The organism is Streptomyces aidingensis, assembly GCF_900112355.1.
Lineage (GTDB): Bacteria > Actinomycetota > Actinomycetes > Streptomycetales > Streptomycetaceae > Streptomyces > Streptomyces aidingensis.
On the sequence record NZ_FOLM01000005.1, the window covers coordinates 229,023 to 285,699 of the forward strand.

The following is a 56,677-nucleotide window of genomic DNA, read 5'->3' on the forward strand; positions in this document are numbered from 1 at the left end:
GTCCACCAGCGATTCCAGGGCCCAGACCAGATGAGGCAGGTCGATCCGGTTCATGGTGGAGCAGAAGCACACCGTGCGGTCCAGGAAGACGATCTCCTTGCCTTCCGCGGCGAACCGGCCGGCCAGCCGCTTGACCAGGTTCAGCTCGGTGCCGACGGCCCACCGGGAGCCGGCCGGGGCGTCCTGGAGGGTCTTGATGATGTACTCGGTGGAGCCCACCCGGTCGGCCGCGGCCACCACCTCGTGCCGGCACTCCGGGTGCACCAGCACATTGACCCCGGGGATGCGCTCGCGCACCTCGCGCACCGATTCCAGGGTGAAGCGGCCGTGCACCGAGCAGTGCCCGCGCCACAGGATCATCCGGGCGTCGCGGAGCTGCCGGACGGTGAGTCCGCCGTTCGGCTTGTGCGGATTCCACACCACGCAGTCGTCCAGGGACAGGCCCAGGTCCCGCACGGCGGTGTTGCGGCCGAGGTGCTGGTCGGGCAGGAAGAGCACCTTGGCCGGGGCGGACCCGTCGCCCTGGGCGAAGGCCCAGGTCAGCGCCTTCTGGGCATTGGAGGAGGTGCAGATGGTGCCGCCGTGCCGGCCGGTGAACGCCTTGATGTCGGCGGAGGAGTTCATGTACGACACGGGCACGGTGGCATCGGCCACCCCCGCCTCGGTGAGGGCGTCCCAGCACTCCTCGACCTGCTCGGCGGTGGCCATGTCGGCCATGGAGCAGCCGGCCGCCAGATCCGGCAGCACCACCTGCTGGGCGTCCGAGGTGAGGATGTCGGCGGACTCGGCCATGAAGTGCACGCCGCAGAAGACGATGTACTCGGCCTCCGGCCGGGCGGCGGCGTCCCGTGCCAGCTTGAAGGAGTCGCCGGTGACATCGGCGAACTGGATGACCTCGTCCCGCTGGTAGTGGTGGCCGAGCACGAAGACCTTGTCGCCCAGGGCCGCCTTGGCGGCGCGGGCGCGTTCCACCAGACCGGGGTCGGAGGGGGCGGGCAGGTCGCCGGGGCAGTCCACGCCGCGTTCGCTCGCCGGGTCGGAGCCGCGGCCGAGCAGCAGCAGGGCGAGCGGGGTCGGCTGGACGTCCAGGGGTTGGGCGGTGGTCACGGCACGCACCCTTTCTCTTCGCTTCTCCGTGGCGAGGTCTGGCGCGGAGTTCCGGCGCGGGGTCCGGCGACAGCCCTTTATCGTCTAATTGACGTTATTAATCATAACTCCTTCTCGTCGGTTTGACGATGTGATTCATGTCAGTGTGACGCATACCGCTGCGCGGGCACGCGAGGAGGAATGTCCGTAACGTCGGCGGTGTCCGCACCGCACCGCACCGTCCCGCACCGTGCCGAGGTGTGCGAGCATGGGAATCCGGCGGGCGCCGGAATGATTGCGGCGGGCCCGCTGTTGCAGCAGGCGGCCAAGCAGTCCGTTCAACCCGGGAGTGAAGCAGATGTCCGTTGAGGACAAGACCGCTGTCGACGGTGTCGTTCTGTCCGACGCCGCCGCGGCCAAGGTGAAGAGCCTCCTTGAGCAGGAGGGCCGGGACGATCTCGCGCTCCGGGTGGCGGTGCAGCCCGGCGGCTGTTCCGGCCTGCGCTACCAGCTCTTCTTCGACGAGCGCCGGCTCGACGGCGATGTCGTCAAGGACTACGACGGCGTCCAGGTCGTCACCGACCGGATGAGCGCCCCGTATCTGCACGGAGCCCACATCGACTTCGTCGACACCATCGAGAAGCAGGGCTTCACCATCGACAACCCCAACGCCAGCGGCTCCTGCGCCTGCGGCGACTCCTTCAGCTGACCCGGGCGGAGCGGCAGCAACGGCAGAGGCGGTGATCCTCCCCCGTGGAGGACCACCGCCTCTGCCGCCTCCCGGCCGGCCCGGCCTCAGCGGACGGGCACCGGATCCCCGTGCCCGTCCAGAATCGTGCGGTCACCGACCGGCTCCTCCAGGGTGACCTGCGAGACCGCCTCCTCGGCGATCAGGATGCAGGCCTCGCCCTCCTTCTGACCGCTGCCCGTCACCCGCAGGGTGACCGTGGTGGCGGTCTCCTCCGCGGTGACCGTGTAGGTCTGGCAGACCCCGGTCCAGTAGTGGTAGGTCAGGGTGGTGTCCCCGGGCCGGTACGGCTCCACATACACGCCCGGATCCACGGGCTCCCCGCCCGGCTCCGGCTCGCCGGCGTCCGCGCCGCCGCCCTGGTCCGGGGCGGGAGCGCCGCCGTCGCCGTCCGAGCCCTTGCTGCCCGGCTCGGACCCTCCCCTGCCGACCGGGGTGTCCCCGTCCGGGGCACTGTCCGTGCCCCCGTCCGTGTCCCCGTTTCCGGCACCGGTGTCCGGCCCGGCCAGAAACTCCGGGTCCACGGCCGGATGTCCGGCCACATGAGCGCTCCCCGCCTGCTCCTGGCCGCCCCGGAACAGCCAGGCCGGCACCAGCAGCGGCTCACCCCGCGAGTGGTGCAGGCTCAGGCCCAGTTCGGCGCCGGTGACCTCCAGCGGCTCCGGGGCCGCCGCCGGTTCCACGGCCGGCCCGGCGGCGTCCGCCGACACCGGCCCGTCCGCCGGAGCGGCGTACCGCTCGTTCAGCAGCTCCAGCGCCTCGGCCGCCCCGACCAGCGGGTACTCCTCGCCCGGCGCGGTCTCGGCCAGAGCGCCCCAGCCGCCGGTGACCTCGCCCTCCGGGCCGACCTCGAAGAAGGTGTACGAGCCGTACACCGGCAGCCCGGCCACCTCGTCCTGCACCATCACGGTGCGCACCTCGCCCCAGGCGCTGGAGGTGTCGGCCGGGGCGTCGGCCAGGCCCAGCACCTCCAGGGCCGGCCGCACCGCGGCCAGCGCGGCCTTGCCGGAGACCGGCGGCAGGGTCTGCTCCGGCTCCGGAGCGTCCCCCAGCCCGAAGCCGTCGTCGTCCCCGGGCCCCGGTTCCTCGGTCGGCACCTCTCCGGCGGGCAGGGCGGGCTCGGCGGCGTCCTGGCCGGCGGCCTTGGCGGCCTCTTCCGCGGCCAGGTCCCGGTCCCGGGCCTCGGCGTCCCGCGGGCTCTCCAGGGTCTCCGGGCTGCCGGTCGTGCCCAGATCCGGAATCAGCTCCTCCGGCTCCATGGGATGGGAGGTCAGATGCCACTGGCCCATCGCGTCCGCGGTGACCACCAGCATCGGGTCCTGGCGTCCGGTGCCGCCGCCCGCCGTCCAGTAGCCGTCCTTCCGCTCCAGCGAGTCCGCCAGCCCGAACGCCCCGGCCAGCGCGGCCACCTTCGCCTCGTCCACCTCGCCGGTGAACTCGTGCACCGGAGCGCTCTCCGGGCCCTGGGGGAGCTCCACCACCGCCTCGTAGCGCAGACCGGAGAACGCGGGCATCGAGGTGCCGGCCTCCAGGGCCTCCTCGGCGGCGCCGTCCCGCTGCGCCGCACCGCCGCCGCCCAGATCGTCCAGCACCAGCGGGTCCGGCCGGCCGCCGGAGCCGTCCCCGGCGGCGAGCAGCGCGCCGCCGCCGTACAGGGCGCCGGCCAGCAGCACCACCGAACCGGTGACCGCGGCCACCGCGGGCCAGTGCCGCCGCCGGTCCGGACTGTCCGGCGGCTCCGGCGGCACGGCCTCCGCGCCGGACGTGCCGGACGTCTCCTCGGGACTCTCCTTGTCGCTCACGGCTCACTCCTCGCCCTCGCCGGACGCGGGAGCCGCTCGGCAACGGCCGGGCGGCCCCGCGCTGTGCGTCGTATGCCCCTTGGACGGACCGCCCCCGCGACTGGTTCCCCCCGCTGCTTCCCCCGCCTCCCGCCGGCTTCCCCGTACACGCAGGGTGCCGGGCCGATAGGCTGGTGTGGTCGCGTTCCGGCGATCCGCGCCGGGCTTTGACCTTCTCCGTCACTCTCCAGGAAGCAGACCGCTGTGCGTATCGCCGTCTGTGGCTCGATCGCCACCGATCATCTGATGACCTTCCCGGGACGCTTCGCCGACCAGCTCGTCGGCGACCAGCTGCACACCGTCTCGCTCTCCTTCCTGGTCGACGACCTGGAGGTGCGGCGCGGCGGGGTGGCCGCCAACATCGCCTTCGGCATGGGGCAGCTGGGTGCGGGTCCGGTGCTGGTCGGCTCGGTGGGCGCCGACTTCGACGAGTACCGCGCCTGGCTGGACCGGCACGGCGTGGACACCTCGCATGTGCGGGTGTCGGAGCTGCTGCACACCGCCCGCTTCGTCTGCACCACGGACGCCGACCACAACCAGATCGGCTCCTTCTACTCCGGCGCCATGAGCGAGGCCCGGCTCATCGAGCTCAAGACCATCGCCGACCGGACCGGCGGCCTGGACCTGGTGCACATCGGCGCCGACGATCCCGAGGCCATGCGCCGCCACACCGAGGAGTGCCGCACCCGGGGCATCCCGTTCGCCGCCGACTTCTCCCAGCAGCTCGCCCGCATGGACGGCGAGGAGATCCGCGACCTCACCGACGGCGCGGCCTATCTCTTCAGCAACGAGTACGAGAAGGCCCTGATCGAGTCCAAGACCGGCTGGAGCGCCGAGGAGGTGCTGCGGCGGGTCGGCACCCGGGTCACCACGCTGGGCTCCCGCGGCGTGCTGGTGGAGCGGGAGGGCGAGCCGGAGATCCGGGTGGGCTGCCCGGAGGAGGAGCGCAAGGCCGACCCCACCGGCGTGGGCGACGCCTTCCGCGCCGGTTTCCTGTCCGGCATCGTCTGGCACGCGGGTCTGGAGCGTGCCGCGCAGCTCGGCTGCATGCTCGCCACCCTGGTCATCGAGACGGTCGGCACCCAGGAGTACGAACTCAAGCGCGGCTCCTTCATGGACCGCTTCACCAAGGCGTACGGCATGGAGGCCGCCGACGAGGTCCGCCACCACCTGCTCTGAGCCCCGGGCCCGGGGCCCCGGGCCGCTGCGGGGGGAGGCCCGCCGGGGCCCGGCTCAGGCGGTACGCCGCACCCGGTAGGCGGTGCCGCGCGGGGCGGGCCGCTCGCCCAGGTACTCGTGGCCGCGCAGATGACACCAGGCGGGGATGTCCAGGCCCGCCACCTCGTCGTCGGACAGCACGGTGACGGTCCCGCCCACCGGCACCCGCCCGATGACCCGGCCCAGCTCGGTCACCGGAACGGGGCAGCGCTTGCCCAGGGTGTCCAGCACCAGCCCGTCGTCCCCGTCGGCGGTGACCGCGCCGCCCGCGGTGAGCTGGTCCCGGACCCCGCGCACCGCGCCGGGCAGCACGGCCAGAAAGCGGCGCACCTCCTCCTCACCGGTCCCGGGCGGCAGCGACACCCGCACATTTCCCTCCGACAGCACGCCCATGGCCTTGAGCACATGGCTGGGGGCCAGGGTGGCGGAGGTGCAGGAGGAGCCGGAGTTCACCGCGAACCCCTCCCGGTCCAGCGCGTGCAGCAGCGCCTCGCCGTCCGCGTACAGGCAGGAGAAGGTGACGATGTGCGGCAGCCGCCGCACCGGGTCGCCGACCACCTCGCAGTCCGGCACCAGCTCCGGTACCCGGTCCCGGATCAACCCGGTCAGCCGCCGCAGCCGCTGCCCCTCGGCCGCCGCCTCGGCGCGCACCGCGCGCAGCGAGGCCGCCGCGGCCACCACCAGCGGCAGGGCGGGAAAGCCGGGGGCGCGGCCCTCCTCCCGCTCGTCGGACGGCTCCGGCGCGGCGAACCGCACGCCCTTGCGCACGGCCAGCAGCCCCACCCCGCCCGGCCCGCCCCACTTGTGCGCGCTGGCGGCCAGCAGCGACCACCCCCCGGCCGGCGGCCCCCAGGGCAGCGACTGCGCGGCGTCCACCAGCAGCGGCACCCCGGCCGCCCGGCCGGCCTCGGCCGCCTCGGCGACGGGCTGCTCGGTCCCGGTCTCGTGGTTGGCGGACTGGAGGCAGGCGAGCGCGGTGTCCGGGCGCAGCGCCGCCGCCCATGCGCCGGGGCCGATCCGCCCGCCGCGGTCCGGGGCCACCTCGGTGACCGTGCCGCCGGCCCGCTCGTGCGCGGCCGCGGCATGCAGCACCGCGGAGTGCTCCACGGCCGAGACCACCAGATGGCGGCCCGTCCGGCGCCGCCCGGCCAGCGCGCCGGCGATGCCGGTGTGCAGGGCGCGGGTGCCGGAGGTGGTGAAGGACAGCTCGTCCGGGCGGCAGCCCACCAGTTCGGCGGCGGTCTCCCGGGCGGCGTCCAGCAGCATCCGGGCCCGCCGGCCCTCGCGGTACAGCCGCGCCGGATCGGCCCATCCCTCGTCCCAGGCGGCCAGCAGGGCCTCCCGCGCCACCGGGTGCGGCGGCAGCGTCGAAGCGGCATCGAAGTACGGCACCCCAGCACTCTAGGCTTCCGCCCCGCCGCACGGCCCGGCCCGGGCCCGCGCCGGGCCTGTTCCGGCGGGTGGGGAACGCGCGGCGGGGGGCGGCGGGCATGGCGCGCGGCGGCCGTGCGCCACGCGGGGCGGGGTGCGGCGCGTTGGGGACCCTCCCCGCGAGGGGGCCGGAAGCGTCCAGTAGGGTTTGGTCCGCATAAACAGTCCAAACCCCTGCCCGCGTCGGTCGGCCGCTGTCCACGCCCCGCGAAGGCCGTGGCCCAGCGCGCGGGCGAGACTCTCGGGAAGGCGCTACGTGAGTCCCAACGGCTCCGACCGCTCGTCGCGGCGCCCGATGCGGCGGAAGCTGCCGCAGGCGCTGATTGCGGGCCTGGTCCTGGCAACCGCGACAGGTTGCACATATGAGGACTTCCCCCGCCTCGGCATGCCCACCCCGGCGACCGAGGAGGCCCCCCGGATCCTGTCCCTGTGGCAGGGGTCCTGGGCGGCTGCGCTGGTCACCGGCGTGCTCGTCTGGGGGCTCATCCTGTGGGCGGTCATCTTCTACCGCCGCTCCCGTACCAAGGTCGAGGTGCCGCCGCAGACCCGGTACAACCTGCCCATCGAGGCGCTGTACACGCTGGTGCCGCTGATCGTCATCTCGGTCCTCTTCTACTTCACCGCCCGGGACCAGACCGAGCTGCTGGAGACCTCCGAACAGCCGGACCATGTGATCAACGTGGTGGGCTTCCAGTGGAGCTGGGGTTTCAACTACCTGGAGCCGGTGGGCGCCTCGGACGGCAGCGCGCACACCGCCGAGGAACTGGCCGCCATTCCGGAGTCGATGATGGAGGTCGTCCCCGTGGACGCCGACGGCGTCTACGACGTCGGCATCCCGGCCGACCGTGACCCGGACACCGGCAACCCCGGTCCGACCCTCTATCTGCCCGAGGGCGAGACCGTGCAGTTCATCCTGACCTCGCGGGACGTCATCCACTCCTTCTGGGTGGTGCCGTTCCTGATGAAGCAGGACGTGATCCCCGGCCACACCAACACCTTCCAGGTGACCCCGAACAAGCAGGGCACCTTCCTGGGCAAGTGCGCCGAACTGTGCGGCGTCGACCACGCCCGCATGCTCTTCAACGTCAAGGTGGTGTCTCCCGAGGAGTACCGGGAGCACCTCCAGGATCTGGCCGACCGCGGCCAGACGGGCTACATCCCGGCCGGCATTCCGCAGACGGAGGCCGCCACGAACGCGGAGACGAACAGGCCGTGAGTATCCTCGGACAGACCCAGGCGGGCGGACCGGCCGAGACGCCGCCGCCCCCGCGCCGCTCGCCCGGCGCGACGGTGGTCAAGTGGCTCACCACCACCGACCACAAGACCATCGGGACGCTCTACTTCATCACCTCCTTCGCCTTCTTCATCATCGGCGGCGTGATGGCCCTGATCATGCGGGCCGAACTGGCCCGTCCGGGCTCCCAGGTGGTCAGCAACGAACAGTTCAACCAGCTGTTCACCATGCACGGCACGATCATGCTGCTGATGTTCGCCACCCCGCTGTTCGCGGGCTTCGCGAACTGGATCATGCCGCTCCAGATCGGCGCCCCGGACGTCGCCTTCCCGCGGCTGAACATGCTGGCCTACTGGTTCTACCTGTTCGGCTCGACCATCGCCGTGCTGGGCTTCTTCACCCCGCAGGGCGCGGCCGACTTCGGCTGGTTCGCCTACACCCCGCTGTCCGACGCGGTGCGCTCGCCGGGCGTGGGCGCCGACATGTGGGTGATGGGCCTGGCGCTGAGCGGCTTCGGCACCATCCTCGGTTCGGTCAACTTCATCACCACCATCATCTGCATGCGCGCGCCCGGCATGACGATGTTCCGGATGCCGATCTTCACCTGGAACGTGCTGCTGACCGGTGTGCTGGTGCTGCTGGCCTTCCCGGTGCTGGCCGCCGCGCTGTTCGGGCTGGCCGCGGACCGGGTCTTCGGCGCCCACATCTTCGACGCCGCCAACGGCGGCGCGATCCTGTGGCAGCACCTGTTCTGGTTCTTCGGCCACCCCGAGGTGTACATCATCGCGCTGCCGTTCTTCGGCATCGTCTCGGAGGTCATCCCGGTCTTCAGCCGCAAGCCGATCTTCGGCTACATCGGCCTGGTGGCGGCCACCATCGCCATCGCCGGCCTGTCGGTGACGGTCTGGGCGCACCACATGTATGTCACCGGCGCGGTGCTGCTGCCGTTCTTCTCCTTCATGACCTTCCTGATCGCGGTCCCGACCGGGGTGAAGTTCTTCAACTGGATCGGCACCATGTGGAAGGGGTCACTGAGTTTCGAGACGCCGATGCTGTGGTCGGTCGGCTTCCTGGTCACCTTCCTCTTCGGCGGTCTGACCGGCGTCATCCTGGCCGCCCCGCCGCTGGACTTCCATGTCTCGGACTCCTACTTCGTGGTGGCCCACTTCCACTATGTGGTGTTCGGCACGGTGGTGTTCGCGATGTTCGCCGGCTTCCACTTCTGGTGGCCCAAGTGGACCGGGAAGATGCTGGACGAGCGGCTCGGCAAGATCACCTTCTGGACGCTGTTCATCGGCTTCCACGGCACCTTCCTGGTGCAGCACTGGCTGGGCGCCGAGGGCATGCCGCGCCGCTACGCCGACTATCTGGCCGCGGACGGCTTCACCTTCCTGAACACCGTCTCCACGGTCAGCTCCTTCCTGCTCGGCCTGTCGATGCTGCCGTTCTTCTACAACGTCTGGAAGACCTGGAAGTACGGCACGCCGGTGGGCGTGGACGACCCGTGGGGGTACGGCCGCTCGCTGGAGTGGGCGACCTCCTGCCCGCCGCCGCGGCACAACTTCCTCACCATTCCGCGGATCCGCTCCGAGTCCCCGGCGTTCGATCTCCACCACCCGGAGTTCGCCACGCTGGACCAGCTGGAGAACCCGAAGCGGGACGTGCTGGACACCGCCGAGGCCAAGGAGGTCCGCGCATGAAGATCCAGGGTCATCTCTTCAACATCCTCGCGGTCTTCATCCTCGGCGTCGCGATCGTCTACGGCGTCTGGTCCAGGGAGCCGGTGGGCACCACGGCGCTCTTCCTGGCCTTCGCGCTGGCCCTGATGATCGGCTTCTATCTGGTCTACACGGCCCGCCGGGTGGACACCGGGGCGCAGGACAGGAAGGAGGCGGATGTCGCCGACGACGCCGGGGAACTGGGCTTCTTCTCCCCGCACAGCTGGGCGCCGCTGGCCCTGGGCGCGGGTTCCATGTGCGCCTTCCTGGGCCCGGTCTTCGGCTGGTGGTTCCTCTACTTCACCGCGCCGCTGATCGCGGTGGGCCTGTGGCTGTGGGTCTTCGAGTACTACCGGGGCGAGAACCGCACCCAGTGATATCCCGCCGCCGCCGGCACCGCCCGGTGCCGTAGCGCACGACCGGCCGATGGGCCCCCCGGACGCGTCCGTCCGGGGGGCCTTACCCGTTTGGAGTACCGGAATCCGTCCTGGATGAGCTAAAACAGCGCAATCTTCATATTTTGTGACCATGAGTCACGGAAAAGCCGCAGAACAGCGCGCCCGCCGCGCCGCCACCGCCCGCCGGCGGCTGGCGCTCGGCTCCGCGCTCATACTCCTCGCCCTGGGCGGCGGGACCACCGCCTGCTCCCAGGACCGCCCGGGCCCGCCGGACGGCACCTCGCCCTACGACGCCGCCGGAGACGTCTCCTTCGGCGGGCGGACCGGTGAGGACGCGGACCGGGCCGTCGATCCGTCCCAGCCGCTGAAGATCACCACCGGCACCGAGGGCGTACGGATCACCGACGTCAGCGCCCGCGACCAGGCGGGGCGCACGATCGCCGGAGAACTCGACGCGGACGGCTCCGCCTGGCGCTCCACCACCCCGCTGGCGGCCGGCGCCGAATACACCGTGCGGATCGCCACCGAGGACGCCGCCGGCCGGCCGGGCCGCACCACCCATGTCGTCCGCACCTCACAGGCCGAGCGTGCCGAGCGGCTCCAGGTGGAGTTCGCGCCGGAACCCGGCACCTACGGCGTGGGGCACCCGGTGGTCGCCGAACTCAGCGAGCCGGTCACCGACGCCGGGGAACGGGCGCTGGTGGAGAGCGCCCTGCGGGTCAGCTCCGAACCCGCCGCCGAGGGCTCCTGGTACTGGGTCGAGGACGACCTGCTGCACTACCGGCCCCGGGAGTACTGGCCGGCCAACGCCATCATCCGGGTCAGCGCCGATCTGGAGGGTCTGCGCATCCGCGACGGCCTGCGCGGCGGCGGCTCCGAGGAGCTGGTGTTCCGCACCGGCGACCGGGTGGAGGCCGTCGCCGACATCGCCGCCCTCACCCTCACCGTCAAACGGAACGGCGAGGTGCTGCGGCAGATGCCGATGACCACCGGCAAGGAGGGCTTCCGCACCCGCAACGGCAAGAAGGTCATCCTGGGCCGGGAGTCCCAGGTGCGGATGCGGGGCACCTCGGTCGGCATCGCCGCGGGCAGCGCCGAGGACTACGACCTCGACGTCCGCTGGGCCGCCCGGCTCACCTGGAGCGGGGAGTATGTGCACGCCGCGCCCTGGTCGCTGGGCTCGCACGGGGTTGCCAACGTCAGCCACGGCTGCACCGGCCTGTCCACCGAGAACGCCCGGTGGTTCTTCGAGAACGTCCGGGTCGGCGACATCGTGGAGCACATCAACGGCTCCGGCGCCGACATGGCCTTCTTCGGCAACGGCTTCGGCGACTGGAACATGGAGTGGGAGCAGTGGCAGCAGGGCAGCGCACTGGCGGCGGACACTCCCGACCGGCCCGTCACCTCCCCCCACCGGCTGCGCCCCGGAGTCTGAGCCCCGCGGCCGTCCCGGCCACGGCGCCGTTTCCCGCACCCGGCCGCCGGATGCGGGAAACGGCGCCGGGCGGGGCGGGCTCAGGCCGCCGCGGGAAGGCGGCGGCGCAGCAGGGCGGCCAGCGAGGCGGCGAGTCCGGCCGGGTCCACCGGGTGCGGCACGGCGGCCTCCGCCCGGCTCCAGGTGGCCAGCCAGGCGTCCTGCGGGCGGCCGATCAGCACGAGCACGGGCGGGCAGTTGAAGATCTCGTCCTTGATCTGGCGGCACACGCCCATGCCGCCCGCCGGCACCGCCTCGCCGTCCAGCACGCAGGCGTCGATGCCGCCCGCCTCCAGCGCGCTCAGCACCGCGGGGAGCGTGGCGCACTCCACATACTCCACCGGCGGCAGATCCGGGGCGGGACGCCGGCCGGCCGCCAGTCGCACCTGCTCGCGCGTGTTGACGTCGTCGCTGTAGACCAGGACCGTGGCCGTGCGCTGCATCCGTCCGTCCTCCTCGTCGGGGGATGGCCCCGTACCCGTACCACCTGGGGCCCTTGCGCGGATCGTACTCCCTGGCCGCCGGCCGCCGGCACACCGGGAGTCCGGTGCCGGGAACCGGTGGTTCCGGCCGGCGGACACACCGAACGGGACCCCCGAAGTGAGGGCGGGATAAGCGACCGACATAATGACGGGCGTGGCGACAGCAACTGCAGCAGAAACCGGGCACGTGACCCATCCGGCGGTCAACCGTCCCAACATCACCAGCGTCGGGACCGTCATCTGGCTCAGTTCCGAGCTGATGTTCTTCGCGGCCCTGTTCGCGATGTACTTCACCCTGCGTTCGGTGATGGGCGCGGAGTACTGGGAGAGTCAGGCGGAGGCCCTGAACCTGCCCTTCTCCGGGGGCAACACCATCATCCTGGTGCTCTCTTCCCTGACCTGCCAGCTCGGCGTGTTCGCCGCCGAGCGCGGGGACGTGAAGAAGCTCCGGCTGTGGTTCGTGATCACCTTCATCATGGGTGCCGTCTTCATCGGCGGCCAGGTCACCGAGTATGTCGAGCTGGTGGAGCACCAGGGCATCTCGCTCTCCTCCGACCCCTACGGCTCGGTCTTCTACCTCACCACCGGGTTCCACGGCATGCACGTGCTGGGCGGCCTGATCGCCTTCCTGCTGGTGCTGGCCCGGACCTACGCCGCCCGGCGCTTCACCCATGAGCAGGCCACCTCCGCCATCGTCGTGTCCTACTACTGGCACTTCGTCGACGTGGTGTGGATCGGCCTCTTCGCGACGATCTACCTGATCCAGTGATCAGCCCCGTCCGGCCGTCCGCACCGCATGCGGCGGAAGCAGAAGCTGCGGGAACGGCGGGCGCACGGACCGGACGCCAACCCAAGAACCGACGCAGAACATCCTGACACCGGGGTAATCCGTGAAAAAGCTCTCCGCACGACGGCGCCATCCTCTGGCGGCGCTTGTCGTCCTCCTCTTCGCGCTGGCGGCCACAGGGGGGCTGTATGCCGCGCTCGCGCCCGCGGGCGAGGCCCAGGCCGATGCCTCGGAGACCTCCATCGCCGTCGAGGAGGGCAAGAAGCTCTATCTGGTGGGCTGCGCCACCTGCCACGGCAGTGAGGGCCAGGGCACCAGCGACGGGCCCAGCCTGGTCGGCGTCGGCGCAGCGGCCGTCGACTTCCAGGTCGCCACCGGCCGCATGCCGCTCCAGCAGCCCGGCCCCCAGGCGCCCGAGAAGCCGGTCGTCTACACCGAGGACCAGATCGCCCAGCTCGCCGCCTATGTCGCCTCGCTCGGCCCCGGCCCGGCCATCCCGGCCGAGGAGGAGTACGACCCGCAGGCCGGCGACCCGGCGGTCGGCGGTGAACTGTTCCGCCTCAACTGCTCGCAGTGCCACAACTTCACCGGCCAGGGCGGCGCCCTGACGGACGGCAAGTACGCCCCGGACCTGACCGACGTGGACCCGCGCTTCGTCTACGAGGCCATGCTCACCGGCCCGCAGGCGATGCCCGCCTTCCCCGACACCGTGCTGTCGCCGGAGAACAAGCGGGACATCATCGCCTGGCTGGACGCCGTCAACACGGAAAAGGCCCCCAACCCGGGCGGCTTCCAGCTCGGTGGCTACGGCCCGGTCAGCGAGGGCCTGTTCGCCTGGACCTTCGGCATCGGTGCGCTGATCGCCGCCGCCGTCTGGATCGGTGCCCACACCGCAAAGGCCAAGAAGTCATGAGCAGCCAGACCGAACACCACAACGACGTCTCCGGCGGGCCGGACACCCCGCTGATGAAGACCGAGCAGGCGCCGGCCACCGTGGCGGAGCACCCCTTCGCCGACCCCGGCCTGCCCGAGCACCAGCCGCGCCGCCAGGACATCGACGAGCGGGCCGCAAAGCGCTCCGAGCGCATGGTGACCCTGCTCTTCCTCACCTCCATCCTGGCCACCGTCGGCTTCATCGTCGCCTTCGCGCTGATCCCGGTGGACGAGATCGTCCACATCTGGCCCTTCGGCCATGTCAGCGCGCTGAACTTCGCGCTGGGCCTGACCCTGGGCACCGCCCTGTTCTGCGTCGGCGCGGGCGCCGTGCACTGGGCGCGCACCCTGATGTCGGACGCGGAGGTCCCCGAGGAGCGGCACGCGGTCGGTGCCCCCGAGCCGGTCAAGGAAGACGTGCTGACCGAGTTCCGGGCCGGAGTGCGGGAGTCCGGCATCGGCCTGGGCCGCCGCAAGCTGATGCGCAACACCATGATCGGCGCGGTCGGCCTGGTGCCGCTGTCCGGCGTGGTGCTGCTGCGCGACCTCGGACCGGCCCCCGGCGACAAGCTGTTCCACACCGCCTGGGCCGAGGGCGTGCGGATCGTCAACCAGAACACCGGTGAGCCGCTGCGGCCCGAGGACATCACCGTCGGCTCGCTGGTGCAGGCCGCCCCGGCCACCATCGACCATCACGACGAGGATTTCCACGCGCAGATCGCCAAGGCGGCGGTGATGCTGGTCCGGATCGAGCCGGAGGACATCAAGGACCCGCGGTCGGCCGAGTGGGGCCACGAGGGCATCCTGTGCTACTCCAAGATCTGCACCCACATCGGCTGCCCGGCCACCCTGTACGAGCAGCAGACGCACCACGCGCTCTGCCCCTGCCACCAGTCCACCTTCGACCTGGCGGACGGTGCGCGGGTGCTCTTCGGCCCGGCGGGCCACCCGCTGCCGCAGTTGCGGATCGGCAAGGACGAGGAAGGCTACCTGGTGGCGCTCGCCGACTTCGAGCAGCCGCCCGGCCCGAGCTTCTGGGAGCGCGGATGAGTACCGCAACCGACGAGAGGACCACCGCGCGGCGGGGCAAGGCCCCCGCCGGGGAGCGGCTGGCGGACTGGGCCGACGGCCGGCTCGGCGTCTACGGCGCCGCCAAGTACGGCATGCGGAAGGTCTTCCCCGACCACTGGTCCTTCCTGCTCGGCGAGATCGCGCTGTTCAGCTTCATCATCGTGCTGCTGACCGGTGTCTATCTGACGCTGTTCTTCGTGCCGTCGATGGCCCAGGTGGAGTACCACGGCTCCTATGTCCCGATGCAGGGGCAGCTGATGTCCGAGGCCTATGCCTCGACGCTGGACATCAGCTTCGATGTGCGCGGCGGTCTGCTGGTGCGGCAGATCCACCACTGGGGCGCCCTGATCTTTGTGGTGGCGATCTTCATCCACATGATGCGGGTGTTCTTCACCGGAGCCTTCCGCAAGCCGCGCGAGATCAACTGGCTGTTCGGCTTCACGCTGTTCATCCTGGCGCTGTTCACCGGCCTGACCGGCTACTCGCTGCCGGACGACCTGCTCTCCGGCACCGGCATCCGGTTCATGGAGGGCGCCATCCTGGCCACCCCGGTGGTCGGCACCTGGATCCAGATGCTGCTGTTCGGCGGGGAGTTCCCCGGACACGACATCATCCCGCGGTTCTTCGTGATCCATGTGCTGCTGCTGCCCGGTCTGCTGCTGGCGCTGGTGGTCGCGCATCTGATTCTGATCGTCTTCCACAAGCACACCCACTACGCCGGCCCGGGCAAGACCAACACCAACGTGGTCGGCATGCCGTTCTTCCCGGTCTACATGGCCAAGGCGGGCGGTTTCACCTTCATCGTGTTCGGCGTGATCACGCTGATCGCGGGCACCGTCACCATCAACCCGGTGTGGACCATCGGCCCCTACCGGCCGGAGACGGTGTCCACCAACGCGCAGCCGGACTGGTATCTGGGCTTCTCCGAGGGCCTGGTGCGGATGATGCCCGGCTGGGAGATCGTCCTCTTCGGCGACTACACCCTCAACCTGGGCCTGCTGATCCCGCTCGGGGTGTTCCCGGCCATGCTGGTCGTGCTGATGCTCTACCCGTTCTTCGAGAGCTGGGTCACCAAGGACACCCGCGAGCACCACATCGCGCAGCGCCCGCGGAACGTGCCCACCCGCACGGCCTTCGGCATGGCCTGGCTGAGCGCCTACTTCGTGGCCCTGGTGGCCGGCGGCAACGACGTCTGGGCGATCAACTTCAATCTGTCGATCAACGCCATCACCTGGTTCTGCCGGATCGGCTTCTTCGTGCTGCCGGTGCTGGTCTTCTTCCTCACCCGGCGGATCTGCCTGGGCCTCCAGCGCCGGGACCGCGACAAGGTGCTGCACGGCCGGGAGACCGGCATCATCAAGCGGCTGCCGCACGGCGAGTTCATCGAGGTGCACGAGCCGCTGCCGCCGGCGGAGCGCTACAAGCTCACCGCGCATGAGCAGCCCAGGCCGCTGTCGCTGCCGCCGGCGGTGGACGAGAACGGCGTGGAGCGCAAGGTCGGTCCGCTGGAGAAGCTGCGCGCCCGGCTCAGCCGGGGCTACTACGGCGAGCAGGCGCAGATCCCCAAGGCGACCGCCGAGGAGTACCGGGAGATCACCAGCGGTCACGGCCACCACTGACCGCCACCGGCCGCGCCCTTCCGCCCGCGCCACCGGCCCCGTGCACAGCGTCCGAGCTGTGGACGGGGCCGGTGGCCTGTCACCGGGGGCCCTTAGGGTGGCACTCGTCACGTGACAGTCATCCAGCCGCATGAGTGGAGCCGCGTATGAGCACCGTGATTCCCGCAGGAGGCGAGTCCAGGGCGGCCCACTCATGGCCCGAGGTGCTGGGCACCCTGATGGCCGGGCAGGATCTGCCCTCCGAGGCCGCCGCCTGGGCCATGGACAGGATCATGAGCGGCGAGGCCACGGACGCCCAGATCGCCGGCTTCGCGGTGGCGCTGCGGGCCAAGGGCGAGACGGTCGAGGAGATCGCCGGGCTGGTGCGGACGATGTACCGGCACGCCAATCTGATCGAGGTGCCCGGCCCGACGGTGGACATCGTCGGCACCGGCGGCGACCGCGCCCGGACGGTCAACATCTCCACCATGTCGGCCATCGTGGTGGCCGGCACCGGAGCCCGGGTGGTCAAGCACGGCAACCGGGCCGCGTCCAGCGCCAGCGGCGCCTCGGACGTGCTGGAGAAGCTGGGCGTCAACCTGGAGCTGCCGCCGGAGCGGGTGGCCCGGGTGGCCGACGAGGCCGGCATCACCTTCTGCTTCGCGGTGAAGTTCCACCCGGCGCTGCGCCATGTGGCCGCGGCGCGCCGGGAGCTGGGCGTGCCCACCCCGTTCAACTTCCTCGGCCCGCTGACCAATCCGGCCCGGGTCCGGGCCCAGGCCACCGGGGTGGCGGATGCCCGGATGGCCCCCATCATGGCCGGGGTGCTGGCCGAGCGCGGCAGCTCGGCGCTGGTCTTCCGCGGCGACGACGGGCTCGACGAGCTGACCCTCACCGGCACCTCCACCATCTGGCAGGTCCGGGACGGCAAGGTCGTCCGGCACTCCTTCGACCCGCGCGGCGTGGGGCTGCGGACGGCCCCGCTGGACGCGCTGCGCGGCGGGGACGCGGCGCACAACGCCGATGTGGCCCGCCGCCTGCTGGACGGCGAGCCCGGCCCGGTCCGGGACGCGGTGCTGCTCAACGCCGCGGCGGCGCTGGTGGCGCTGGACCCGGGGGACGCGCCGCTGGCCGACCAGCTCGCCGCGGGCATGGCCCGGGCGGCCGAGTCCATCGACTCCGGCGCCGCCCGCACCACCCTGGCCAACTGGATCACCGCCACCCACGCCGCGTAGGCCCGCCGGCCGGGCGGGCCGCGGCGGTGCGGCCCCGGCCGCACCAGGACCGCCCGGCCTGCGCCCGCGACGGCCGCAAGGCCGCGCACCCCGCCGCCGGCGCCCGCTTCGGATGGCCCGGGCGGCCGTGCCCGGTGACGATCGGCACCCGGCCGTCCGGCCGGGCCACCGGCGGGCGAGGGCGCCCGGGGCGCGGTTGCCGGGTCAGTGGTGGGGGAGGGGGCCGCGGGGAAGGGTGAGGAACATCAGCGCGGCGCACAGGGTGAGCACCACCGAGCCGGTCCGGAAGGCGGTCGCATAGCCCTCGGCCAGGGCCTCCGCGCCGCGCGTGTCACCGATACGGGCGGCGGCGACCGTGGAGAGCACCGCCAGCCCGAGCGCGCCGCCCATGGTGCGGGCGGTGTTCACCAATCCCGCCACGATGCCCGCGTCCCCGGCCGGCACCCCCGAGGTGGCCAGCGAGGCCAGCGGGGTGGCCAGCAGCCCCGCACCGAGCATCATCGTTATCCCGGGTGCGAGCACCGTGGTGGGGTAGCCGCCGTCCGCGTCCATGGCCGCGCTCTGCCAGAAGTACCCCGCCGCGGCCAGCAGGGCCCCCGTCATGGCCAGGCCGCGTGCGCCCGCCCGCACCATCAGCCGGGGCGCCAGTTTGGCGCCCAGGACGATGGTGGTGGAGTGCGGGACGAACCCCAGGCCCGCCTGGAGCGGCGAAAGTCCGAGCACGTTCTGCATATAGAGGGTCAGGAAATACCAGGAGGAGACCATGGCCGCGCCGCAGACGAACATCGCGGTGTTGGCCGTGCTCACCGAGCGGAGCCGGAACAGCCGCAGCGGCATCAGCGGCGCCCGGCTGCGCGCCTCGGCCAGGACGAACAGGGTGAGCAGCAGCGCCCCGCCGAGCAGCGGTGCCAGCGTCGCCGGAGCCGTCCAGGCCGCCGACTCGCTCTGCACGATGCCGTAGGCCACCGCGCTCAGCCCGGCGGTGACCAGCAGCGCGCCCGTCATGTCCAGCCGCCGTCCGTCGCCGGTGCGGCGGCTCTCCACCAGCCACAGTGCGGCACCGATCAGCGCCAGCCCGCCGACGGGCACATTCACCAGCAGGACCCAGCGCCAGGAGAAGGTGTCGGTGAGTATCCCGCTGACCACCCCGCCGGCCGCGCCGCCGCCCGCTCCCACGGCCGTCCAGGTGCCGATCGCCCGGTGGCGGGCCGGGCCCTCCGGGACCGAGGTGGTGAGCAGCGAGAGGGTGGCGGGCGCCAGGGTGGCCGCGCCGATGCCCTGGACGGCCCGGGCGGTGATCAGTTGCCAGGGCTGCTGGGCCAGCCCGCCGGCCAGGCTGGCGGCGGTGAACACCCCGAGTCCGAGCAGAAACACCCGTTTGCGGCCGAAGATGTCCCCGGCCCGGCCGCCCAGCAGCAGGAAACCGGCGAAGGTGAGCGAGTAGGCGTTCACCACCCACTGGAGGCCGGCCGCGTTCATGCCCAGCTCCGCCTGGACGGACGGCAGTGCCACATTGACCACCGCCACGTCCAGCACCACCAGGAACTGGCCGACGCAGGCCGCCAGCACCACCAGCCACAGCGGTCCCCGGCCGTTCCCCGGGGCGGCCGGTGCCGCCCCCTCGCTCCGCCGTGCGGCGGCGCCGGTCTCGGCGGCGTGGGAGTCGGACATACCGCCCATGTTATGTGATCAAGATCACCGCGGCCCCGGGCCGCGCGCCGCCGCTCAGGCGTCCAGGCCGATGGCGAAGGCGGCCTGGAGATCGTGCTGCGAATAGGCGCGGAACGCGGTGTGCGTCTCGGTGGCCGCCACGCCCGGAACCTTGCTGATCCGGCCGGGGATCACCGCCGCCAGATCGTCATGCTCCGGCACCCGGACGATGGCGATCAGATCGTGCGCGCCGGTCACCGAGTAGACCTCGCTCACTCCTTCGAGGGCGGCGATCTCCTCCGCGATCTCCGGGATGCGGTCGGTCCGGGTCTTGATGAGCACGATCGCCGTGATCATGGCTCCTCCGCTCCTGTCGGTTCCGTGACCGGCCGCTGTGCCGACGGCCTCGGTCCGCACTTTAGCCCGGCGCCTGATCCCGTCCGCGGCCCGGCAGGCCGTAGGGTGGCCCGGGAGACCTGATCCGCGCACCCTCGCGCACGCCCCGAGCACAGAAGGTAGGACAACACCATGGCGCTCCCCCAGCCGACGGGCCGCACGTCCCCAGCGGCTACCGGATCCGGGAGGCCGGCCGGCAGATCCCCGGCGGACCGGAGGCGGCCGGGCGGAGCAGGCGCCGGGGCATGACGGACGAGGTGCACGGTGGCCGATCGGACGGCAGGTCCCACGAGCGGCGGCGGTGACGGCGGAGGCGGCACGGAGCCCGGCGAGGCACTGGAGCACCCGCTCCCGGAGCAGGTCCGGCACCGGGTGGTGGCCGCGGCCGGCGAGGCGTTCGGGGCCCTGACCCTCGCCGAACTGCCCGCCCCGCTGCGGCAGTACGCGCGTTTCACCCCTTCCCGGCGGCTGAAGTTCGGCGCCACCGCCATCGCGGCGGCGCTGGAGAGCGACGCCGTCTTCCGCCAGCGTGTCGCGGCCGGGCTGCGCACCGCCCAGCCGGAGCTCGCCGAGGCCCTGGAGCGGGGCGCGCCGCCGCCCGCCGCCGACCCGGTGGAGGTGGCCGCCGCCGCCTATCTGCTGCGCCCGCCCGGCTGGACCAAGCTGGTGGCCGCGGCCGGCGAGCAGGCCCGCCGGCAGCAGGAGCGCCAGGAGGAGGAGGAACGCGAGCGCGAGCTGGTCCGGCTGCGCGAGGAGCTGGCCCAGCTGCGCGCCGCGGCCCGGGACGAGGCCGAGCGCACCCGGCAGGAGCTGGACGCGGCGCGCCGGGAGAACGAAGGGCTGCACCGCAGGCTGCGCAGCGCGCAGAGCGATGTGCGGCGCGGCGAGGCCGCGGTGCGCAAGCTGCGCGCCGAACTGGAGGCGGCGCGCGGTGAGGCCGCCGCCGCGCAGTCCGCGGCGGACAGCGAGCTGCGCCGTCAGCGGGCCCGGCTGGCCGAGGCGGAGGCGGCGCTGGAGGCGGGCCGGCGGGCGGCCCGGGAGGGGCGCAGCGTGGCGGACATGCGGCTGCGGCTGCTGCTGGACACCATGCTGGACGCGGCCCAGGGCCTGCGCCGGGAACTCGCGCTGCCGCCGGTGGAGCTGCGGCCGGCCGAGACGGTGGACGCGGTGGAGCCCGGCGGGGTGACCCCGCACGATGTCTCGCTGCGGGCGCTGGCCGAGGACGATCCGGCGCTGCTGGACCAGCTGCTGGCGCTGCCGCAGACCCATGTGATCGTGGACGGCTACAACGTCACCAAGACCGGCTATCCCACGCTGCCGCTGGAGAAGCAGCGGCTGCGGCTGCTGGGCGGGCTGGCGGTGCTGGCCGCCCAGACCGGCGCCGAGATGACCTGTGTGTTCGACGGTGCCGCGCTGGACGCGCCGGTGCTGCTGGCGCCGCCGCGCGGGGTGCGGGTGCGGTTCAGCAAGCCCGGACAGACGGCGGACGAGCTGATCCGGCGGCTGGTGCGGGCCGAGCCCCCGGGGCGGCCGGTGGTGGTGGTCTCGGCGGACCGGGAGGTGGCCGAGGGAGTGGCCAGGGCGGGTGCCCGGCCGGTCGCCTCCACCCTGCTTCTCAAACGTCTCGCCCGGACCTGATACCGAGCCGATACCGGGGCGAGCCCGTCCCGAATCCGCGGCGGGGCCCGCCGGGCGGCCCGGCGAGCGGTTTGAGCACTCCCTCCCTTTTGCCCGTTATGACGCCAACATCCCCTAGGGATGGTGACGTTGGGGTTCCTCCTCCACGGAGAGTGTGATAGAAGTAGCAGGCCGTACGAGGTAAGTAAAAAAACCCCGCCGGGATTTGAACCCGGTGAGACGGCGTCGCTAGGGTCTGGCATCGAACCTTCACGCGGTGGACCACCCAATGGGGGTGGCCGTGGAGGACCGCCTGACCCGTGGCTCGTTGCGCGGGGCCGGAGTCATTCGGCAGGCGGCTGAGGAAGAAGGAGATCGCCCCAGTGGCGTCCCATCGTCGTCCCAAGCAGCCCAGCCGCGCACGTGTGACCATTTTCGGCGCCACTGCGGCTGCCACCGTGGCCCTCACCGCTCAGTCCGCGCAGGCCGACCCCAAGCCGACCAAGGACGAGGTCAAGGAGCGGGTCGACCAGCTGCACGAGGAAGCCGCGGAGATCACCGACGAGTACAACGGCGCGGTGGAGGCCGAGGAGGAGCTGGAGGAGTCCGTCGAGGAACTCCAGGACTCCGTCGCCCGCGGGCAGCAGGAGCTGAACGAGCTCCGCAGCGGCCTCGGCTCGGTCGCCGCCGCCCAGTACCGCAACGGCGGCCTGGCGCCCTCCATGCAGCTCTTCCTCTCCTCCGACCCGGACGGCTATCTGGAGCAGGCGTCCGCGCTCGACCAGGTCACCGCCAAGCAGGCCGAGGCGCTCCGGCAGATCGAGACCAAGCAGCGCACCCTTGAGCAGCAGCGCGAGGAGGCCGCCGGCCAGCTGGAGACGCTGGAGGAGACCCGCGAGCAGATCAAGGAGAAGAAGGAGCAGATCCAGGGCAAGCTCAGCGCCGCCCAGGAACTGCTCAACCAGCTCACCGAGGAGGAGCGCCGCCGGCTGGAGGCCGAGGAGGCCGCCCGGCAGGCCGCGGCCGCCGCCGAGGTGGAGCGCGCCTCGCGGGACGAGGGCACCCGCACCGACATCACGGTGAGCGCCGGCAGCGCCTCCTCGCGCGCCATGGCCGCCCTCTCCGCCGCCCAGTCCAAGCTGGGCTCGCCCTATGTCTACGGCTCGGCCGGCCCCAGCACCTTCGACTGCTCGGGCCTGACCTCCTGGGCGTACGCGCAGGCGGGCATCGCGCTGCCGCGCACCTCGCAGTCCCAGGCCGGCGCCGGCACCCGGATCTACTCGGCCTCCGACCTCCAGCCGGGCGACCTGGTGCTGTACTACAGCGGGCTGAGCCACATCGGGATGTACGTGGGCAACGGCCAGATCATCCACGCGCCGCGCACCGGCAGCGTGGTGAGCTACACCGGCGTGCACACGATGCCCTTCCAGTTCGGGGTCCGTGTCGCCTGACGCCGCCGGCTTCCCGGCCCGGACCGGACCGCGCGTTCGGCCGTCCGGGTGGTTTCCCGCTGCCCTCTGCGGCGGTCGTACCGGACCGTGGTGACCTGCGGCTATGCCCCGCTGTCCAGCCCACTTGAGGGCCGGCGGCCGGGTGTCGCCGCGCCGGGATACCGGCGTGCGCGCCGCCGGCACCGCTAGATTCTGCTCCCGCTTCTCGGACCCGTCCGAAGGGAGCGGAACCAGCAGTGTTCCCCAAGCGAACGCACGCCGCGCACCGCAGAGCGCGTCAGCACCCGCGCGGACTGGCACTGTCCGCGGCCGGCGCCGCCGCCCTGGCGGCCGGCATGGTGCCCGGGCCGCAGGCCGCCGCCGAGCCCCTTGACGAACTGCTGGCCGAGGCCGAGCGGGCGGTGGAGGCCTACAACGCGCTCCAGGAGCGGGTCGGCGAACTCGGCACCGAGGTGGAGCGGCGCCAGGACCAGGTGGCCCGCGGCCAGGCCGAGGTGAACGCGCTGCGCGTCACGGCGGGCGCGGTGGCCGCCGCCCAGTACCGCTCCGGCGGGACGGCACCGGCACTGGTGCTGCTGCTGTCCGAGGACCCGGAGGGCTATCTGGCCCGGGCCGAGACCCTGGAGCGGGCCGGCGCCCGCAGGGCCGAGGGACTGCGCCGGCTGCACACCGCCAACGCGGTGCTGGAGCAGCGCCGGGAGCAGGCGGCCCGGGCCCTGGAGCAACTGGAGACCCAGCGCGCCGAACTGGCCCGCCGCAAGACCGAGGTGCAGCGCAGACTCGCCGCCGCCCGGGAGGCCTACCGGCACCGCGCCCGCCAGGACCGCGCGGACCGGGCGGGCCGCGAGGGGGAGCGCGGGCCGGTGGCGGCCACCGGGGCCGCGGAGACGGCGCCCTCGGCCCGTGCCGGGGCCGCGGTGGCGGCTGCCCGGCGGGCGGTCGGCCGTCCCTACGCATGGGGCCAGAACGGGCCCTGGGGCTTCGACTGCTCGGGCCTGACCCAGTGGGCCTGGGCACAGGCCGGAGTGGCCCTGCCGCGCACCTCGCAGGCCCAGGCCACGGCCGGGGAACGGGTGCCGCTGGAGCAGGCCCGGCCGGGCGATCTGGTGGTCTACCGGGCGGACGCCAGCCATGTCGCCCTCTACGCCGGCGGGGGACAGGTCATCCACGCGCCCTACCCGGGCGCCGCCGTCCGCCCCGACCCGGTCGGCATGATGCCCGTGACCGCGGTCGTCCGCCCCTGACCCGGGCCGGGGACGGGCCGCCCCGGCACGGGCCGGGGTCCGGGACGGGGTGTCGGCGGGGGCGACTAGAGTTCCGGGTGATGCACAAGACCCTGCTCGTCACCAATGACTTCCCGCCCCGGCCGGGCGGCATCCAGGCGTTTCTGCACAGCATGGCGCTGCGCCTCGATCCCGCCGAGGTGGTCGTCTACGCCTCCACCTGGAAGCGCGACCGGGAAGGGCCGGCGGCCACCGCGGCGTTCGACGCGGAGCAGCCGTTCACCGTGGTGCGGGACCGCACCACCATGCTGCTGCCCACGCCCCGCGTCACCCGCCGGGCCTGCGAGCTGCTGAGCGAGCACGGGTGCGGCTCGGTGTGGTTCGGCGCCGCGGCGCCACTCGGCCTGATGGCTCCCGCGCTGCGCCGGGCCGGTGCCCGGCGGCTCGTCGCCACCACGCACGGCCATGAGGCCGGCTGGGCCCAGCTCCCCGCCGCCCGGCAGCTGCTGCGCCGGATCGGCGAGGCCACCGACACCCTGACCTACCTCGGCGAGTACACCCGCTCCAGGATCGCCCCGGCGGTCGGCCCGGAGGCCGCCGCCCGGATGACGCAGCTTCCCCCCGGGGTCGACGAGAAGACCTTCCACCCCGGCTCCGGCGGCGCCGAGCTGCGCGCCGCACTGGGCCTGGCCGGCCGGCCGGTGGTGGTCTGCGTCTCCCGGCTGGTCCGCCGCAAGGGCCAGGACACCCTGATCAAAGCCATGCCGCGGATCCTGGCCGCCGAGCCGGAGACGGTGCTGCTGATCGTCGGGGGCGGCCCGTACCGCAGGGAGCTGGAACGGCTGGCCGCCCGCCTGGGCGTGGCCGGCTCGGTGCGCTTCACCGGGCCGCTGGCCTGGTCGGAGCTGCCGGCCCACTTCGGCGCGGGCGACGTCTTCGCGATGCCCTGCCGCACCCGCCGCGGCGGGCTGGACGTGGAGGGCCTGGGCATCGTCTATCTGGAGGCGTCCGCGACCGGCCTGCCGGTGGTCGCCGGGGATTCCGGCGGCGCCCCGGACGCGGTGCTGGACGGCGAGACGGGCTGGGTGGTGCGCGGCGGCGCGGAGACGGCCGCCGAGGAGACCGCGGAGCGCGTCGTCACCCTGCTCGGGGACGCGGACCTGCGCCGCCGGATGGGCGAGCGGGGACGCGCCTGGGTCGCGGAGCGCTGGCGCTGGGATCTGCTCGCCGACCGCCTGCGCGGGCTGCTCTGACGCCGCGCGGCGGGGCCGGCCGCCGTCAGGCGCCGTAGAGTTCGTCGATCAGGCCGGCGTAGTCCTTGAGCACCACATGCCGCTTCAGCTTCATCGAGGGCGTCAGATGGCCGGACTCCTCGGAGAACGGCACCGGCAGCACCCGGAAGGCGCGCACCGACTCGGCGCGCGAGACCGCGGCGTTGCCGCCGTCCACCGCCTCCTGCACGGCGGCCAGCAGTTCCGGATCGGCCAGCAGTTCCTCCCGGGGCAGTCCCGCCCTGCCGTGTTCGGCCGCCCACCGTCCCAGGAACTCCTCGTCCAGGGTGATCAGCGCGGCAACGAACGGCCGGCCGTCGCCCACCACCATGCACTCCGAGATCAGCGCATGGGCCCGGATCCGGTCCTCGATCACCGCCGGAGCGACGTTCTTGCCGCCCGCGGTGACGATGATCTCCTTCTTCCGCCCGGTGAGGGAGAGATAGCCGTCGTCGTCCAGCGAGCCCAGGTCGCCGGTGCGGTACCAGCCGTCCGTCATGGCCTCGGCGGTGGCCGCCTCGTTGTTCCAGTAGCCGGAGAACAGATGATCGCCGCGCAGCAGCACCTCGCCGTCCTCGGCGATCGCCACCGAACTGCCCGGCAGCGGGCGCCCGACCGTGCCGATCCGCGGCGCGTCCCACGGGTTGAAGGCGGTCGGCGCACAGGATTCGGTCAGGCCGTAGCCCTCCAGCACCGTGAAGCCGATGCCCCGGTAGAAGTGGCCCAGCCGCTCGCCCAGCGCCGCCCCGCCGGAGATGGCGTGGGTGGCCCGGCCGCCCAGCACGGCCCGCAGCCTGCGGTACACCAGCCGGTCGTGGAGCGCGTGCCGCAGCCGCAGGCCCAGCGGCATCCGGCCCGGGGCGTCCAGCGCGCGGCTGTAGGCGATGGCGGTGCCGGCGGCGCGGTCGAAGATCCCGCCCTTGCCGCCCTCCCGGGCCTTGGCCCGCGCCGAGTTGTAGACCTTCTCGAACACCCGGGGGACGCCGAGCAGGGTGGTGGGCCGGAACGAGGCCAGGTCCTCGGTGAGGGTCTTGATGTCGCCCACATGCCCCAGCCGGATCGGCGCCATCACACAGGCCACCTGCACCAGCCGGGCGAACACATGGGCCAGCGGGAGGAAGAGCAGCACCGAGCTGTGTCCGGTGCGGAACAGCGGCTCCAGGGCGCGCACCACATTGCCGGCGTCGGCGAGGAAGGCGCGGTGGCTCAGCATGCAGCCCTTGGGGCGGCCGGTGGTGCCGGAGGTGTAGATGAGGGTGGCCGTGGAGTCCGGGCCGAGGGTGTCCCGGCGCTGCTCCAGGACCTCGTCGGTGACCGCGGCCCCGGCCCTGGTCAGCGCCTCCACCGCGCCGGCGCCCGGCTCCTCGCCGGCGTCGAGGGTCCACAGCAGGGTGCAGGCGGGCGCCCGGTCGCGCACCGACTCGACGGCGGCCCGGTGCCCGGCGGTCTCGGTCACGCAGGCGACCGCGCCGGAGTCGGCCAGGATCCAGGCGAGCTGCTCGGCGGAACTGGTCTCGTAGACCGGGACGGTGACCGCGCCCGCGTACCAGATGGCGAAGTCCAGCAGTGACCACTCGTAGCGGGTGCGGGCCATCAGGGCGACCCGGTCGCCCGGCTCCACGCCGGAGGCGATCAGGCCCCTGGCCACCGCCCGGACCTGGTCGCGGAACTCGGTGGCGGTGACGTCCGCCCAGCCGGCGGCGCCCGCACGGCGGGCCATCACCGGCTCGGCCGGGTGACGCTCGGCGTTCCGGTCCAGCAGCAGCGGCAGGCTGGCCCCGGCGGGTACCTCGTACAGGGCCGGCAGGCTGAACTCGCGCACCTCTGCATCTCCTCGGCGTCGTCGCAGGGGCCGCAGCGGACCGGCCACCGTTGGCATGGATCGGGCATTCCCGACTGGCATGGATGCCGGGCGGGGACCGTACGGATCCCGCCACAGGACGCCCGACGTTACCCACGGGTAGTAAGCCATGGGTAGGGTTTCACCAGAAGTTGTTCACTGCGTCACATCGCCGGCCGCAGGCGGGGGTGTCCGGCGGGCACCGCCCGAAGCGTACTCCAGTGGCCGGGCGGGCCCGCGCCGGCCTCCCGGCTTCCCCGGCCGCCTCCGGTGGCGGGGCGGCAGCCGCCCGCGCGGTAGCCTTCCCCCCGGTGGCAGCGGTGACGGAACGCATAAGGAGCCTCCAGCCATGGCGGAGCACACCAGGTCGAGCATCACCATCGCGGCATCGCCGGAGGCGGTGATGGCGGTGATCGCGGACTTCGCCCGCTATCCGGAGTGGACCGGGGAGGTCAAGGAGGCCGAGGTGCTCTCCGCCGACCCCCGGGGCCGGGCGGAGCAGGTCCGGCTGCTGCTCGACGCCGGGGCCATCAAGGACGAGCACACCCTGGCCTACCAGTGGTCCGGCAGCCGCGAGGTGCGCTGGTCGCTGGTGAAGTCGAAGATGCTGCGCACCCTGGACGGCTCCTACCGGCTGGTCCCCGCCTCCGGCGGCCGGCACACCGAGGTGACCTACCAGCTCACCGTGGATGTGAAGATCCCGATGCTGGGCACCTTCAAGCGCAAGGCGGAGAAGGTGATCATCGACCGGGCGCTGGACGGGCTGAAGAAGCGGGTGGAGAGCGGTGGCGCCCCGGGCGGCACCCCCGGCGGCACCCCGGGCGAGGACGTGGACGGCGGCGTGGGCGTGGAGAGCGGCGGGAAGTGACGCGGGGGGCCGGTGCCGCGCGCACCCTGCTGGTCACCGGACCGGGCGGCGCGGGCACCACGACGGTCGCCGCGGCCACGGCGCTGGCCCAGGCCGCCGCCACCGGGCAGGACACGCTGCTGCTGAGCGCCGAGCCGGAGGCCCGGCTCGGCGCGCTGCTGGGCATCGCGGCGCTGCCGTCCTGGCCGGCCTCCCCGCCGCTGCGGATGGCGCCGCACTGCTGGGTGGCGCGGCTGGACCCCGCCGAGCGCGGCCGGGCCGGGGCCGCCGCCGTGCAGGAGGAGGCCGCCGGGCTGTTCGAGGCGCTGGGCGCCGCGCCCCTGGACGACGGCGAGGTTCCCGACCTGCCCGGCACCGGGCCGCCGGCCCTGCTGGAGGCCCTGCACCGGCTGGCCACCGGCCGGGCCCGGCCGCCGGCGGGCGAGGACGCACCGGGTGCCGTACGGCCGGGCGGCCCGGGGAGCGGGCCCGCCGGGTGGGGCTGTGCGGTGGTGGACATGGGGCCGTGGGGCGAGGCGCTGCGGGCGGTGGGGCTGCCGCAGGAACTGGCGCCGCTGCTCCGGCGGCTGCGCCCGGCCGGCGCCGCGGACCGCGCCGGGGCGCCGGCCGGAGAGCGGGCCGGAGAGCCGGCCGGAGAGCGGGGCGAGGGCCGGTGGCCATGGCTGGCGCAGCTGGCCGGGCTGCCGCGGCTGCCGGCCCGGCGGCTCGCCGAGACCGCCGGGCGGTGGGCGGCGGCGCTGACCGCCGTCGGCGGGCTGCTGGCCGCGCCCGGCACCGGCGTACGGCTGGTGGCCGAGCCGGGGCCGCAGGCCACCGAGGCGGTGCGGCTGGCCCTGGCCGGGCTGGCGCTGCACGGGGTGGCCCTGGAGTCGGTGGTGGCCAACCGGCTGCTGCCGGGCGGTTCGCCCGACTCCTGGCTGGCGGGCCTGGCGGCCCGGCAACGGGCCGGACTCACCCGGCTGATGGACCTGGCGGCGGAGCTCCCGCTGCACCGCGTGGCCCACCTGGGGCGGCCGGCCGCCGGGGTGCCCGCCCTGGCCGGGCTCGGCATCCCCGCGGCCGGCCGGCCGGTCCCCGCGCCCGCACCCGAGGCGACCGACGGCGCCCTGCGGCTGCCGCTTCCCGGAATCCGCCGCGACGAGCTGCAACTGGTCCGGCACGGCGGCCAGTTGATCGTCACCGCCGGCCCCTTCCGGCGGCGGCTGCCGGTGCCGCCCGGCTGTCACTCCCGTCCCATCAGCGGCGCGGTCCTCGACGGCGGGGCGCTCACCGTCCGGTTCGCCGGCTGAGCCGCCGCCGGAGTACCGCCGCCCGGCCGGCGGCTCCGGTACCTTCGGGGCAGAACGAGCCGCCGAACTTCTCCGCAGGGCCGAGGAGGCCGCGATGAGCGAAGCGAACCCACCCGACGCCGTGCCCGAGGCCGTGCCGGAGGCCGACGCCTGGGCCACCGCCTGCAGCGAGGACCTCCGGGCCGAGCAGGCCCGCTTCCGCGAACGACGCCGGGCCGCCGCCGGCCCCGGCGGCGACGCCACCGAGGAACTGCGCCGCCTCGCCCGCACCGTGGCCGACGGGGTGGAGGAACTGAGCGCCGGGCTGAGCCGCCTGGCCGGCCGGGCCCAGATCGTGCTCACCCCCTTCGCCGGCCGCAACGCCGAGGTGCTCGGCCATCTGCTGCGCGCCGGCGAGGAGGTGGCCGAGGCGTTCCGTGCCGCCGCCGCCGGGTATGCATCCGACAGCGGGCGCCCGCGCCCGGAAGCAGACCACCAGGGCGGCCCGTCTTCAAAGAATGAACGGGATACTCCCCCCAAAGAGGGCGATAACGGCTTGGGCGACGGCCCATCCCGCATAGACCTGGACTGATACGGCACCGAACACCCTGCCTGCCTCCGGTACGGTGGTCCGCAGCGGGGAACCACCAATCCACAGAGGGACACATGGGACTGACCATCGGGGTCGACATCGGCGGCACCAAGATCGCCGCCGGTGTGGTCGACGAAGCCGGAAAGATCCTCGAAACCAGCACGGTGGCTACCCCGCCCACCCCCGAGGGCGTGGTGGACGCCATCGCCGACGCCGTCCGCACGGTCGGCGCGGGAACCGGGACCGAGGCGGTGGGAATCGGTGCCGCGGGCTACGTGGACGACAAGCGCGCCACCGTCCTGTTCGCGCCGAACATCAAGTGGCGCCGGGAAGCGCTCAAGGACAAGGTCGAGCAGCGCGTCGGCATGCCCGTGGTGGTGGAGAACGACGCCAACGCCGCCGCCTGGGGCGAGTACCGCTTCGGCGCCGGCCAGGGCCATGACGACGTCGTCTGCATCACCCTCGGCACCGGCCTCGGCGGCGGCATCATCATCGCCGGCAAGCTCTACCGCGGACGCTTCGGCGTGGCGGGCGAGTTCGGCCATATCCGGATGGTGCCGGACGGCCTGCTGTGCGGCTGCGGCAGCCAGGGCTGCTGGGAGCAGTACGCCTCCGGCCGCGCCCTGGTCCGCTACGCCCGGCAGCGCGCCACCGCCAGCCCCGACCAGGCCGAGGTGCTGCTCGCCCTCGGCGACGGCACCCCGGAGGGCATCGACGGCCGGCACATCAGCCAGGCCGCCCGCCAGGGCGACGCCGTGGCCATCGACTCCTTCCGCGAACTGGCCCGCTGGGCGGGCGCCGGACTGGCCGACCTGGCCTCGCTGTTCGACCCCTCGGCGTTCATCGTCGGCGGCGGGGTCTCGGACGAAGGGGATCTGGTGCTGGAGCCGATCCGCAAGTCCTTCCGCCGCTGGCTGGTGGGCAGCCGCTACCGGCCGCACGCCCAGGTGCTCGCCGCCCAACTCGGCGGCCGGGCCGGGCTGGTGGGCGCCGCGGACCTGGCGCGGCAGGGATAGCCGAACGGGGTGGGCGGGGCGGCCCGGTCCGCTAGGGTCGGCGGCATGAGCGCGTCGCACCCGCCCACCGGGACGTCCGGCCCGTCCGGCGCTTCCCGTTCCGCCGGTCCTTCCGGTCCTTCCGGTCCTTCCGGTCCTTCCGGTCCTTCCGGTTCCGCCGGTTCTTCCGCACCGCCGTCCGCCGACGTCCCGGCGCCGTCGGCGCCCCCGGCCGACCCCGGGCGGGCCGCCGGGGCGCCGGCCGGAACCGAGATCCGTCTGCTCAGCTACAACATCCGTTCCCTGCGCGACGACCGGGAGGCGCTGGCCCGGGTGATCCGGGCCTGCGCCCCCGATGTGGTCTGTCTCCAGGAGGCCCCGCGCTTCCTGCGCTGGCGCCGGCAGGCCGGGCGGCTGGGCATGGCCACCGGGCTGGTCCATGTGGCCGGAGGCGCCCCCTCCTGCGGAACCATGATCATGTCAAGGCTGTGGCCAAAGGTCGAACACACCGGGGATGTACCACTGCCCTACGGCCCCGGCCACCACCGGCGGGTGGTGGCCACCGCCCGGCTGCGGTTCGGCGACTCCGTCACCGGGCCGGTGCTGACCGTGGCGAGCTGCCATCTGGCCAACGACTACCCCAACGAGCGGCTCAGCCAGGCCGGGGTGCTGCTGGACCGGATCACCGGGCCGGACGGGCTGGCCGCGGGCGGACCGGCCGTGGTGGCGGGCGACATCAACGACCAGCCCGGCGGCCGGGCCTTCCGGCGGCTCAGCGGCACCCTGCGGGACGCCTGGGCGGCGGCCCCGGCGGGCGGCGAGCACACCTGGTCGGCCACCCGGCCGCAGCGCCGCATCGACGCCGTGCTGTGCACCCCGGAGGTGGAGATCGTGAGCTGCGGCGTGCCGCACGGCCTGCCCGGTGTCCGGGAGGCGGATCTGCGGGCCGCCACCGACCATCTGCCGCTGCTGGCCGTGCTGCGCCTCCCGCCGCGCGCCCGCGCCGCCGCAGCGCCGCCCGACCCGGGCGGCGGGCCGCGGCCGGGCCCGTCTCCGCTGGGCTAGACGACCGCGCCGCCGCCCGGGTCGGGCCAGTCGTCCCGGCCGTCCCGCATCCGGGCCACCAGGGTGGCGAAGCCGCCCAGGAAGCCGCCGATGCCCAGCACGGCGATCCACCAGCTCATCGGCCGGCCCAGCAGCACCGTCAGCACCAGCAGCAGCGGACCGCCCAGCACCGCCGTCCAGGCGAACCGGGTGGTCAGGTCGCTCTCCGGCAGCGGCGGCGGCTCGGGCGGCTCGAAGTGCCCCTCGTCCTCGTCCTCCGGCGCCCAGTCGCGCGGGCCGGGGCCCTCCCAGGGGCCGTCGTCGTCCCCGTCCCTGTCCCCGTCCCTGGCCCTGTCCCCGTCTCCATCCGCGTCCGCGGCTCCGTCCCGGTCCGGCCGGCCGCGCCCGGCGTCCGGGCCGGGCCCGGGGTCCTGCGGTCCGGGGCCTGCGGGGTGCTCGCGGGCCCGGCCGCGCTCCTCCCCGCCGGCCGCGCCGGCCGTGCCGCCGTCCCCTGTGCCGCCGCCGTTCAGCCCGCCCCGCGCCGAACGGTCCACGATGTCGATCCGGTCGGTCTCCGCGGTCTGGGGCCAGACCCCGGGCGGGTCCGGGGGTTCCTCGCCGTAGGCGGCGACGATCTCAGCCCATGCCGCTTGCTCGTCAATCGGTTCACGGCCCTCGCCGCGCTCCTGGTCACGCTCCGTCACGTAGGGTCTTCCTCGTCGCCATCCGGGTGATCCGGGAGATGAACGCGTCGGTCTCCTGAAAGATACGCTCCGCGTCATGATCCAACGTCGCCACGTGGTAGCTCTGTTCCAGCACTATCGCCGTCAGGTCCGCTGAGGAAACCAGGCGGCGCACCAGCCCCGAGTTGGCCGGCGGCACCACATGGTCGTTCCTGCTGGTCATCAGCAGCAGCGGCTGGGTCACCCCGGGAAGCTCGCGGTACACCACCCGGACCAGGCGGGCGAGTGAGTGGGCGGCGTGCAGCGGGACCCGGGTGTAGCCCGACTCGGCCGTGCCCGGCTTGGCGATATCACTGACGATCCCCTTGGTGCTGGGCACCAGATGGCGTGCCACCGGCAGCAGCACACGCTGCCCCCTGGCCATGCCGACCACCGGGTTCACCACCGCGACACCCTTGACCAGCTCCGCATGGCGGGCGGCCAGCCGGAGCGCCAGCGCGCCGCCCATGGACAGCCCGCAGACGTACACCTCGGCGCAGCGCGCCGCCAGCGCGTGCAGCTCCCGGTCCACGGCCGCGTACCAGTCCTGCCAACGGGTGTACTGGAGGTCCTGCCAGCGGGTGCCGTGGCCGGGCAGCAGGGGCAGCGAGACGGTGTGCCCCGCGGCGGCCAGGTGCTCGGCCCAGGGGCGCAGCGACTGCGGGGTCCCGGTGAAGCCGTGGCAGAGCAGCACACCGGTGTCGGCGGACCCCCGGTGGGTGTACGGCTCGGCGCCGGGGAGCAGCGTCATGGAGACCTCCGTGCGGCCGTGGAGCGGGACCGCTGCCACCCTACGCGCGCCGGTGACCGGCCGGTAGCCCGGAGCCTGGCTGCCCTTCCGGGCGCCCTCACCGAGCCGCGGCGGGCGGAAGGCCAGTAAGGTCGGCATCACATCGGCGAAGGAGGTCCCGGGGTGTTGTACGAGACATTGAAGGTGTCCGTCGGCGCCGGGCTCAAAGTCACCTTCCGCCCGTGGGTGGAGGGCAAGGAGTATGTGCCGGCCGTCGGTCCGGCCATCCTGGCCAGCAACCACCTCTCCTTCTCGGACTCCTTCTTCCTGCCGGCCGTGCTGGACCGCCGGATCACCTTCATCGCCAAGCAGGAGTACTTCACCACGCCCGGGGTGAAGGGCCGGCTGACCGCCGCGTTCTTCAAGGGGGTGGGGCAGCTTCCGGTGGACCGCTCCGGCATCCGCGGGGCCGGGGAGGCGGCCATCCAGGCCGGCATCGAGGTGCTGCGGCGCGGCGAGCTGTTCGGCATCTACCCGGAGGGCACCCGCTCCCCGGACGGGCGGCTCTACCGCGGCAAGCCGGGGGGCCTGGCCCGGGTGGCACTGGCCACGGGCGCGCCGGTGATCCCGGTGGCGATGATCAACACCGAGAAGATCCAGCCGCCGGGCAAGATGGTGCCCAAACTGATGCGGCCGGGGATACGGTTCGGCGAGCCGCTGGACTTCAGCCGCTATCAGGGCATGGAGAAGGACCGCTTCATCCTGCGTTCGGTAACCGATCAGGTGATGTACGCCATCATGAAGCTCTCCGGCCAGGAGTATGTCGACATGTATGCCACGGCGGCCAAGCGGCAGCTCGCCGAGGAGAGCAGGCGGCGGGCGGCCGAGGAGAAGCAGGAAAAGCAGGAAAAGCAGGAGAAGCACGAGAGGCAGGAGAAGCGCTCCGGCGGGCCCGGCGAGTGAGGCACCGAGGCGGCGCGAGCGGCATCCGGGGGGAGGCACACCGACATGGCGTCACCGGCGCGTTCCGCACCGGCCGCGCGGCAGCGCTCCCAGGCGCGCGCCGAGGGCGGCGGTGGCCGCCTGGGAGCCGCACTGGAACGCCCGCTGTGGCGGGCGCTGCTCGGCTACCGGATCCTGACCGCGGGCTACGCCTGGGTGGTCTTCGGCCTCAACTACGGGGCGTACGAGGCCCAGGGCCGTCCCGGGGCGGGCCTCGGCTATCTCTCCCTGCTGTCCCTGTGGACCCTGGCCACGCTGGACCGGGTGTCGTCCGCCCGGCGCTGCACCGCACCGTTTCTGGTCGCCGACATGACCCTGGCGATCGGCGGCATCCTGTTCAGCCGGGTCGCCGACCCGGCGCAGGAGATCGGCCCCACGCTGCCGTCGATCTGGACGGCGGGCGCCGTGCTGGCGGTGGCGGTCAGGGCGGGCTGGCGCTGGTCGGGCGTGGCGGCCGTGCTGGTCGGCCTGGCCGGCATCGTGGAGTACGGCGGGCCGGGCCGGTCCACCCTGCACAACGCGGCGCTGGTGTGCGTGGCCAGCATCGCCATCGGCTATGTGGTGGAGGTGGCGCGGGCCAGCGAACGGGCGCTGGCCGAGGCGCTGCGCATCGAGGCCGCCACCCGGGAGCGGGAGCGGCTGGCCCGGGACATCCATGACGGCGTGCTCCAGGTGCTGGCCCTGGTGCAGCGCCGGGGCAGTGCGCTGGGCGGCGAGGACGCCGAGCTCGGGAGGCTGGCCGGGGAGCAGGAGCGCGCCCTGCGCAGCCTCATCACCGGCGCCGCCGGTCCCGCTGTCCCCGGCCCGCGCACCGCCCCGGACGCCCCGGACACCCCCGACACCCCCGACGCCCCGGACGCCCCGGATGCCGCTGCCGTCCGGCCGGCCGAACCGGCGGAGCCCGCGGAGCTCGATCTCCGCGCCCTGCTGGCGGCCCGCGCGGGGGAGCGCGTCATCTTCTCCGGCCCGGCCGGGCCGCTGCCGCTCCCGGCCGCCGCCGCCCGGGAACTGGACGCGGCGGTCGGCGCGGCGCTGGACAACGTCCGCACCCACACCCGCAACGCCGCGGGCGTCCCCGCCCGGGCGTGGATCCTGCTGGAGGACGAGCCGGAAGCGGTGCTGATCACGGTCCGGGACGACGGGCCGGGCATTGCGGCGGGACGGCTGGCGGCGGCCGAGGCCGAGGGCCGGATGGGAGTCTCGCTCTCCATCCGGGGACGGCTGCGGGACCTGGGCGGCACCGCCGACTGGATCTCCCTGCCCGGGCAGGGCACGGAGGTGGAGCTGTCCGTTCCGCGTGCCGCCCTGCGCGCCGCCGCCGGGCCCGCCGCACCGACCGATCGGGAGGGAAGGACCTCATGACCCACACCGCACCGGCCTCCGGACCGGCCCCCGGACCGGCCGCGGCGGATCCGGCTCCCGCCACCACGGTCATGGTCGTCGACGACCATCCGATGTGGCGGGACGCCGTCTCCCGGGATCTCACCGAGGCCGGCTTCTCGGTGGTCGCCACCGCCGGGGACGGAGCACAGGCCGTGCAGCGGGCCAGGGCGGCCCGCCCCGAGGTGCTGATCCTGGACCTCAATCTGCCCGGTCTGCCCGGCGCCGAGGTGTGCCGCCGGGTGCTGGGCGCACATGCCGCCGCCGGCGATCCGGACGGCGCGCCGCGGGTGCTGGTCCTGTCCGCCAGCGGTGAGCAGGAGGACGTCCTGGAGGCGGTCAAGGCCGGGGCGACCGGTTATCTCGTCAAGTCCGCCAGCGCCGGGGACCTCATCGAGGCGGTGCGCCGGACCGCGGCCGGCGAACCCGTCTTCACCCCCGGACTCGCCGGGCTGGTGCTCGGCGAGTTCCGTCGCCTGGCCACCGTCCCCGCCCAGGGCGACGGCTCCCGTCCCGCGGCCCCCGGTGATCCCGCCGTCCCCCGCCTCACCGCGCGGGAGAAGGAGGTCCTGCGGCTCGTCGCCAAGGGCCTGACCTACCGCCAGATCGCCGAGCGCCTGTTCATCTCCCACCGGACCGTGCAGAACCACGTCCAGAACACCCTCGGCAAGCTCCAGCTCCACAACCGCGCCGAGCTGGTCCGCTACGCCATCGAACGCGGCCTGGACGGCGACGCCTGACCGCGGCCCCGGACCCGGGCCGGCGCGCTCCGCACCGACTCCACCCGCATGGAGCTGAACGCGTGCGGCAACGGCCGTCCATGAGCGCGCGCTCCACGGCGGCGGCACGCTCCACCGCGAACCGGGCGGCGGGCCGGCCGAGGACATCCGGCCAATTCCGGCGAGGACCACCGGATCGTCCATCCAGCAGGCATCCACCGGCAGTTCTACGGCTGACGGCGGCGCAGCGGGCGGCCCCGCCCGACACGCGGAGGGCCGCCCGGCCCTCCCGTGCCGGGTGTGATGCACTGGGGCCCGCAGCCCGTTCGAGCCTGGAGAAGACCGGTGACCGTTCTCGCGTTCGGCGTACAGACCGATGAGCAGCCGCTGCTGGAGGCCGCCTTCGGCCCGGACCGCATCCGCTGTCTGGACGTCTTCCTCAACGAGGACACCTTCCCGATCGCGGCCGGCCACGAGATCATCACCTCCAGCGTCAACGACCAGCTCGACGCCACCGTGCTGCGCGGACTGGCGGCGGGCGGCACCCGGATGGTGGCCCAGCGCGCCACCGGCTTCAACAACATCGACCTGGACACGGCGCGGGAGCTGGGGCTGACCATCGCCCGGGTCTCCTCCTACTCGCCGTATTCGGTGGCCGAGTTCGCCTGGACCCTGGCCATGGCGGCCAACCGCCGCATCGTCCGCGCCGCCCGCCGCACCCGGGAGTTCGACTTCCGGCTCGACGGCCTGATGGGCCGCGACATGCACGGCGCCACCGTCGGCGTCGTCGGCACCGGCAAGATCGGCGAAGCCTTCACCCGCATCGCCCATGGCTTCGGAATGCGGCTGCTCGGCTGGGACATCCGGGAGAACCCGGCCTGCACGGACCTCGGCATGGAGTATGCCGGACTCGACGAACTCCTCGCCTCCGCCGACCTGATCAGCCTGCACGTCCCGCTGCTCGACGCCACCCACCATCTCCTCGGCCCCAGGGAACTGGGGATCATGAAGGACAACGCCCTGCTGGTCAACTCCAGCCGGGGCGGCCTGATCGACACCGAGGCCCTGGTCGTCGAACTCCGCAAGGGCCGCTCCGCCGGGGTCGGCCTGGACGTCTACGAACTCGAAGCCGGTCTCTTCTTCACCGACCGCTCCCTGGAACCGGTCGCCGACGACACCCTCGCCCGCCTGATGACCTTCGGCAACGTCATCGTCACCTCTCACCAGGCGTACTTCACCCGCGAGGCGGTCGGCCAGATCATCGAGACCACCCGCCGCAACGTCGAGGACTACCGCGCCCACCGCACCGGCGAAAACACCCTCACCGCCCCGGCCCCCGCCCCCTGATGCCCGCCGAGACGGCCGGAGCCGGCCGCACGCGGCTGCTGCGGCCGGCAGGCGAGGCCGGTCGATGAGGCCGGTCGATGCGGCCATCGCGCGCAATGTTTCGCCCGACTGCGCCACCCTGCCATCGAAAACGGCTGGATCACCGCCCAGACCGTCCGCTACGCCGTCGAGCCGCCGTGGCCATCAGCACGCCCCTGCCTCAAGCCCTGGCCGGACGGCCCGGACGAGGAGCGTGCCGATGTCGCCGGGCGTGGGGGCCTCGAGGACCTCGGCCCGGACGCCGACGAAGCCCGCCCGCCCCAGCATGCCCCGCCACGCATCAGCGGTGTAGTCGTACCGGACCAGGAACATCGGCTCCCCGGCGAAGCCGCCTTTGAACATGCCCTGCGGCCCGTAGCAGCCGGGGATGGGCGGGGGCTGGGAGAAGACCAAGACACCACCGGGGGCGAGCCGCCGGTGCACCAACGGCAGGAGTTCGCCCGGATCGGTGAACCAGACGGCTCCGAAGACGGAGTACACGGCGTCGAAGGATTCCCCCGCCGCCCTGAGGAAGTCGCGCGCGTCCGCACAGGAGAACCGCTCCGGGGGCGATTCCGGATACCGGTCGCGCACCAGCGTCACACCGCTCGGTGAGAGGTCCACTCCCCACGCGTCGAAGCCCGCGTCCAGGAGAAACGCCAAGTGACGCCCGGTACCGAATCCGAGCTCCAGGATCCTCCGGGGGGTCCCGAGCAGCTCATGCCCGGGCCCGTGGTCGCCGTACTGCGTCCAGCGGAACTTCTCCAGACCGGGAGGCCGCTTTGCGGCAGCCGCCTCGACCCAGGTGTTCCACAGACGTTCCTCGACGGTCGGTTCCGGCATGCCTCTCCCGTGTCCGTGCGGCTGCTGGACTCCGCGCCCTGCGGAGCCCGGCCTGGTGTTTCCCCGTGCCCTCAATGGCTGTCGGGAACCTTGTCGTTGCAGGGGGAGCAGTCGGACCCGTCGACGGCCCACAGTTCGTCGTCGACGCTGAACCCCGCGTCGGGGTTTTCCATGGCGGTGATGAGGTAGGCCACCGCCTGGTCCAGAATCCGTTCGGCGAGAGACCGGACCTCGACGGAGTCACGCAGGAGAAGGGCAATTTCCCGTTCCCAGAGGCTACCGCCGTCGGCAACGTTGCCGGGCAGGTACGCGACCTTCGGCTTGACCGCGTTGAGCAGTCTCTTGGTGTCCCGTACCGTGGTGCGGGATTCGAGCATGATGGTACTCATGCAGTGCTCCTCTCGATGGAGCTGGAATGTCCACGGCCGGCCGCCGGTCCATTCCATTCCTCCGTGTCGGGTTTTCCTCAAGATAGAGAGGAGTTGGAGATCGCTCCAGAACTATTCCTGTCTCTTCCTAAAGATCATGTAGGAGCGAGTGCGTCCAGTTGGCGATGAACTCTCGAAATCCCTCGCCTTTGAGGGCGTGATTCAAGTACATGTCAAAATCTTCCGATACTGTTCCACGTCGCGAGGGTCTTGGAAAATGATTCTTCCTGTGAAGATCTCTGCGGTCGCCAGGCGGTTGTCATAGATGGTGAACGTGTTGAGGGGGCCACGGGGTATCTGGGCCCCGAGTGGAATTACTCCCAGGGTGACATGGGGAAGGCGTGACAGGGTTGACAGCCGGTCGAGTTGCACCATTGTGGCGGCGGCCGGAACAATATTCCACCTCACGGCCTGTTCGGTGAGGAGAAATATGAATTTCTTGGACTGTTCGTAAAGGACCGCTTGTCGTTCGAGCTTCTTCGTCACGGTCCTGGAGATGTCCCCCGGGGAGTGACTCAGGCTGGCTCGGATGTAATCGGGGGTGGCCAAAAGGCCGGTAATCATGGAAGGCAGAAAGTAGCGCAATTCCGTTGAGTCTTTTTCAAGTGCTGCCAGTTCCGCCTGGCGCTTCTCAAGCCCTCTGCGCCATGAAGACCGCTTGTCCTGCCACTCCGTATTGGCCATTCGGGCGAGCGCCATCACGTCGCTGACCAGTTGTGGAGAGGCATCGAGTGCATACAGGATGCGCTCAACATCGACAAGCGAGGGGGTGATCCTGCCCGTTTCTATCTTGCTGATCTTCGATTGGCTCATTGCGCAGCGCATTGCGAGCCGATCGCCAGAAAGGCCGGCTCGCTTCCGGATTTTTCGCAGCGCTGCGGCCAGGTCTGCTTTTGACTGGCCGAGTCCTTCGGGCTCCAGTGTCACCCGTACTCTCTCACGTAGTCGGAGAATGGGATGGATGCCTCCAAAGCCTCTTGCTTCCACTTTCGGTAAGGTTCCGCATCTCCGTCGTGCAGTACGCGGCCGATCTGAGTGCCGTCCGGCCTGTAATTGAGGTGGACGACCGTGGTGTCATCGAACATCCACCAATCCTGGCCATCAACGGGCAGGCCACGGCTCTCGTGGGTCACGTCCAGGATGCGGATGTCTTCCCCGGCTTCAAGGTTTCCGGGAATTCCCCACGCGAATTGGTACCGCTGGTATGCGGTAAGGGGTTGGCGTACGATTCTGACTCGCCCGATGGTTTTCCCCGCTTCACGATATGCGCGCACACGCTCATGCCAGTGTGTATTATGGTCCTCCGGTTTCGGGTCACCACGGAGGAAGCGGGCGAAGTTGTCAGCCTCACGGGGCATGGTGTATGCGGGCTGAGCTTCAAAGCGCCACGCATCCCTGTGGAACGCATCGAAGATCTTTCTCCACTCACCATCCGAGAGCACGGACGGCCTCCCTCAAAATGTGTTCCGGGATCTCTGTCAGTGTTTCGCCCTGGGGTACGGTGAATCCATTGTAGATGTGTCCCTGTACCACGAACGTCCCGCGCTCGGTGGCGTAGATGTTGGGACAGTCGTCGTCATCACAGTTCGGTCCGTCGGGCTTACCCGTGAGACGGGTGAGATGCTCCCTGCCTGCCATTCCGGCCCCCTTCCGTGGCGAGGATGTCCCGGCCGGGGATGACATTAGAGGTACATGTCTGCACACGTCTATGACGGAACGTGACTATTCCTGTACTGGAATGAAGACCTTGCTGAGCGCCAGTCTGCTCCGGTGGACACAGCGCCGGGGACGGGGAGGGCGGCCCTGCCGGAAGCGGCGCCTGGCGGGTTCGTTCAGTCGCCGCTGAGGATTTCGCCGGCGCGGCGCATGTCCTCGACCGCTTCTTCAAGGCGGCCCAGGGCTGTGCAGATGTCCGAACGCACGTGGAAGGCCGCGATCTGACGGGGGTCGAGCCGGATGGCGCGGTCGATCTCGTTGAGGGCCTCCGCGCTGCGGCCCGTCCGGTGCAGGCAGTCGGCCAGGCCGATCAGGGCCTGGACGTGGCCGGGCTCCAGGCTCAGCAGCCGCTGGTAACCGCGCAGCGCGCGGTCGGGGCTGTTGTGGTGCTCGCGCAGGATGTCGGCGCTGTGCAGCAGCGCCTCCCGGTGGTCCGGCTGCCTCTCCAGCACCCAGGTGTACTCCTCGAACGCCTCGTCCCTGCGGTTGGTGCGGTCCAGGACGCGTCCGCGTCCGTAGTGCGCCTCGACCGAGTCGGGCAGCAGGCGCACCGCGGTCTCGTAGGCGTCCAGTGCCTGCCGCTGATGGCTCGTGCTGATGAAGATCTCGGCGTCGTGCGCCAGGTGGTCCAGCACAAAGGCGCGCTGGAGATGGAGATGGCCGTTGTCCGGCAGCAGGGTGACGGCCCGGTCGAGATCGGCCAGGGCCTCGGAGACCTCACCCTGGTCGAGCAGCCGTCCGGCACGGTGGAACAGCGCCTCCGGGTTGTCGGGGTCGGCGGCGAGCACGCGGTTGAGTTCGCCGAGGCCGGCGTCCTTCAGGGCGGGCGCTTGCGCGGGCGCGGGCGCGGCGGGCGAGTCCTTGGTGGTGGGGGTGTAGCCGGGGCCGGGGCCGGGGGCGGCGAGAGCCGTCAGGCGGTCCCGGACCTCGGCGGCGGTGGCCGGGCGGTCGGCCGGGTCCTTGGCCAGCAGGGCGAGCACCAGCGCGTCCAGCGCGGGCGGCAGCCCCGGGCGGCGGGTGCCGGGGGCGACCGGCGGCTGCTGGGTGTGCTGGTAGATCAGCTCGGGGAAGGTGCGGCCGGTGAACGCGCGCTCTCCGGTCAGGAGTTCGGAGAGCAGGCAGCCCAGGGAGTAGAGGTCGGAGCGGGCGTCCAGGGGCTGTCCGGTGAACCGTTCCGGGGCCATGTAGTGCGGAGAGCCGATGATCACGCCGGTGGTGGTCAGCCCGTCGCCGGCATCCGGGTCCTTGGCGATGCCGAAGTCCACCACCTTGACGCCGCCCGCCCGCAGCACGATGACGTTCTCCGGCTTGACGTCCCGGTGGATGATGCCCCGGGCGTGCGCGGCGGCCAGGGCATCGGCGATCTGCCGCGCCCACAGCAGGGCGTCCGCCGGCGCGGGCGTGCCGCGCCGCACCACGGCGGCCAGCGATTCCCCGTCCAGCAGCTCCATCACCAGATAGACGAGCCGCTGGTCCCCGTGTGCGGTATGGCTGATGTCGTGCACGGTGACGATGTGCGGATGGCTGAGGTTCCCGGCGGTGGTGGCCTCCTGGAAGAAGCGCCGCATGGCCTTCTCGGCGCTCTCCGCACCGGCCTTGAGCAGTTTGACCGCGACCCGCCGCCGGATACGGGTGTCCACGGCCTGCCAGACCTCCCCGAAGCCGCCTTCGCCGAGAGCGGCGGTCATCTCATAGCGGCCGTCGAGCACTTCGCCGGGCTGCATGGGCTCCCCTTCCCGAATTCCCGTGACCAGCCGAGAGTAGAGCAGGACCGGGAACATGGCGGGCCCCGGCCCGGCGGCCGGGCCGGCACCGGGAGGCGAGGTGTCCCCCCCCTTCCCCGGTGGTACCGGGCGCCCGGATGCCGACGGGGTGCCCGCGGACTAGGATGTGAGCTGCGTCACGTCTGTTCATGGGGTGGCGGGGTGTCCCGTCTGTTGTTGGCGAGCGGCAACGAACGGAGACGTCATGAGAATCTTCATCGCCGGCGCGGCCGGCGCGATCGGCAGCCACCTGGTTCCGCAGCTCGTGGCCCGTGGCCACGAGGTCACCGGCACGACCCGGTCGGCGGACCGGACCGGCGCGGTGCGTGCGCTGGGCGCCGAACCGGCCGTCGTGGACGCGCTGGACCCGGACTCGGTGGCGGACGCGGTGGCCAAGGCAGAACCGGAGGTCGTCGTCCACCAGCTCACCGCGCTGGGCGGCCCGGCGACGCTGCGCAATGTGCGGCGGGGGGTGGCCCTCACCAACCGGCTGCGCACCGAGGGCACCGACCACCTGCTGGCCGCCGCCCGCGCCGTCGGCGTCCGCAAGTTCGTGGCGCAGAGCAACGCCCTGTGGATGGAGCGCACCGGCGGGCCGCCGGCCGGCGAGGACGCCCGGATCGAGCCGGACCCGCCGCGCGACGTCGCCGGGGCGGTGGCCGCGCTGCGCCACCTGGAGGCCGCGGTCACCGGCATCACCTGGGCCGAGGGCATCGCCATCCGCTACGGCGGCTTCTACGGTCCGGGGACGGGCCTGAGCGCCGATCCGGAGGCCGTGATGACCAGGCAGCTCCGCAGGCGCAGGGTCCCGGTCATCGGCGGTGGCGCCGGGGTGTGGTCCATGGTGCACATCGCCGATGCCGCGTCGGTCACGGTCGCGGCCATCGAACGGGGCAGGTCCGGGATCTATCATGCCGCCGACGACGATCCGGCGCCGGTGGGCGAGATCATGCGGGCGATGGCCGCCGCGGTCGGCGCCGGACCACCGCGGCGGGTACCGGCCTGGCTCGTCGGCCTGCTGGGCGCCAAGGGGACGGTGGACCTGATGACCCGGGCCCGCGGTGTCACCACCGAGAAGACCAGACGCGAGCTCGACTGGGCCCCGCGGTATCCGAGCTGGCGCGCCGCTCTGCCCGAAGGACTGAGCTGAGCCGCATGTCCGCCTCCGATCTGTACGGCGAACTCCGGCCGCGCGCCTTCGCCATCGCCTACCGGATGCTGGGCAGCGTCGGGGAGGCCGAGGACGTGGTGCAGGAGGCCTTTCTGCGGCTGCACCAGACCCTGCAGCGGGACGAGCCGATCGCCTCGCCGCGGGCGTATGTCGCCACCCTGGTCACCCGGCTGGCCATCGACCAGCTCCGCTCGGCGCGGGTGCGGCGGGAGCGGTATGTCGGGGAGTGGCTGCCGGAACCGCTGGTCACCGGGCCGTCCCCGGCCGAGGAGGCGGAGACCGCCGATTCCCTCTCGCTGGCCTTCCTGGTGCTGTTGGAGAGCCTGACGCCGCGGCAGCGGGCCGCGTTCCTGCTGCGCGAGGTGTTCGAGTATCCCTATCCGGAGGTCGCCGGAATCGTCGGCACGGATGTGGACGGCGCCCGGCATCTGGTCGCCCGGGCCCGCGGGCAGCTGCGGGAGGGCCGGCCGCGCTACCACGCCTCCCGGCGGCAGCGGGAGGAGCTGGCCCGGCGGTTCTGCGCCGCCGCCGGGCAGGGCGACCTGGCGGCGCTGGAGGCGCTGCTGGCGCAGGACGTGGCGCTGCACGGCGACGGCGGCGGCAGGGTGCCCGCAGTCGGCCGTCCGGTCAGCGGCCGGGAACGGGTGGCGAAGATCCTGCGGGCCGGGATGGCCGTGCTGGTGCGCGGCGGCGGGTTCCTCCGGCCCGCCGAGGTCAACGGCGGACCCGGCGTGCTGGCGTTCGACGAGCAGCACCGACTGGTCGGGGTGACGGCGCTCGGCATGGCCGGGAGCGAGGTGCGGACGATCCACTCGGTCGTCAATCCCGACAAGCTGCGGCACGTCGACCGGGTCGGCGACCTCGGCGCCCTGGTGCGCGCGGGCCGCCGGACCGGCCGCGAGCGCGGAGACCACCGGTGACGGGTACGGCGACGAACGGGAGGCGGGCATGACGGAGGAACTGCGCGGGCGTTCGCCCGGTGAGGTGTTCGAGGACCATCTGCGGCTGGCGGGCGAGCACCGGTTCGACGAGGACATCGAACGCAATGTGGCGCCCGACTGCGTCATCCTGGAGCGCCGTGGAGTCTTCCACGGCCGGGACGGGGCCCGGGAACTCGCCCGCCTGCTGGCGGAGGAGCTCCCGGACGCGCCGTACACGTACACCAGCCGGCTGGTCGCCGGCCGGGTCGCCTTCCTGGAGTGGACGGCCGAGGCCGAGCACAGCCGGGTGCGGGACGGTGCCGATTCGTTCGTCATCGAGAACGGCTGGATCACCGCCCAGACCATCCACTACACCGTCGAACCGGTCTGAGCCGCCCGCCCGGCGGCCCGGACCCGCTCCTGCGTCTTGTCGCGGGTCCCGGGGCCGTGGACGCCCGGCCCGCGGTTTCCGCACCCGGCGCGGGCGGGCGGTATGCGCCCTCCGGGCCGCCGGGACCCGGCGCGCGCTCAGCCCTGCTCGGGGGCGGTGGCCGTGGCCCCGGCCGGGCGTCGGATGCCGGCCAGGAGCCCGGCGACGATCGCCGGGCCGTCCATGGTCAGCACCGACTCCGGGTGGAACTGCATCCCGGCGAAGCCGGGCCCGCGCAGCGCGTGGATCTCCCCGGTGTGCGGGTCCCGGCTCAGCCGGATGCCGTGCAGCGCCAGTTCCCCCACGGTCGGCTCGTCGCAGCGCGCCGTGTAGGAGTTGTAGAAGCCCACGGTGTGCGGCTCGCCGAAGAGGTCGATGCGCTCCTGGGCGCCCTGGTAGGGCTGGTGCCTGCGGACCAGTTCCAGACCCAGCTCGGCGGCGAGCAGCTCATGGCCCAGGCAGACGCCGAGCAGCCCGCCGCGGTGGCCGCGCACCAGCTCCGCGGTCAGCGCACGCAGCAGCCGCATCTTGGGGTCAACGGTGTCGTTCGGGTCGCCGGGGCCGGGTCCGAGCACCACCGGGCCGTCGTGCGCCGTCACCTCGGCGCGCAGCCCGGGCCGGTCGTAGCGGCGGACGGTCACCCGGTAGCCGGTGGCGCGCAGCAGATGGGCCAGCATGGAGGTGAAGGTGTCCTCGCCGTCGACGACAAGGGCGTGGCCCAGCGGACCGGAGCCGGGCGCCGCGGCGTCGCCGGTCTCGGGCTGGAGACGCAGCCAGAACGGGGCCAGATCGGCGCGGCGGGCGGCCAGCGCGGCCTGCACGCGCGGATCGTCGGCCAGCGGCGGGCGGGAGCCGCCCGGCCCCGGGTCCGGGGCGGCCGGGCGGCCGGCCCGGACCCCCAGGGCGGTGAGCACGGCGGCGGCCTTGGCGTGGGTCTCGGCGACCTCGCTCACCGGGTCGGAGTCCCGCACCAGGGTGGCGCCCACCGGTACCGCCAGCCCGCCGGTGGCCGCGTCGATGTCCACGGTGCGGATCAGGATGGGGGAGTCCAGCGTCTGGGCGCCGCCCCCGTCCCGGCCCAGCAGGGCCAGCGCGCCCGCGTAGTAGCCGCGCCCGCCGTTCTCGTGCCGGCGGATCACCCGGCAGGCGTTCTCGACGGGGGAGCCGGTCACCGTCGCCGCGAACATGGTCTCCCGCAGCACGTCCCGGACGTCGAGCGAGCTCCGGCCGCGCAGTTCGTACTCGGTGTGCGCCAGATGCGTCATCTCGCGCAGCCGCGGGCCGACGACCGTGCCGCCCCGGTCGCCGACCGTGCACATCATCTTCAGCTCCTCGTCCACCACCATGGAGAGCTCCTCGGTCTCCTTGCGGTCGGCGAGGAAGGCCAGCAGATCGTCCACGGTCGGGCCGCCGGCCGGGTAGCGGTAGGTGCCGCTGATCGGGTTCATCACGACCGTTCCGCCGGTCATCCGGACGTGCACCTCGGGGCTGGCGCCCACCAGGGTGCGCCGGCCGGTGTGCACCACGAACGTCCAGTAGGCGCCCCGCTCGCCCGCCAGCAGCCGGCGGAACAGGGCCAGCGCGTCCACCGGCGTGTACGCCGCGCCCCGGTCGCCGGTCAGGGTGCCCCGGAAGACCCGGCGGATCACGAAGTTGGCGCCCTGCCCGGCGCCGATCTCGTCCGTCACCACCCGGCGCACGATCCGCGCGTAGGTCTCGTCGTCCAGGTCGAAGGCGCCGTCGGCGACCCGCACATCGTGGCCGGGCAGCAGCCGCAGGGCCTCGGCCACCGGGACGGCCGCGGTCCGGTCCGGGACCAGTACGGTCAGCGGCGTTCCGTCGTCGGTGGCCTCGAAGCCGCGCTCCCGGATCTGCCGGAAGGGCACCAGCGCCAGCGCGGCGCCGCGCTCCGGCACCGGCAGATCGGCGAGCCGTTCCAGGTCGCGGACCTCGCCGGTCATGATCTCCACCAGGTCCTCGTCATGGCCCGGGGTGCGCCGCCGCAGCAGGGCGAACGGCGGGCAGGCGCCGGCGCCGGCCGCGCCGGAGGCCTGGCGGAGAAGTCGTTCGAGCATTGCGGTGGTTCCCTTCCGGTCGGTCGTGGACGACGCCTGCGGGGAACGGGCCGCGGAAACGCCGGAGGCCGCCCCCTCGGGCGGCCTCCGCGTTGGTCCTGTGGGTACGCGCAGTCAGTGGGCCGCCGGATCGACGGGCCACCACCAGGAGTAGGTGAACTGCGCAAGCATGGCGCACACCTTAGCCGAACCGCCCGGCATCGGCGCAAGCCCGGGGGTGCCGGCCGGCGCCGGAGCCGCCGCGTGGCCGTCGTCTCAATGTGCGGTACGGCGGCGGGCCGGCCCACCGGCACGCCGTACGCTGGGCATGTGACCGTCAACGCTGACAGCAGCATCTCCGACCCCACCTGGAACACCTGGCGTGACCTGCCCGCGGCCCAGCAGCCGGACTATCCGGACCCGGCCGCGCTGCGTGCCGTGCTGAAGGAGCTGGAGGGCTATCCGCCGCTGGTGTTCGCGGGCGAGGCGGACCAGCTGCGGCAGCGGCTGGGCGCGGTGGCGCGCGGCGAGGCGTTCCTGCTCCAGGGCGGGGACTGCGCCGAGGCGTTCGACCAGATCACCGCCGAGCAGATCAGGGCCAAGCTCAAGACGCTGCTCCAGATGAGCGCGGTGCTCACCTACGCGGCGGCGGTTCCGGTGGTCAAGGTGGGCCGGATCGCCGGCCAGTACTCCAAGCCCCGCTCCCGGCCGGACGAGACCCGGGACGGCGTCACCCTGCCCTCCTACCGCGGCGACTCGGTCAACGGCGCGGACTTCACCGCCGCCGCCCGGGTGCCCGACCCGGAGCGGCTGCGCCGGATGTACCACTCCTCGGCGGCCACCCTGAACCTGGTGCGCGGCTTCACCACCGGCGGCTACGCCGACCTGCGGCAGGTGCACGCCTGGAACCAGGACTTCGTGCGCAACTCCGCCTCCGGCCAGCGCTACGAGGCGCTGGCCCGGGAGATCGACAACGCGCTCAACTTCATGAAGGCGTGCGGCGCCGACCCGGCGGAGTTCCACTCGGTGGAGTTCTACGCCTCGCACGAGGCGCTGCTGCTGGACTACGAGACGGCGCTGAGCCGGGTGGACTCCCGCACCGGCACGCTCTACGACGTCTCGGCGCACATGGTGTGGATCGGCGAGCGCACCCGTCAGCTCGACGGCGCGCACATCGAGTTCGCCTCCCGGATCCGCAACCCGGTGGGCATCAAGCTCGGCCCGGGCACCACCCCGGAGGAGGCGCTGAGCTACATCGAGCGCCTGGACCCGGAGCGCGAGCCCGGCCGGCTCACCTTCATCACCCGCTACGGCGCGGACAGGATCCGTGACCTGCTGCCCGGTCTGGTGGAGAAGGTCACCGCCTCGGGCGCGCAGGTGGCATGGGTGTGCGACCCGATGCACGGCAACACCTTCGAGGCCGCCTCCGGGCACAAGACCCGGCGCTTCGACGACGTGCTGGACGAGGTCAAGGGGTTCTTCGAGGTGCACCGGAGCCTGGGCACCCACCCGGGCGGCATCCATGTGGAGCTGACCGGTGACGATGTCACCGAGTGCGTCGGCGGCGGCGACGAGATCTTCGTGGACGATCTGCATCAGCGCTACGAGACCGCCTGCGACCCGCGGCTCAACCGCAGCCAGTCCCTGGACCTGGCCTTCCTGGTGGCGGAGATGTACCGGGCGCAGTGAGCGTCCCCCGCCGGGCGGGCCGGGCCCGGCGGACGCAGGCCCGCCGTGGGGCGCGGATCACAGCGGATCCGCGCCCCACGGCACTTTTGTGCCCACTCGGGCGGCAGGTAAGGTAAGACTTACCTCACCGGATGCGGGTGAGGGCCGCGAAGCCGTGGGCCGTCCCGGCCGTCCGGCGACCCCTGGCGGAGGTGAAGGTGTACGTCTGCTCGTGCTTCGGCGTCACGGAGCAGCAGGTGCGTGAGCACGCGGAAGCCGGTGCCTGCACCCCGCGGCAGATTGCCTCCGTGTGCCGGGCGGGCACCGACTGCGGTTCCTGCGTGCGGCGCATCCAGGGCCTGCTGGGCCGGGGCGACTGCCCGCGCCGGGAGGTCCTCAGGCAGCAGTTCGCGACGGGCCCCGCCGGGGATCCGGCCGGGGACCGCACCGGGACGGCGGCCGGACGGGTGGAGCCGGCGGTGCCGGCCGCCGTCTGATCCCGTGGCGGCCGGGCGCGGCCAGGGGCGGGGGCCAGGGGCGCCCGGTCAGTCGCCGTCGCCGTCCGGCTGCTCGATGAGCTGCGCGATGTAGAGCGGTTCGCCCAGCTTCTCGATCAGGTCGAGCTGGGTCTCCAGATAGTCGATGTGGTGTTCCTCGTCCTTCAGGATCGACTCGAAGATGTTGGCCGAGGTGATGTCGCCCTTGCTGCGCATCAGCTCGACGCCGCGCCGCAGCCGGTCGATGGCCTCCACCTCGATCTGCCGGTCGGCCTGGAACATCTCGGTCACCGTCTGGCCCACCCGGACATGGAACAGCCGCTGATAGTTGGGCAGCCCTTCCAGGAAGAGAATCCGGTCGGTGAGCACCTCGGCGTGCTTCATCTCGTCGAAGGACTCGGCCCGGGTGTATTTGGCGAGCTTGGTCCAGCCGAAGTTCTCCTGCATCTTGGCATGCAGGAAGTATTGATTGATGGCGGTGAGCTCGGCCGTGAGCTGCTCATTGAGGAACTCGATGACCTCCGGATCGCCCTGCATGGCGGTGAGCTCCCTTCCGGGTCGGTGAAGAGGTGGCTGTTCCGCGCATCGTGACACCCCGGGGGCGATTGCGTCCAGTAAGCGAAGCCTTACCGAAATGCCCTGTTCGGCGTGGGGGAAGGAGCGCCGGGGGGTGGCGGTGCGGGGCGCCGTACCGGGTCTGTCACCATGGACGCATGGGTCAGCCGGAACAGCACACGGGGGAGAATGTACGGAACGTACGGTCTTCCCGGGACCGGCTCCCGCCCGGCCAGCGCCTGCAGCGCGGCTGGCCGGTGACCCACTACGGGCCGGTGCCGCGATACCGCGCGGAACGCTGGGAGTTCCGGATTTTCGGTGCCACCGCGGACGGCGAGAAACATTGCTGGACGCATGAGGAGTTCTCCCGGCTGCCCTATCAGACGGTCGTCGCCGATCTGCACTGCGTCACCAAGTTCTCCATGCTGGATGTGGAGTGGGGCGGGGTGCCGGCGAGCACTCTGCTGCGGATGGTGCCGCCCGCGGAGAATGTCACCCATGTGATGGTGTGGGCCGAGTACGGCTACAGCGCCAATCTCCGGCTCGCCGACTTCGCCGACGAGAAGACCATCTTTGCCACGCACCGTTCGGGCGAGCTGCTGACCGCGGAGCACGGTTTTCCGGTGCGGCTGGTCGTGCCGCATCTCTATGCCTGGAAAGGCCCCAAATGGGTGCGCGGTGTGGAATACATGACCGCCGACCGACGGGGTTTCTGGGAGGAGCGCGGCTATCACAATCTCGGTGAGGCGGGCCGCGAGCAGCGCTATTCCTATCAGGAGGAACCGGGGGAGGGCCCGGAGCTGTGAGCCGCCCGGCCCTCGGTGCCGGCGCCGGCGAGGTCCGGCCCGGGGGCGTCGCGCAGCTCCTTGAGCCGGGCAACATCGCCGGCGTGGCCCTCCGGGCCGCCCGGCGTCTCGGTGACCAGCGGCACCCCGGCGGCGGCCGGATGGCGCAGCAGCGCCCCGAAGGCCGCCGCCCCGATGTGCCCGGCGCCGATGTTGGCGTGCCGGTCCTTGCGGGCGCCGCAGACGTCCTTGGAGTCATTGGCGTGGATCAGCCGCAGCCGCCCCGGGCCCGCGGCGGCCGTCAGCTCGTCCAGCAGGGCGGCCACCCCGTCCGGGGCGGCCAGGTCGTGCCCGGCGGCAAAGGCGTGGCAGGTGTCCAGGCAGATCCCCGCCCGGGGGTGGTGGTCCAGCGCGGCCAGATACGGGCCCAGCCCGTCCATGGCGGAGCAGAGCGAGGCGCCCTGCCCGGCGGTGGGCTCCAGCAGCAGCCAGGGGTCGTCGTCCTCGGTCAGCCCGTCCAGCAGGGGCAGCAGCTTCTCGCGCATCCGGGCCAGCGCCGTGGCGCGCTCCCGGCCGCCGGTGGCCGAGCCGGTGTGCACCACCACGCCGCGGGCGCCGATGGCCCGGCCGCGCCGCAGCGAGTGACGCAGCGAGGCCACGGACAGCTCCGCGGTCGCGGGGTTGTGCGAGCCGAAATTGATCAGATAGGGGGCGTGCACATAGACCGGCAGGCCCTCGGCGGCGCAGCCCGCCCGGAACTGCTCGTCCTGGGCCGGGTTCCCGGCCGGGGTGGCCCAGCCGCGTGGGTTGGCGACGAAGACCTGCACCGCCTCGGCGCCGATCCGGCGGGCGTAGGCCAGGCCGGTGCGGGCCAGCCCGCCGGCCACCGGGACATGGGCGCCGATCGGGCTGCGGCTGGGGGGCGGGGGCACCGGCCCAGTATCCCAGGGCGGCCGGACGCGGCGGAGCCCGTCCGGCCCCGGCCGCTTGCGCGGCGGGGCCGGACGGGCTCGCCCGGGGTGCTGCCGGGGCGGCGGGCCGGCTTCCCGGCGGCCGGCCGGCGTCAGTAGGCGCCGAACACGTTGTCGATGGAACCGTAGCGGTCCCAGGCGTAGTTGGCCGCGGCGACGATATTGGCCACCGGGTCGTAGATGTCGTACGGGGTGCCCGGGACGTGGTAGGCGTCGAAGGTCGGCTGGATCACCTGGAGCAGGCCGATCGACGGGGTGCCGTTGATGGCGTTGATGTCCCAGTTGTTGATCGCGTTGGGATTGCCGCTGGACTCCCGCATGATGTTGCGGTGCAGGCCGTCGTAGCTGCCCGGGATGCCGTTGGCGGCCATGATGTCCAGGGCCTCGTTGATCCAGCCGTCCAGGTTGTCCGCGTACGCGGCGGTGGTCGTGGCGGCCTGCACCACCTGGGTCCGCTCACCGGACCGGCCGGCCTCCTGCTGCTCCGCCGCGCGCTGCTCCGCCGCGCGCTGCTCCGCCTCGGCCTGGGCCTCGGCTTCGTGCTTCTTCTCGGCCGCGGCCTCGAACTCGGCGGCCTTGCGGGCCACCAGCATGCCGTGCTCCTGCTCGGCGTCGCCGTGCAGCGGGATCTCCCACCGGCTGCCCGGGTCCTGCTGCTGCCCGGCGGCCCCGCCGGTGCCGGTATCCCAGGCCGCGGTGTCCGCAGCGAGGGAACGCACCTCGCGACCGTCCGCCGAGGCCGGCGCGGGAACCGCGGTGAACGCCAGGGCCGCCACGCCTGCGGTCAGCAGGGAGCCGGCGGTGACCTTCTGCGCCACGGGTATCCGACGCAGGCTGGGAAGACGATAACTGGGCATGTACACCTCTCGCTGTTCGCTGCCGTGGATTTCACGGCGATGCGCGAAGGCTTTGGTAACAGCCCGGGGAAAAGGCAGGCAAAGAGCCTTCTTACTAAGCGGGATAGTGCACCGAGGGCGGCCGGAAAGGCGGCTTAGTTCCGAGGAAAGAGATGTGCAGGAGCGATCTGCGGAAAGCCTGGCAATTCACGGGCAACTAGGCCCGGTCGTAGTGGACCTAAGTCCTATGAGCGGCCTCACAGAAAAACCGCCTCGCGACCCCCGTCATACCCGGTGACGGGCGCCCGCGGAAACCGTTCCGGCGCGACGGGCATACGCCCGCGTCAGCGGACGAAGATGGTGATGGTGGAGCCCTTGGGTGCGGAGTCCGGCTCCCGCACCGACTGGTTGAAGACCGTGCCGGTGAAGAAGAAGCGCTGGACGCTCACCTCGAAGCCCGCGTCCTCCAGGACCCGGACGGCGTCGTCCTCGCCCAGCCCTCGCACATCCGGCACCACCACCATCTCCGGCCCCTTGGAGATGGCCAGGGTGACCGTCTCGCCCTCGCCGGCCCTGCTGTCGCCGGCCGGGTCCTGCTCCGCGACCGCGCCCGCCGGGAACTCGGAGAACACCCGCCCGGCCGCCACCTCGACCTCGAAACCGGCCTCCCGCAGCCGCTGCTGCGCGGTGCCCTCGGGCAGGCCCAGCACATCCGGCACCTCCACCTCGGCGCCCCGGCTGACCACCAGATCGACCGGGGTGTCCGGCCGCAGCTCGGTGCCGATGGCCGGGTCGGTGGCGATCACCGCGCCCCGCGCGATGGCCGGGTGGAACCGGCCCTCCTCCTCGCCCGGGGTGAGTCCCGCCTCGGTCAGCAGCCGCTTGGCCTCGCCCAGCGGGACCCCCGCCAGATCCGGGACCTGCACCACCTCCGGCCCCCGGGACACCACGACGGTGATCACCGCATTGCGCCGCACGCGCTCGCCGCGCTCCGGATCCGTCTCGATGACCCGGCCCTTCTCGACCGTGCCGGAGAAGGCGTACTCCACCTCCACCCCCAGCCCGGCCCGCTCCAGGGTCCGGCGGGCCTCCTTCTCGGTCAGCGCCAGTACGCCGGGGGTCCGGAGGAACTGGCCGGAGTTGATGTACCAGACACCGGCCCCCGCACCGAGGGCCACCAGCACCAGGCCCAGCAGGGAGAACAGCGCCCGCCGGGACGGCCCGCCGCGCCGCGCGGGCGGCTCCCCGGCGGGCGGCTCCCCGGCCGCGCCCGGCACGGCCCCGGGCGGCGGGGGCCCGGGAATCCCGCCCGGCTCCACCTCGATCACGGCCGTCCGCTCCATGGGCGCCTCGGCCGGCGGCACGGCCACGGCGGGCAGCGGCACCACGCTGGTGACATCGTCCGGCCCGGACCCCGGCCCCGAGCCCGAGCCGGACCCGGTGAAGCCCGTGGCATCCGCCGGGGCGGCGGGGCCGGGCCGGACCAGTGCCTGGTACGGGAAGGCGTCGAGCTGGGCGTCGGTCAGCCGGGAGCGCGCCGCGCGGACCATCGACAGAAACACCGCGGCATCGGCCGGGCGGAGCTGCGGATCGCGGGCGGCGGCCCGTGCCACCAGGCCGTCCAGCTCGGCGGGCAGCCCGGAGACCAGGGCCGAGGGCAGCGGCATCTCCGACTGCACATGGGCCAGCAGCACCTGCGCCGGGGTCTCGCCCCGGTGCGGCTTGGTGCCGGTGAGCATCTCGTAGAGCATGACCCCGCAGGCGTACACATCGGTGAAGGGGCCGAGGGGGCCGCTCTGGATCTGCTCCGGCGCCAGATAGGAGACGGTGCCCAGCAGGCTGCCGGTGGTGGCCGAGGTCTGGCCGTCCACCCCGCGCACCAGGCCGAAGTCGGCGATCTTCACCCGGCCGTCGTCCCCGATCAGCACGTTCTCCGGCTTGACGTCCCGGTGCACCAGGCCGCCGCGGTGCGCGGCGCCCAGCCCGGCCAGCACCGGCTCCAGGATGTCCAGCACCGCGCGGGGCTGCAGCGCGCCGCTCTCCCGCAGCACGTCCCGCAGGGTGCAGCCGGCCACATACTCCATGGCCAGATAGACATAGCCGCCGTCCGTGCCCTGATCGGTGACGCCGACGATATTGGGGTGGTCCAGCCCGGCGGCGGACTTGGCCTCCCGGATGAACCGTTCCACAAAGGCGGCGTCGGTGGCCAGGGCGGGGTGCATGACCTTCAGGGCGAGCACGCGGTCCAGCCGCATGTCCAGCGCGCGGTAGACGGTGGCCATGCCGCCCACGGCGACGCGCGCGTCGACGCGGTAACGGCCGTCGAGCACACAGCCGATGAGCGGGTCCTGAAGGGTCATGTCCACAGGCGAAGTCTACGAGCCGCGACGGACAGGACCGCCCGAACGGCCCACCCCGCACCGGGACCGCAGCGGAACGGTGACGAACGGCCGGGCACCGGCACCCCGGGGGGAGGGGCGGGCCCCGGGCCGGCTCAGGCGTCCAGGCCGGGCCCGGCGGGCGTGGCCCCGGTGGCCAGCTCCAGGGCCTCCCGCAGCGCGATCTCCTCCTGGTGCCCGAAGGCCGCGTAGCCGGAGTCGTAGTGCTGCTGGAAGACGTCCCAGCCGGTGGCCGCGGCGGCCTGCTCCCAGTGCTCGGCGCCGGACCGGCGGGCCTCGGCCAGGGTGGCCGCCAGCGCGGCCACGCCCTCGGTCTCCCAGGGCGCCTCCTCCAGCCGGTCGGACTGCTGCCGGGACAGCCGGGTCATCTCGTCCGCCCAGCCGGTGAAGTCCTCCAGCTCGGCCTCCTGCGGCGGCTCCGATATCAGCGCGGCGGTCAGCGGTCCGCTCAGCTCCAGAAAGCGCAGCTGCTCGGGGGTGAAGCCGGACGCGTCAGCGCGCAGGGAGTGCTCCAGCGGCCCGTCCCCGGAATGCAGGAAACAGAGGAAGCGGCGGTCGCCGAAGTCCTCCCAGGAGTCCCGCCGCGGGTAGTAGTAGGAGGGCCACAGACCGTCGGAGAGTTCCCACACGTCCAGCACATAGGGCTGGAGCCGGGCGGCGCACTCCCGGGCCGCCTCCAGTTCCAGCAGCTCCGCGCCCGGGTAGTCCCCGGAGTAGCCGGAACGCGCCTCGCCGTACGCCTCGGCGTTGTGCGGCTGGTCGCAGGGGATGACCTCCACCGCGTACTCGGTGCCGCCCGGCTCGGCGGAGGTGTTGAAGCAGTCGCCGGCCCGGAGCTCGTCCACCCCCTGCTCGTCGCTGAGGATCGCCGCGGTGATGCCCAGGCCGATCAGGAGCAGCATGGCGGACGAGACCGCCACCCCGGCGACCGCCATGCCCTTGCCGCGCTGGCCGTGCCGGCGGATCTGCACCAGCGCCACAATGCCCAGGATCAGCGAGACCGGGGCCAGACAGGTGGGCAGGGTGGCCAGCGAGGCGACGGCCAGCCCGTTCATGGGCGGACGCGGGGGCGGCGGCACGGCCCACGACGGACCATGGCCCTGCGGATAGCCGGGCAGGGCGCCGTACGGGGCCGGCCCGCCGGGGCCGGGCACCGTGCCCGGGCCCGGCGGGAAGGCGCCGCCGGGCGGTGGCGGGGGGTACGGCGCGGGGCCCGGGGCGGCCCCCGGCTGCGTCGCTCCGGGGTGCTGCTGCCAGGGGCCGGGCTCCGGGGTTCCGGAAGGGGGTGGTGTGGTCACGCTGTCCTCACGCTGCTCGCGGCTCACGACTGGGCGGTGGCCGGATCGTATACCAGTACGAGTCGGGCGCCGCCGGCCGCCGGAACCGCCGTCACTCGCCGGTGGCCAGCGCCAGTGCCTCGCGGACCGCGTACTCCTCCTCGTAGCCGTACGCCGCCGCGCCCTCGTCGTAGTACCGCCGGTATGCGTCCTCGCCCGCGGCGGCGGCCGCCCGCCACTGCCGCACGGATTCTTCCCGGACGTCGGCCAGGGCCGTGATCAGGTCCTCGGTCCCGGCGCTCCAGCTCTCCGCCCGCAGCGCCGCCGCGTACCGCTCCATCTCCTCGGCCATCCGCCCGGCCCACTCCTGGTGCAGGGTGTGGTCCTGCGCCAGCGGCTCGGACAGCCAGGCGGCCTCCACCGGTGCGGTCAGCTCCAGGAAGCGGAGCTGCTCGGCGTCGTAGCCGGCCGAGTCGCCGCGTGCCGAACCGGTGAGGTCGCCGCCGCCGGTGCGGGCGAAGAAGCACAGCACCTCACGGTCGCCGAGCCGCCAGCCGGACTCGATGGGGTGGAAGAAGTACATGTCCAGCGACTGCGCCCAGGTGTCGATCACATAGGGCTGGATCAGCGCCGCGCACTCGCTGCTCGCGATCTCGGCGACCACCTCGTCGCCGGGGAAGGCGGAGTGGCCCTCGATCTCCAGGCTGCCGAAGACCTCGGACTCGTGCGGGCCGTCGCAGGAGACCAGGGTGACCTCGGCCTGCTCGGCGCCCTCCTCGGCGTAGTCCTCCAGCCTCCCCGACGCGAAGCAGTCGCCGACGGCCAGCTCGAAGACCCGGACGGTCTCGCCCCCGGAAGGATCCCGGCCGTCCCGGCCGTCGTCGCTGTTCCGGTCGCCCGAGCTCTCGGCGGGGCGGTCGTCCTCCGCGGCGTACAGGGCCACCGGGACGGCCACCGACACCACCACGAGCTGCAGC

General features: G+C 72.9%; 52 protein-coding genes (2 of these 52 only partly in view). 30 read left to right on the forward strand and 22 right to left on the reverse strand.

Annotated features, from left to right (window positions below; translation table 11 throughout):
* Positions 1–1,107, reverse strand: the 5' portion of a protein-coding gene (gene nadA, locus BM242_RS12090; RefSeq protein WP_093838771.1) for a quinolinate synthase NadA. 87 nt of this gene lie to the left of the window's left edge; only the first 1,107 of its 1,194 coding nucleotides appear in the window; it begins with the start codon at positions 1,105–1,107; its stop codon lies off the left edge, out of view.
* Positions 1,108–1,444: 337 nt separating this feature from the next.
* On the opposite strand from nadA, the gene erpA reads away from it, so the two are divergent.
* A complete protein-coding gene (gene erpA, locus BM242_RS12095; RefSeq protein WP_093838772.1) occupies positions 1,445–1,795 on the forward strand; it encodes an iron-sulfur cluster insertion protein ErpA in 351 nt (116 codons plus the stop codon).
* 86 nt (positions 1,796–1,881) lie between these two features.
* On the opposite strand, the gene BM242_RS12100 is transcribed toward erpA, so the two are convergent.
* Positions 1,882–3,636, reverse strand: coding sequence for a hypothetical protein (locus tag BM242_RS12100; protein WP_093838773.1), 1,755 nt, complete (start codon positions 3,634–3,636; stop codon positions 1,882–1,884).
* Positions 3,637–3,879: 243 nt separating this feature from the next.
* On the opposite strand from BM242_RS12100, the gene BM242_RS12105 reads away from it, so the two are divergent.
* The gene (locus BM242_RS12105) at positions 3,880–4,854 is read left to right on the forward strand and encodes a carbohydrate kinase family protein (RefSeq protein WP_093838774.1); all 975 of its coding nucleotides are present in this window, start codon (positions 3,880–3,882) and stop codon (positions 4,852–4,854) included.
* A 54-nt stretch (positions 4,855–4,908) separates the two neighbouring features.
* Here BM242_RS12105 and BM242_RS12110 read toward each other — a convergent pair whose 3' ends face one another.
* On the reverse strand, positions 4,909–6,285 hold the full coding sequence (locus tag BM242_RS12110; RefSeq protein WP_093838775.1) for a cysteine desulfurase/sulfurtransferase TusA family protein: 1,377 nt from the start codon (positions 6,283–6,285) through the stop codon (positions 4,909–4,911).
* Positions 6,286–6,580: 295 nt separating this feature from the next.
* Between BM242_RS12110 and ctaC the strand changes: the two genes are divergently transcribed.
* The 4 genes from ctaC to BM242_RS12130 all read left to right on the forward strand — a co-directional run bounded on the left by ctaC (position 6,581) and on the right by BM242_RS12130 (position 11,109).
* Complete coding sequence (ctaC, locus tag BM242_RS12115) at positions 6,581–7,540, forward strand: aa3-type cytochrome oxidase subunit II (protein WP_093838776.1); 960 nt, start codon at positions 6,581–6,583, stop codon at positions 7,538–7,540.
* Positions 7,537–9,258, forward strand: coding sequence for an aa3-type cytochrome oxidase subunit I (gene ctaD, locus BM242_RS12120; RefSeq protein WP_093838777.1), 1,722 nt, complete (start codon positions 7,537–7,539; stop codon positions 9,256–9,258). Before ctaC ends, ctaD begins: the two co-directional genes overlap by 4 nt.
* Complete coding sequence (locus tag BM242_RS12125) at positions 9,255–9,653, forward strand: cytochrome c oxidase subunit 4 (protein ID WP_093838778.1); 399 nt, start codon at positions 9,255–9,257, stop codon at positions 9,651–9,653. The genes ctaD and BM242_RS12125 overlap by 4 nt, the downstream gene beginning before the upstream one ends.
* A 151-nt stretch (positions 9,654–9,804) precedes the next feature.
* A complete protein-coding gene (locus tag BM242_RS12130; protein WP_093838779.1) occupies positions 9,805–11,109 on the forward strand; it encodes a L,D-transpeptidase in 1,305 nt (434 codons plus the stop codon).
* 80 nt (positions 11,110–11,189) lie between these two features.
* Here the strand turns inward: BM242_RS12130 and BM242_RS12135 are convergent, their stop codons facing one another.
* The gene (locus BM242_RS12135) at positions 11,190–11,591 is read right to left on the reverse strand and encodes a response regulator transcription factor (RefSeq protein WP_093838780.1); all 402 of its coding nucleotides are present in this window, start codon (positions 11,589–11,591) and stop codon (positions 11,190–11,192) included.
* 184 nt (positions 11,592–11,775) lie between these two features.
* Between BM242_RS12135 and ctaE the strand changes: the two genes are divergently transcribed.
* From ctaE to trpD, 5 genes are all read left to right on the forward strand, one after another.
* Positions 11,776–12,399: an aa3-type cytochrome oxidase subunit III gene (ctaE, locus tag BM242_RS12140; protein ID WP_093838781.1), complete on the forward strand. Its 624-nt coding sequence runs from the start codon at positions 11,776–11,778 to the stop codon at positions 12,397–12,399.
* Positions 12,400–12,520: 121 nt separating this feature from the next.
* Positions 12,521–13,330 (forward strand): cytochrome bc1 complex diheme cytochrome c subunit, encoded by an 810-nt coding sequence (qcrC, locus tag BM242_RS12145; protein WP_093838782.1) that lies wholly within the window; start codon positions 12,521–12,523, stop codon positions 13,328–13,330.
* Positions 13,327–14,400, forward strand: coding sequence for a cytochrome bc1 complex Rieske iron-sulfur subunit (gene qcrA / locus BM242_RS12150; RefSeq protein ID WP_093838783.1), 1,074 nt, complete (start codon positions 13,327–13,329; stop codon positions 14,398–14,400). The genes qcrC and qcrA overlap by 4 nt, the downstream gene beginning before the upstream one ends.
* A complete protein-coding gene (gene qcrB / locus BM242_RS12155; RefSeq protein ID WP_093838784.1) occupies positions 14,397–16,040 on the forward strand; it encodes a cytochrome bc1 complex cytochrome b subunit in 1,644 nt (547 codons plus the stop codon). The genes qcrA and qcrB overlap by 4 nt, the downstream gene beginning before the upstream one ends.
* 146 nt (positions 16,041–16,186) lie before the next feature.
* Positions 16,187–17,254 (forward strand): anthranilate phosphoribosyltransferase, encoded by a 1,068-nt coding sequence (gene trpD / locus BM242_RS12160; protein ID WP_093838785.1) that lies wholly within the window; start codon positions 16,187–16,189, stop codon positions 17,252–17,254.
* Positions 17,255–17,458: 204 nt separating this feature from the next.
* Here the strand turns inward: trpD and BM242_RS12165 are convergent, their stop codons facing one another.
* Entirely contained in the window at positions 17,459–18,925 is a 1,467-nt protein-coding gene (locus tag BM242_RS12165) for an MFS transporter (RefSeq protein ID WP_425443838.1), read from the reverse strand.
* A gap of 54 nt (positions 18,926–18,979) precedes the next feature.
* A complete protein-coding gene (locus tag BM242_RS12170; protein WP_093838787.1) occupies positions 18,980–19,261 on the reverse strand; it encodes an Lrp/AsnC family transcriptional regulator in 282 nt (93 codons plus the stop codon).
* A gap of 375 nt (positions 19,262–19,636) precedes the next feature.
* On the opposite strand from BM242_RS12170, the gene BM242_RS12175 reads away from it, so the two are divergent.
* The 4 genes from BM242_RS12175 to BM242_RS12190 all read left to right on the forward strand — a co-directional run bounded on the left by BM242_RS12175 (position 19,637) and on the right by BM242_RS12190 (position 24,844).
* On the forward strand, positions 19,637–20,938 hold the full coding sequence (locus BM242_RS12175; RefSeq protein WP_245834019.1) for an NYN domain-containing protein: 1,302 nt from the start codon (positions 19,637–19,639) through the stop codon (positions 20,936–20,938).
* Positions 20,939–21,300: 362 nt separating this feature from the next.
* Positions 21,301–22,368, forward strand: a complete 1,068-nt coding sequence (locus BM242_RS12180) for a C40 family peptidase (RefSeq protein WP_093838789.1) — start codon at positions 21,301–21,303, stop codon at positions 22,366–22,368.
* Between the two features lie 236 nt (positions 22,369–22,604).
* Positions 22,605–23,612 (forward strand): C40 family peptidase, encoded by a 1,008-nt coding sequence (locus tag BM242_RS12185; protein WP_245834007.1) that lies wholly within the window; start codon positions 22,605–22,607, stop codon positions 23,610–23,612.
* Between the two features lie 80 nt (positions 23,613–23,692).
* Complete coding sequence (locus BM242_RS12190) at positions 23,693–24,844, forward strand: glycosyltransferase family 4 protein (protein ID WP_093838790.1); 1,152 nt, start codon at positions 23,693–23,695, stop codon at positions 24,842–24,844.
* A 25-nt stretch (positions 24,845–24,869) separates the two neighbouring features.
* Here BM242_RS12190 and BM242_RS12195 read toward each other — a convergent pair whose 3' ends face one another.
* Positions 24,870–26,684 (reverse strand): AMP-dependent synthetase/ligase, encoded by a 1,815-nt coding sequence (locus tag BM242_RS12195; RefSeq protein ID WP_093838791.1) that lies wholly within the window; start codon positions 26,682–26,684, stop codon positions 24,870–24,872.
* A 367-nt stretch (positions 26,685–27,051) separates the two neighbouring features.
* Between BM242_RS12195 and BM242_RS12200 the strand changes: the two genes are divergently transcribed.
* The 5 genes from BM242_RS12200 to BM242_RS12220 all read left to right on the forward strand — a co-directional run bounded on the left by BM242_RS12200 (position 27,052) and on the right by BM242_RS12220 (position 31,490).
* Complete coding sequence (locus BM242_RS12200; protein ID WP_093838792.1) at positions 27,052–27,570, forward strand: SRPBCC family protein; 519 nt, start codon at positions 27,052–27,054, stop codon at positions 27,568–27,570.
* Positions 27,567–28,859: an ArsA family ATPase gene (locus BM242_RS12205; RefSeq protein ID WP_093838793.1), complete on the forward strand. Its 1,293-nt coding sequence runs from the start codon at positions 27,567–27,569 to the stop codon at positions 28,857–28,859. Before BM242_RS12200 ends, BM242_RS12205 begins: the two co-directional genes overlap by 4 nt.
* Positions 28,860–28,953: 94 nt before the next feature.
* The gene (locus BM242_RS12210) at positions 28,954–29,430 is read left to right on the forward strand and encodes a DUF5304 family protein (protein WP_093838794.1); all 477 of its coding nucleotides are present in this window, start codon (positions 28,954–28,956) and stop codon (positions 29,428–29,430) included.
* 74 nt (positions 29,431–29,504) lie between these two features.
* Positions 29,505–30,446 (forward strand): ROK family glucokinase, encoded by a 942-nt coding sequence (locus BM242_RS12215; RefSeq protein WP_093838795.1) that lies wholly within the window; start codon positions 29,505–29,507, stop codon positions 30,444–30,446.
* Between the two features lie 45 nt (positions 30,447–30,491).
* Positions 30,492–31,490: an endonuclease/exonuclease/phosphatase family protein gene (locus tag BM242_RS12220; RefSeq protein ID WP_217652451.1), complete on the forward strand. Its 999-nt coding sequence runs from the start codon at positions 30,492–30,494 to the stop codon at positions 31,488–31,490.
* Here BM242_RS12220 and BM242_RS12225 read toward each other — a convergent pair.
* Both BM242_RS12225 and BM242_RS12230 read right to left on the reverse strand, forming a co-directional pair.
* Positions 31,487–32,173 carry a hypothetical protein gene (locus BM242_RS12225; protein WP_093838796.1) on the reverse strand — a complete coding sequence of 229 codons (687 nt, stop codon included), beginning with the start codon at positions 32,171–32,173 and terminating at the stop codon, positions 31,487–31,489. The genes BM242_RS12220 and BM242_RS12225 overlap by 4 nt on opposite strands.
* Positions 32,160–32,942, reverse strand: a complete 783-nt coding sequence (locus BM242_RS12230) for an alpha/beta hydrolase (protein WP_093838896.1) — start codon at positions 32,940–32,942, stop codon at positions 32,160–32,162. The genes BM242_RS12225 and BM242_RS12230 overlap by 14 nt, the downstream gene beginning before the upstream one ends.
* 165 nt (positions 32,943–33,107) lie before the next feature.
* On the opposite strand from BM242_RS12230, the gene BM242_RS12235 reads away from it, so the two are divergent.
* From BM242_RS12235 to BM242_RS12250, 4 genes are all read left to right on the forward strand, one after another.
* On the forward strand, positions 33,108–33,884 hold the full coding sequence (locus BM242_RS12235; protein WP_425443841.1) for a lysophospholipid acyltransferase family protein: 777 nt from the start codon (positions 33,108–33,110) through the stop codon (positions 33,882–33,884).
* A gap of 45 nt (positions 33,885–33,929) precedes the next feature.
* The gene (gene macS, locus BM242_RS12240; protein WP_093838798.1) at positions 33,930–35,285 is read left to right on the forward strand and encodes a MacS family sensor histidine kinase; all 1,356 of its coding nucleotides are present in this window, start codon (positions 33,930–33,932) and stop codon (positions 35,283–35,285) included.
* 71 nt (positions 35,286–35,356) lie between these two features.
* A complete protein-coding gene (locus BM242_RS12245) occupies positions 35,357–36,043 on the forward strand; it encodes a response regulator (protein WP_245834020.1) in 687 nt (228 codons plus the stop codon).
* Positions 36,044–36,367: 324 nt separating this feature from the next.
* A complete protein-coding gene (locus BM242_RS12250; protein WP_093838800.1) occupies positions 36,368–37,369 on the forward strand; it encodes a 2-hydroxyacid dehydrogenase in 1,002 nt (333 codons plus the stop codon).
* Between the two features lie 183 nt (positions 37,370–37,552).
* Here BM242_RS12250 and BM242_RS12255 read toward each other — a convergent pair whose 3' ends face one another.
* From BM242_RS12255 to BM242_RS12280, 6 genes are all read right to left on the reverse strand, one after another.
* A complete protein-coding gene (locus tag BM242_RS12255) occupies positions 37,553–38,230 on the reverse strand; it encodes a class I SAM-dependent methyltransferase (RefSeq protein ID WP_093838801.1) in 678 nt (225 codons plus the stop codon).
* Between the two features lie 71 nt (positions 38,231–38,301).
* On the reverse strand, positions 38,302–38,619 hold the full coding sequence (locus BM242_RS12260) for a hypothetical protein (RefSeq protein ID WP_093838802.1): 318 nt from the start codon (positions 38,617–38,619) through the stop codon (positions 38,302–38,304).
* Positions 38,620–38,820: 201 nt separating this feature from the next.
* Entirely contained in the window at positions 38,821–39,585 is a 765-nt protein-coding gene (locus tag BM242_RS12265; protein ID WP_342746956.1) for a helix-turn-helix domain-containing protein, read from the reverse strand.
* Positions 39,582–40,100, reverse strand: a complete 519-nt coding sequence (locus tag BM242_RS12270) for a DUF6879 family protein (RefSeq protein ID WP_093838803.1) — start codon at positions 40,098–40,100, stop codon at positions 39,582–39,584. Before BM242_RS12270 ends, BM242_RS12265 begins: the two co-directional genes overlap by 4 nt.
* A complete protein-coding gene (locus BM242_RS12275) occupies positions 40,084–40,296 on the reverse strand; it encodes a hypothetical protein (protein ID WP_093838804.1) in 213 nt (70 codons plus the stop codon). Before BM242_RS12275 ends, BM242_RS12270 begins: the two co-directional genes overlap by 17 nt.
* A 194-nt stretch (positions 40,297–40,490) precedes the next feature.
* The gene (locus BM242_RS12280; RefSeq protein ID WP_175541384.1) at positions 40,491–42,098 is read right to left on the reverse strand and encodes a protein kinase domain-containing protein; all 1,608 of its coding nucleotides are present in this window, start codon (positions 42,096–42,098) and stop codon (positions 40,491–40,493) included.
* A gap of 244 nt (positions 42,099–42,342) precedes the next feature.
* Here BM242_RS12280 and BM242_RS12285 point away from each other — a divergent pair, with 244 nt between their 5' ends.
* Genes BM242_RS12285 through BM242_RS12295 form a run of 3 tightly spaced genes read left to right on the forward strand, consistent with a single transcriptional unit; the run spans position 42,343 to position 44,619 of the window.
* Positions 42,343–43,287 (forward strand): NAD-dependent epimerase/dehydratase family protein, encoded by a 945-nt coding sequence (locus tag BM242_RS12285; RefSeq protein ID WP_093838806.1) that lies wholly within the window; start codon positions 42,343–42,345, stop codon positions 43,285–43,287.
* 5 nt (positions 43,288–43,292) lie between these two features.
* A complete protein-coding gene (gene sigJ / locus BM242_RS12290) occupies positions 43,293–44,228 on the forward strand; it encodes an RNA polymerase sigma factor SigJ (RefSeq protein WP_093838807.1) in 936 nt (311 codons plus the stop codon).
* A gap of 28 nt (positions 44,229–44,256) precedes the next feature.
* Entirely contained in the window at positions 44,257–44,619 is a 363-nt protein-coding gene (locus BM242_RS12295; protein WP_093838808.1) for a nuclear transport factor 2 family protein, read from the forward strand.
* Between the two features lie 137 nt (positions 44,620–44,756).
* Here the strand turns inward: BM242_RS12295 and BM242_RS12300 are convergent, their stop codons facing one another.
* Positions 44,757–46,733: a chorismate-binding protein gene (locus BM242_RS12300; protein WP_093838809.1), complete on the reverse strand. Its 1,977-nt coding sequence runs from the start codon at positions 46,731–46,733 to the stop codon at positions 44,757–44,759.
* A gap of 309 nt (positions 46,734–47,042) precedes the next feature.
* Here BM242_RS12300 and BM242_RS12305 point away from each other — a divergent pair, with 309 nt between their 5' ends.
* The gene (locus BM242_RS12305) at positions 47,043–48,401 is read left to right on the forward strand and encodes a class II 3-deoxy-7-phosphoheptulonate synthase (protein ID WP_093838898.1); all 1,359 of its coding nucleotides are present in this window, start codon (positions 47,043–47,045) and stop codon (positions 48,399–48,401) included.
* A 197-nt stretch (positions 48,402–48,598) separates the two neighbouring features.
* The gene (locus BM242_RS12310; RefSeq protein ID WP_093838899.1) at positions 48,599–48,877 is read left to right on the forward strand and encodes a (2Fe-2S)-binding protein; all 279 of its coding nucleotides are present in this window, start codon (positions 48,599–48,601) and stop codon (positions 48,875–48,877) included.
* Positions 48,878–48,925: 48 nt separating this feature from the next.
* Here BM242_RS12310 and bfr read toward each other — a convergent pair whose 3' ends face one another.
* Positions 48,926–49,414, reverse strand: coding sequence for a bacterioferritin (gene bfr / locus BM242_RS12315; RefSeq protein WP_093838810.1), 489 nt, complete (start codon positions 49,412–49,414; stop codon positions 48,926–48,928).
* A 176-nt stretch (positions 49,415–49,590) separates the two neighbouring features.
* Here bfr and BM242_RS12320 point away from each other — a divergent pair, with 176 nt between their 5' ends.
* Complete coding sequence (locus tag BM242_RS12320) at positions 49,591–50,238, forward strand: sulfite oxidase-like oxidoreductase (protein ID WP_093838811.1); 648 nt, start codon at positions 49,591–49,593, stop codon at positions 50,236–50,238.
* On the opposite strand, the gene BM242_RS12325 is transcribed toward BM242_RS12320, so the two are convergent.
* The 5 genes from BM242_RS12325 to BM242_RS12345 form a co-directional block, all read right to left on the reverse strand.
* A complete protein-coding gene (locus tag BM242_RS12325; RefSeq protein WP_093838812.1) occupies positions 50,205–51,149 on the reverse strand; it encodes a deoxyribonuclease IV in 945 nt (314 codons plus the stop codon). The genes BM242_RS12320 and BM242_RS12325 overlap by 34 nt on opposite strands.
* A gap of 131 nt (positions 51,150–51,280) precedes the next feature.
* Positions 51,281–52,045 carry a transglycosylase SLT domain-containing protein gene (locus tag BM242_RS12330; protein ID WP_093838813.1) on the reverse strand — a complete coding sequence of 255 codons (765 nt, stop codon included), beginning with the start codon at positions 52,043–52,045 and terminating at the stop codon, positions 51,281–51,283.
* Positions 52,046–52,368: 323 nt separating this feature from the next.
* Positions 52,369–54,390, reverse strand: coding sequence for a PASTA domain-containing protein (locus BM242_RS12335; RefSeq protein ID WP_175541385.1), 2,022 nt, complete (start codon positions 54,388–54,390; stop codon positions 52,369–52,371).
* Between the two features lie 128 nt (positions 54,391–54,518).
* Positions 54,519–55,748, reverse strand: coding sequence for a DUF4190 domain-containing protein (locus BM242_RS12340; RefSeq protein WP_139238324.1), 1,230 nt, complete (start codon positions 55,746–55,748; stop codon positions 54,519–54,521).
* A 64-nt stretch (positions 55,749–55,812) separates the two neighbouring features.
* A protein-coding gene (locus BM242_RS12345) for a DUF4190 domain-containing protein (RefSeq protein WP_175541386.1) crosses the window boundary here: on the reverse strand, positions 55,813–56,677 show its 3' portion. It continues 362 nt past the right edge of the window; the window shows 865 of its 1,227 coding nt (coding positions 363–1,227); its start codon lies off the right edge, out of view; it ends in the stop codon at positions 55,813–55,815.

Coding starts and splice junctions, on each gene's coding strand:
- macS (WP_093838798.1), top strand. CDS start 33,930: ATGGCGTCACCGGCGCGTTCCGCACCGGCCGCGCGGCAGCGCTCCCAG.
- BM242_RS12275 (WP_093838804.1), bottom strand. CDS start 40,296: ATGGCAGGCAGGGAGCATCTCACCCGTCTCACGGGTAAGCCCGACGGA.
- sigJ (WP_093838807.1), top strand. CDS start 43,293: ATGTCCGCCTCCGATCTGTACGGCGAACTCCGGCCGCGCGCCTTCGCC.
- BM242_RS12280 (WP_175541384.1), bottom strand. CDS start 42,098: ATGCAGCCCGGCGAAGTGCTCGACGGCCGCTATGAGATGACCGCCGCT.
- BM242_RS12130 (WP_093838779.1), top strand. CDS start 9,805: ATGAGTCACGGAAAAGCCGCAGAACAGCGCGCCCGCCGCGCCGCCACC.
- BM242_RS12260 (WP_093838802.1), bottom strand. CDS start 38,619: ATGAGTACCATCATGCTCGAATCCCGCACCACGGTACGGGACACCAAG.
- BM242_RS12210 (WP_093838794.1), top strand. CDS start 28,954: ATGAGCGAAGCGAACCCACCCGACGCCGTGCCCGAGGCCGTGCCGGAG.
- BM242_RS12245 (WP_245834020.1), top strand. CDS start 35,357: ATGGTCGTCGACGACCATCCGATGTGGCGGGACGCCGTCTCCCGGGAT.
- ctaE (WP_093838781.1), top strand. CDS start 11,776: ATGACGGGCGTGGCGACAGCAACTGCAGCAGAAACCGGGCACGTGACC.
- BM242_RS12215 (WP_093838795.1), top strand. CDS start 29,505: ATGGGACTGACCATCGGGGTCGACATCGGCGGCACCAAGATCGCCGCC.
- BM242_RS12220 (WP_217652451.1), top strand. CDS start 30,492: ATGAGCGCGTCGCACCCGCCCACCGGGACGTCCGGCCCGTCCGGCGCT.
- BM242_RS12295 (WP_093838808.1), top strand. CDS start 44,257: ATGACGGAGGAACTGCGCGGGCGTTCGCCCGGTGAGGTGTTCGAGGAC.
- BM242_RS12255 (WP_093838801.1), bottom strand. CDS start 38,230: ATGCCGGAACCGACCGTCGAGGAACGTCTGTGGAACACCTGGGTCGAG.
- BM242_RS12170 (WP_093838787.1), bottom strand. CDS start 19,261: ATGATCACGGCGATCGTGCTCATCAAGACCCGGACCGACCGCATCCCG.
- BM242_RS12230 (WP_093838896.1), bottom strand. CDS start 32,942: ATGACGCTGCTCCCCGGCGCCGAGCCGTACACCCACCGGGGGTCCGCC.
- qcrA (WP_093838783.1), top strand. CDS start 13,327: ATGAGCAGCCAGACCGAACACCACAACGACGTCTCCGGCGGGCCGGAC.
- erpA (WP_093838772.1), top strand. CDS start 1,445: ATGTCCGTTGAGGACAAGACCGCTGTCGACGGTGTCGTTCTGTCCGAC.
- BM242_RS12285 (WP_093838806.1), top strand. CDS start 42,343: ATGAGAATCTTCATCGCCGGCGCGGCCGGCGCGATCGGCAGCCACCTG.
- bfr (WP_093838810.1), bottom strand. CDS start 49,414: ATGCAGGGCGATCCGGAGGTCATCGAGTTCCTCAATGAGCAGCTCACG.
- BM242_RS12190 (WP_093838790.1), top strand. CDS start 23,693: ATGCACAAGACCCTGCTCGTCACCAATGACTTCCCGCCCCGGCCGGGC.
- trpD (WP_093838785.1), top strand. CDS start 16,187: ATGAGCACCGTGATTCCCGCAGGAGGCGAGTCCAGGGCGGCCCACTCA.
- BM242_RS12135 (WP_093838780.1), bottom strand. CDS start 11,591: ATGCAGCGCACGGCCACGGTCCTGGTCTACAGCGACGACGTCAACACG.
- BM242_RS12125 (WP_093838778.1), top strand. CDS start 9,255: ATGAAGATCCAGGGTCATCTCTTCAACATCCTCGCGGTCTTCATCCTC.
- BM242_RS12320 (WP_093838811.1), top strand. CDS start 49,591: ATGGGTCAGCCGGAACAGCACACGGGGGAGAATGTACGGAACGTACGG.
- qcrB (WP_093838784.1), top strand. CDS start 14,397: ATGAGTACCGCAACCGACGAGAGGACCACCGCGCGGCGGGGCAAGGCC.
- BM242_RS12200 (WP_093838792.1), top strand. CDS start 27,052: ATGGCGGAGCACACCAGGTCGAGCATCACCATCGCGGCATCGCCGGAG.
- BM242_RS12165 (WP_425443838.1), bottom strand. CDS start 18,925: ATGTCCGACTCCCACGCCGCCGAGACCGGCGCCGCCGCACGGCGGAGC.
- BM242_RS12330 (WP_093838813.1), bottom strand. CDS start 52,045: ATGCCCAGTTATCGTCTTCCCAGCCTGCGTCGGATACCCGTGGCGCAG.
- BM242_RS12300 (WP_093838809.1), bottom strand. CDS start 46,733: ATGCTCGAACGACTTCTCCGCCAGGCCTCCGGCGCGGCCGGCGCCGGC.